We start from the raw sequence: 57,671 nt of genomic DNA on the forward strand, positions 1-57,671 counted from the left end.
CACTACCGAAGTCTCAGCGCAGCTTCGCCAGCGCCTGGCCCAACTGCACCGGGCTTTCGGCGCCCAGCTGCGGGGCGAACTCGGCCACGCCCGGCGGCAGCAGTACGATCACGGTCGAGCCATAGTTGAAGCGCGCCATCTCGGCGAAGCGCTCCAGCTGGATGCCCTGGCCACGGTAATCCTTGCGGGTGATGCGGTCGCCATAGGCCGGGATTTCCTCGCCGCTCCACACCGTTTCCACGCCGGACACCAGCAGCGCACCGACCATCACGCTGACCATCGGGCCGAAGCTGGTGTCGAAATGGCAGACCAGGCGCTCGTTGCGGGCGAAAAGGCGCGGCACGCCGTTCACTGCAGCCGGGCCGACGCTGAACAGACGGCCCGGCACGTGCACGGTTTTACGCAGGGTGCCGGTCCAGGGCATGTGAACGCGGTGGTAGTCGCGCGGCGACAGGTAGACGGTGGCGTACAGGCCGTCGTTGTACGGCTTGGCATCTTCGTCGCTGCCCAGCAGCTCGGCCGCGGTGAACGACTGTCCCTTGGCCTGGAAGATGCGACCGGCCTCGATCTTTCCCAGCTGGCTGATGCGGCCGTCGGCCGGCATCACCAGGCTGCGCGGATCGGCATCGGCCGCGCGCGCGCCCGGCTTCAGCGCACGGGTGAAGAACTGGTTGAAGGTGGCATAGCTGCGCGGGTCCGGGTTGGCCGCTTCGTCCAGGTTGACGTTGAACTTGCGGGTGACGGTGTCGATCAGCCAGCGCGAGACGCGCGGATCGTCCGAGTACGCCAGCGAGCGCGCCATCGAGGACAGCAGTCGGTGGGGCAGGGCGTACGTCAGGGCGGTGGTGAGACTCATGGGGCGGTTTTCTCGGTCAGCTTCTGCAGGTCGCGGGCGATCGCCGGCGCGTTGAACGGGGGGCGCACCAGGCCGGCAAGGCGGCCCTGCGGGTCGAGCACGGCCAGGCTGGCCGAATGCTCCACGGTGTAATCCTCGGGGTTCTCATCGAAGTGCTTGCCCGGCACCTTCTGGAACACGAAGCCCAGCGAGGTGGCGAAGCGCTCCAGCGAGGGCACATCGGCGGTGGCGGCCAGGGTGTCCTTGTGGAAGCCGTGCACGTACTCGCCCAGGCGGGTGGCGCTGTCACGGTCGGGGTCGACCGAGATGAACAGCACGCGCGGGCGCAGGCTGTCGGGCAGGGCCTCCCACTGGTTCTGCGCGCCGGCCAGCTCGGCCAGGGTGGTCGGGCACACGTCCGGGCAGAAAGTGAAGCCGAGGAACACCAGCGTCCAGTGGCCCTTCAGTTCGCCGGGGATCAGGCGGGTGCCATCGGACTGCGCGAGGTTGAAGTCGGGAAGCGCACGTGGCTGCGGGTACAGGGTGATCGCTTCGGTGGCCGGGGCGTTGGCCGGCGGCTTCGGCGCGAAGACCTGCTGCGCGGCCAGCAGGCCGAGTCCCGCCGCCAGGGCGATCAGCAGGATGATGCCGGCGTTGCGATTGAACATGGGGGCTCCCGCGCGAAATGGGTTCCATCATACCGGCTGCGGCCCGATCGTTTCCGCCGCAACGGATGCCGCCACGGGCGCCAGCCCCTATAATCGGGGGCCACTTTGCCCGCAGTACCGCCATGACCGCTGAAACGGCCGCCGAACTCCACACGATCATCGATCTGATCCGCTACGGCACCAGCCGTTTCAACGAAGCCGGGCTGACCTTCGGGCACAGCTACGACAACGCGCTGGACGAGGCCACCCAGCTGGTGCTGCACAGCCTGCACCTGCCGCACGACCTCGGCCCGGCCTACGGCCAGGCGCGCCTGCTGCAGGCCGAGAAGCTGCGCGTGCTGGAGCTGTTCCAGCGCCGCATCGACGAACGCATTCCGGCCGCCTACCTGACCGGCGAGGCCTGGTTCGCAGGCCTCAGTTTCAAGAGCGACGCGCGCGCCCTGGTGCCGCGTTCGCCGATCGCCGAACTGATCGAGTGCGGCTTCGAGCCGTGGCTGGCCGGCCGTGACGTGTACCGTGCGCTGGACCTGTGTACCGGTTCGGGCTGCATCGCCATCGCCATGGGCCACTACTACCCGAACTGGCAGGTGGACGGCGTCGACCTGAGCGACGACGCGCTGTCGCTTGCTGAAGAAAACCGGGAGCGGCTGCAGGCATACAACGTCAACCTGCTGAAGTCGGACCTGTTCAACGGCCTGTCCGGCCGCCACTACGACCTGATCGTCACCAATCCGCCGTACGTCACCAACGACGAGACCGATGCGCTGCCGAAGGAATACTCCTACGAGCCGGACATGGGCCTGCGTGCCGGTGACGATGGTCTGGACCTGGTGCTGAAGATCCTGCGTGACGCGCCGCTGCACCTGAGCGAAGACGGCCTGCTGATCTGCGAAGTGGGCGAATCCGAGCAGCACCTGATCAAGCTGCTGCCGGAAGTCGATTTCGCCTGGATCGAATTCAAGGTCGGCCAGATGGGCATCTTCGCGGTCGAATGCCGCGAGCTGATCGCCCACAGCGCGCGCATCACCGAACTGGCGGCGCAGCGCCCGTGAGTTCCAATTCGTTCGGCAAGCTGTTCACCGTCACCACGTTCGGCGAGTCGCACGGGCCGGCCATCGGCTGCGTGATCGATGGCTGCCCGCCGGGGCTGGCGCTGGACGCGGCCGAATTCGCCCACGACCTGCAGCGCCGCGCCACGGGCAAGAGCCGGCACACTTCGGCGCGCCGCGAGGCGGATGAGGTCGAGATCCTGTCCGGCGTGTACGAGGGCCTGACCACCGGCACCCCGATCGCGCTGCTGATCCGCAACACCGACCAGCGCAGCAAGGATTACGCCAACATCGGCCAGCAGTTCCGCCCGGGCCATGCCGACTACAGCTACTGGCACAAGTACGGCATCCGCGACCCGCGTGGTGGTGGCCGTTCCTCGGCGCGCGAGACCACCATGCGCGTGGCCGCCGGCGTGGTCGCCAAGAAGTGGCTGGCCGAGCGCTTCGGCGTCACCGTGCGTGGCTACCTGTCGCAGCTGGGCGATATCACCCCGGCCGGCTTCGACTGGTCGGCGGTGGAAGACAACCCGTTCTTCTGGCCGCACGCCGCACAGGTGCCCGAACTGGAGGCGTACATGGATGCGCTGCGCAAGTCCGGTGATTCGGTCGGAGCCTGCGTGGACGTGGTTGCCGACAATGTGCCGCCGGGCTGGGGCGAGCCCATCTACGGCAAGCTCGACGGCGAACTCGCCGCCGCGCTGATGAGCATCAACGCGGTGAAGGGCGTGGAGATCGGCGACGGTTTCGCCAGCGCCGCGCAGAAGGGCACCGAGCATCGTGACCTGCTGACCCCGCAGGGCTTTGCCAGCAACCATGCCGGCGGCATCCTCGGTGGCATCTCCACCGGCCAGCCGGTGGTCGCTTCGATCGTGTTGAAGCCGACCTCCAGCCTGCGCCTGCCGGGCCCGTCGCTGGATACCGCCGGCAACGTGGTCGAGGTGGTCACCACCGGTCGTCACGACCCCTGCGTCGGCATCCGTGCCACTCCGATCGCCGAGGCGATGGTGGCGATGGTGCTGATGGACCAGGCGCTGCGCCACCGCGCGCAGTGCGGCGATGTCGGCACGATCACCCCGCGCATCCCCGGGCAGATCGATGGCTGACACGCGGCCGACGGTGTGGGTGAGCCAGCCGCTGATCGATGCGGCCATCGCGCCGCTGCGCGATCGCGTGCAGCTGCGCGTCACCGACACCGTTACCGCCTGGTCGCCCGGGCAGATCGCCGCGCAGCTGGCCAGCGCCGATGGCGCGATCATCACCCTCAACGAGCGCATCGGCGCGGCCCAGGTGGCCGACGCGGCGCAGCTGCAGGTGATCGCCAATGTGGGCGTTGGCTACAACAATCTGGATGTCGATGCGCTCAGCGCGGCCGGCATCCTCGCCAGCAACACCCCGGACGTCCTGACCGAGACCACCGCCGATCTCGGCTTCGCCCTGCTGATGGCCACCGCGCGCCGCATCACCGAATCCGAGCGCTGGCTGCGCGAAGGCCAGTGGCAGCAGTGGTCGTTCCAGACCATGCTCGGTGCCGACATCCACGGCAGCACGCTCGGCATTCTCGGCATGGGCCGCATCGGCCAGGGTATCGCCCGTCGCGGTGCGCATGGGTTCGGCATGAAGGTGCTGTACCACAACCGCTCGCAGCTGCCGGCCGACACCGAAGCGGCACTGGGTGCCAGCTACGTGGACCTGGATACGCTGCTGGCGCAGTCCGACCACCTGCTGCTGGTCCTGCCGTACACGCCGGCGTCGCATCACCTGATCGATGCCGTCGCGCTGGCGAAGATGAAGCCGTCGGCCACGCTGGTGAACATCGCGCGCGGCGGCCTGGTCGATGAACTCGCATTGGCGGAGGCACTGGCCAACGGCCGCCTGGCTGCGGCCGGCCTGGATGTGTACGAGGGCGAGCCGAAGGTGCGCCCGGAGCTGCTGGCACTGCGCAACGTGGTGCTGACCCCGCACATCGGCAGCGCCTCGCTGGGCACGCGAACGGCGATGGTACAGCTGGCCGTGGATAATCTGGTCGCCGGGCTCGGCCTGGACGGCGGCCCGTCGCGCATGCCGAGCGCGATCAACGCTGACGCGGCGATGGCCGCGCGCGTGACTCTGGGCAAAAAAACCGGGAAACGATAGGGAACCTCCGCGCGCCCCGCTTGAGGAGGTTCCCCGAACCCTGCTGTCGTGCGTGTTTTTTCCCATCCCCGTTTTCGTGAGAGTTTCCCCCATGAGCAATGCACAGCGCAGTTTCCACGTCGCCGTCGTCGGTGCCACCGGCGCGGTCGGCGAGACCATGTTGTCGATCCTGGCCGAGCGTGACTTCCCGGTCGGCACCCTGAGCGTCCTGGCCTCCGAGCGTTCGGCCGGTGGCGAGATCGAGTTCAACGGCCAGAAGGTCACGGTGCAGGATCTGGCCACTTTCGACCCGACCGGCGTCGAGATCGCCCTGTTCTCGGCCGGTGGCAGCGTGTCAAAGGAGTACGCGCCGAAGTTCGCTGCCGCCGGTGCGGTGGTGATCGACAACTCCTCGGCCTTCCGTTACGACGACGACGTGCCGCTGGTGGTGTCCGAGGTCAACCCGGAACAGGCTGCCAACCGTCCGCGCGGCATCATCGCCAACCCGAACTGCTCGACCATGCAGATGCTGGTGGCACTGGCGCCGCTGCACCGTAAGTACGGCATCGAGCGCATCAACGTCTCCACCTACCAGTCGGTGTCCGGGGGCGGCCGCTCGGCCACCGAGGAGCTGGGCAAGCAGACCGGCCAGCTGCTCAGCTTCCAGGAGATCGATCCGCAGCGCTTCCCGGTGCAGATCGCCTTCAACCTGATCCCACACATCGACGACTTCCAGGACAACGGCTTCACCAAGGAAGAGATGAAGCTGATCTGGGAGACCCGCAAGATCCTCGGCGACGACAGCATCCTGGTGAACCCGACCGCCGTGCGCGTGCCGGTGTTCTACGGGCATTCCGAGTCGGTGGCGATCGAGACCCGCGACAAGGTGACCGTGGCCGAAGCGCGTGCGCTGCTGGAGCAGTCGCCGGGCATCGAAGTGGTGGATCGCCACGAAGCGGGTGGCTACCCGACCCCGGTCACCCACGCCTCGGGCACCGACGCGGTGTACGTCGGCCGCATCCGTGAGGACCTGTCGCACCCGCGCGGCCTGAACCTGTGGATCGTCTCGGACAACGTGCGCAAGGGCGCGGCACTGAATGCCGTGCAGCTGGCCGAGCTGGTCGCCGCCGAACAGCGCTGAGCAGCGCGCTTGCCTCACGGGTAGTGCCGGCCGCTGGCCGGCATTGCCGTGATCCATGGGCTGAAGCGATTGCCGGCCAGCGGCCGGCACTATCTCAAGGATCTTTGCGGTGGGTGCGGACCTTGGTCCGCACGCTTTATAGTGTCGCCCATGAATAAACGGGCCAGGGGCGCAACGCGCCCGCTCAGCTATCTTTCCGCCGCGCTGCTGGCCCTGGCCAGCAGTTCGGCGCTCGCCCTGGGGTTGGGCGACATCCGTGTCCTGTCCAAGCCGGGCCAGCCCTTGCTGGCCGAGATCCCGGTAGTCTCGGCCGACCCGTCCGAGCTGGAAAACCTGCGTGTGGCGCTGGCCTCGCCGGTCACCTTCGAACGTGTCGGCCTGCAACGGCCGACCGGCCTGGTCAGCGAACTGCAGTTCGAACTGACCCGCAACGCGCAGGGCAGGGCAGTGGTGCGGGTGACCTCGCAGGCGCCGGTCGAGACGCCGTCGCTGAGCTTCCTGATCGAGGCCGACTGGGGCCAGGGCCGGCTGGTCCGCGAGTACTCGGCGCTGGTCGATGCGCCCTCCAGCGCGCTGGCCGTGGCCGAGCCGGAGATCGTCGCACCGGCTGGCACCCTGTCCAATACCATCACCCGCGAGCCGGCAACGGCACCGGTGGCAGAGGCGGCCGGTGCGCCGCCGTCCGCGCCTGCGCCCACGCCGGCACCCGTACGGCCGCGTGCGGCGCCCGCGCCGGTTGCGGCCAAACCGGCCGATGGCAGCGTCACCGTACAGCGCGGCCAGACGTTGTCGCAGATAGCCAGCGCAGTGGCGCGTGGCAACCAGGTCAGTCGTGATCGCGCGATGATTGCCCTGCTGCGCGCCAATCCCGAGGCCTTCATCCGGGGCAACGTGAACCTGCTCAAGCAGGGCGCAGTGCTGCGCATGCCAGGCAGCGATGCGCTGGCGGCGGTCGATGCTGCCGAAGCGGCTGCACTGGTGCGCGAGCATGCGGCGCAATGGCGGCAGGCGCGAACCGTGCCGCAGCCGGCAGGTACGGTCGCAGCGGTGGCCAAGGCAGAAACCGCGAACGCCGCGTCCCCGTCGGGGGCCAGCGGCGCACGGCTTGAAATCGCTCCGGCGCTGGCGTCCGACGCCGCGAAAGCGGGCACAACCACCGGCACCGCTGCCGGCAGCGAGGGTGACATGATGGGCAACGAGCAACTGCGCCAGGCGCGTGAGGACATCGCTACGCGCGATGCCGAGATCGGCGAGCTGAAGCAGCGCGTGGCCGATCTGGAGAAGCTGAAGGAACAGCAGCAGTCGCTGATCGCGATGAAGGACAACGACCTGGCTGCCGCGCAGCAGCGTCTGGCCCAGGCGCCGGGCAGCCGCGACGTGGCAACGCCGTGGTACTGGCTGGGCCTGCCCGTGCTGCTGCTCGCGGCGGCGGCGGCCTGGCTGCTGCGCCGGCGCAAGCCGTCGCCGTTGCCGCCGCTGCGCGAGGAAGGCGATGTCGCTGGTCTGGCTGCGGCGGTGCCGGCGGGTGCAGCGCTGGATACGCTGGCCGAGCAGTCCTCGTGGTCGTCGGTGGTGGACGACGGTGGCCGCCAGGAGCCCGCCATGCCGGCCTGGGCGACCGCAACCGAAGTACAGGATGACGTGGCTGCCGAACCGATCGCCGACGTCGCCGCCCAGGCTGACTGGCAGGCACAGACGCTGCGCGATGACGAAGTGGTGGAGCTGCCCGAGGCCGTGACCGATCTGCCGCGCTGGGACGAGCCGGTGCCCACGCAGGACACCCCCGTGCCGGATGAGCCGGTCGCGCAGGCGGTCCCTGACGAGGTCGCGGTGCCCGACTATGCGTTGCATGCCGAGCAGCAGCCGCAGTTCCGTGGCGTGTTCGATCTGCCGGCCGATGCGCACGAGAGCCAGGCGCAGGCCGATGCTCCACACCACGAAGACACCCCGTCGACTGCGGCTGCAGCCGATGGCGACGCAGGTTGGGCGCCGCGTGCCGGCCAGGAACGGCTGGAACTGGCCATTGCCTATCTGGATCTGGGCGATGCGCAGACCGCGCGTACCCTGCTGCTGGAAGTCGCCGAGGGCGGCGATCTGCACAGCCAGGCACAGGCCCGCGAGCTGCTGGCGCGCCTGCCGTGACCGAACCCGCCGACAAGGACCGTGCCATGAGCCGCGAGCGCCGCATCGACTACGTTGAATTCGCCTCCGCTGATCCGGCGGCCAGCCGTACCTTCTTCGAGAAGGTGTTCGGCTGGTCGTTCGTCGACTACGGCAGCGACTACACCGCCTTCGACGATGGCCGCCTGCAGGGCGGCTTCTTCCGCGGTCAGCCGCAACGGGCCAGTGACAGCGGCGCACCGCTGCTGGTGCTGTATGCCGACCACCTGGCCCCGATCGAGGCGGCGGTGCGTGATGCCGGCGGCGAGATCGTGCGCCCGGTGTTTTCCTTCCCCGGGGGCAGCCGCTTCCAGTTCGTCGAGCCCGGTGGCAACGAACTGGCGGTGTGGTCCGAACGCGACCCGGCCTGAGCGCCGCCCCATACGCAGCATCGAGGTAGCACATGCGTTACGCGCTTGGCGTCGAGTACGACGGCAGCGATTTCAGGGGCTGGCAGAACCTGGGCGAGGGTGGTCCCAGCGTGCAGGCCAGCCTTGAACTGGCCCTGTCGTCGGTCGCCGATGCGCCGTTGCAGGTGGTCTGCGCCGGCCGCACCGATGCCGGCGTGCACGGCCAGTGCCAGGTCGTGCATTTCGACACCGACGTGGTGCGCGATCCGCGCGCCTGGATGCTCGGCACCACCACCCGCCTGCCGCGCTCGATCGCGGTGCGCTGGTGCGTGCCGGTGGCCGATGATTTCCACGCCCGTTTTTCCGCGCGCGCACGCCGCTACCGCTATCGGCTGCTCAACCGCGAAGTGCGGCCGGCGCTGGGCCGCCAGACCCTGAGCTGGGAGCGGCGTACGCTGGACGAGGCCCTGATGCATGCCGCCGGCCAGGCCCTGCTTGGCGAGAACGACTTCAGCGCGTTCCGATCGGTGCAATGCCAGGCGTTGCATGCGCGGCGTGAACTGCAGTCGCTGCAGGTCAGCCGCCAGGGTGAGGTGATTGAAGTGGCCGTGCAGGGCAATGCATTCCTTCATCACATGGTCCGCAATATCGTCGGATCCTTGATCCTGGTGGGCAGCGGCGAAAAACCGGTGGAATGGATCGCCGAACTGCTGGCAGGCCGCGATCGCACCGTAGCCGGTCCCACCGCACCGCCGCAGGGCCTGGTGTTCCTTGGGCCCCTGTACCCCGACAACTGGCATCTGCCCGCCGAGGTCACGCTATGAGCCGCTCCTACTACCGCACACGCATCAAGTTCTGTGGCATGACCCGCGCTGGCGACGTCCGCCTGGCCGGTGAGCTGGGCGTGGACGCAGTGGGTTTCATCTTTGCCCGCGAGAGCAGCCGCCGGGTCGCCCCGGCCGAAGCGCGCGCGATGCGCCAGGCGATCGCGCCGATGGTCGACGTGGTGGCGCTGTTCCGCAACAACAGCAAGGAAGAGGTGCGCGAGGTGCTGCGCACGGTGCGACCGACCCTGCTGCAGTTCCATGGCGAGGAAGACGAGAGCTTCTGCCGCAGTTTCAACATGCCTTACCTGAAGGCGATCGCCATGGGCGGACGCGAAGAGGTCAACGCCCGTACCCTGCAGCTGCGCTATCCCAGCGCCGCTGGCTTCCTGTTCGACAGCCACGCGCCCGGCGGCGGTGGCGGCACGGGTGTCGCATTCGACTGGGGCCGCATCCCGACCGGCCTGCACCGCCCGTTCCTGCTGGCCGGTGGCCTGAACCCGGACAACGTCTATGACGCCGTGCTGGCCACGTTGCCATGGGGTGTGGATGTCTCCAGCGGCATCGAACTGGAGCCGGGCATCAAGGATGGCTACAAGATGCGCACCTTCGTCGAAGAGGTGCGGCGCGCGGACTGCACCGTTCTGGAGTGATCAGGGAAAGCGGCGGGCTGGCCCAGGTCAGCCCAGCTGCGAGCTGACCCAATCGGTCAGCGCATCCACGCGCGCATCGGCCAGACCCTCCGGTCGCGCCAGCACCCAGAAGCCGCCAGTGGCGGTAAACCCCCACGGCGCGATCAACCGCCCCGCCGCCAGGTCCTCGGCCACCAGTGGCTCCGGTGCGATTGCCGGGCCCAGCCCGGCCACCGCTGCCTCCAGCAGGTAATACAGATGCTCGAAAGCGGTGCCCAACTGCAGCTTCGATGCGTCCAGGCCATGTGCCTGCGCCCAGGCCGGCCACGCCTGCGGTCGTGAGCTGGTGTGCAGCAACGTTTCCTGCAGCAGTGCCGAGGGCGGGACATGCCGCAGGCGTTGCGCCGCCGGGTGGGAGGGGGCCACCACCACGCCGACTCGCTCCGGCGCCAGCTCGCGCACCTGCCAGCCGCGCGGCCACGGCCCCTGCGCCAGCAGCAGGACTGCATCCAGCGCTGCCTGGGCCTCGGTGAAGCTGCCGTCCAGTGCCGACCACTGCAGGCGCACGCCGGGCAGGGCGGCCTGCAGCGCGGGCAGTCGCGGGATCATCCAGCGCGCCAGTACGCTGCCACTACAGCCCAGCACCAGTGCCGGGGATGCCGTCGGCCGCCGCAGTTCACGCACGCAGTCTTCAATGCCGGTGAACGCCTCGCTGCATGCCACCTGCAGGCGGGTGCCTGCGGCGGTCAGGCGCAGGCCGCGACCGGCACGCTGGAACAAGGCCATGCCCAGATGATCCTCCAGCAGCTTCAGCTGCCGGCTGACCGCACCGTGGGTGACATGCAGGTCCTGTGCGGCGCGGCCGACCCCGCCCAGGCGGGCGGTGGCCTCGAACGCGCGCAGCGCGTTGAGCGGCGGGAGCTGGGAGATGCTCATGTGAGATTTCCTGACAATATGCGCCAGATAATATCCATTTTCCGGTCACGACCCGTGCGCTAGAGTATCCACCTGTCTTGAACCACCGGTCGCTTCCATGTCTGCCTCCCCCATTGCCGACTACCACGCCTTCCCGGATACCCAAGGCCACTTCGGCCGCTACGGTGGCAGTTTCGTTGCCGAAACCCTGGTCGGCCCGCTGCAGGAGCTGGCCCAGGCCTATGACCAGGCCCGCAAGGACCCGGCCTTCCAGGCGGCCTACGACAAGGACCTGGCCCATTATGTTGGCCGTCCCAGCCCGATCTACCACGCCCAGCGCCTGAGCGATCACGTTGGGGGCGCCCAGATCCTGCTCAAGCGCGAGGACCTGAACCACACCGGCGCGCACAAGATCAACAACACCATCGGCCAGGCCCTGTTGGCGGCGCGGATGGGCAAGAAGCGCATCATCGCCGAGACCGGCGCCGGCCAGCACGGCGTGGCCAGCGCCACCGTCGCCGCGCGCCTGGGCCTGGAATGCGTGGTGTACATGGGCGCCACCGACATCGAGCGGCAGAAGATCAACGTCTACCGGATGAAGCTGCTCGGCGCGACGGTGGTGCCGGTCACCTCCGGCTCGGCCACCCTGAAGGATGCGCTCAACGAAGCGATGCGCGACTGGGTGACCAACGTGCAGGACACCTTCTACATCATCGGCACCGTCGCCGGTCCGGACCCGTACCCGCGCATGGTGCGCGATTTCAACGCCATCGTCGGCCGCGAAGCACGCGAGCAGATGCTGGCCGAGTACGGTCGCCTGCCCGATGCGATCACCGCCTGCGTCGGCGGCGGCAGCAACGCCATCGGCCTGTTCCATGCGTTCCTCAACGATCGCCAGGTCGAGATCGTCGGCGCCGAAGCGGCAGGTGATGGCATCAGCACCGGTCGCCATGCGGCGTCGATCGCCGCAGGTCGCCCGGGTGTGCTGCATGGCAACCGCACCTACGTCCTGTGCGACGACGATGGCCAGATCATCGAGACCCATTCGGTGTCGGCCGGCTTGGATTATCCGGGCGTCGGCCCGGAGCATGCGTTCCTGGCCGATACCGGCCGCGCGCGTTACCTCGGCATCACCGATGAAGAGGCCCTGCAGGCGTTTCACCTGCTGGCGCACACCGAGGGCATCCTGCCCGCATTGGAATCCAGCCACGCGCTGGCGCAGGCGATCAAGCTGGCGCGCGAGCGTCCGCGCGACCAGATCGTGCTGTGCAACCTGTCCGGCCGCGGCGACAAGGACGTGCATACCATCGCTGCGCGCGAAGGCCTGGTGCTGTGAATTGCATGCTGCGCCATGGCGGGGCGTGGGTGCTGGCGGTCGGCCTGGGCGGCTGCGCGCCACCCGATCCGCCGGTGCTGGCGCCGGCGCCGGCATCCCCGGCGGCGATCGCCCCGGCACGCCAGGTTGCCAGCAACGACGATGCTGCAGCACACCGGCCGATCGAAGACGCACCGTTGCCAAGCGCAGACGATGCTGCCGATGAAGACAGTGCTCCAGCGGTGGTTTCGGTGGCCCTGGACCATGCCGGCGAGGTGCTGATCGGCCAACCGTTCAGTGAACTGCAGAGCGAAGGGCAGTGGCACTCGGCCGGGCTGAGCGAGGCAACCTCCGGGCGCTGCGAGTACTACGAGCGCGGCACGCTGCCTGAAGGCGTGGCGATGATGGTGCAGGACGGCGACGTGGTGCGTTTCGACCTGGCCCCCATCGACGATTCGGGCCAGGTGGTGATCCAGCCGGGGCCGTTCGGCCTGCACCTGGACATGCCGCGCGCGCAGGCCCTGCAGCGGCTGCCCAAGGGCGTCTCCGTCCAGCCCTATGGCAATGATGTGGAGGCCGGCGAGACCCTGCTCTGGCAGGACCCCGGTTCCGACCTGGCGATCCGCGTGGAGATCGTCGACGGCACCGTATCCCGAATGTACTGGGGCGCCAGCGGCGCCGTTGACCTGATCGAAGGATGTACCTGACATGTCCGTATCCCGACTTGATGCCTGTTTCCAGCGCCTGCGCGAGCAGCAACGCAAGGCGTTGATCCCCTTCATCACTGCCGGCGATCCCTCGCTGGAAGCGACCGTGCCGGTCATGCACGCACTGGTCGAGGCCGGCGCCGATGTGATCGAACTGGGCGTGCCGTTCTCCGACCCGATGGCGGACGGCCCCACCATCCAGCGCAGCTCCGAGCGCGCGCTGGCGCGCGGTGCCGGCAGCCGCTACGTGCTGCAGGCCGTGGCGCAGTTCCGGGAGCGTGATGCGCAGACGCCGGTGGTGCTGATGGGCTATCTGAATCCGGTGGAGATCCATGGCTACGCTGCGTTCGCCGACGCCGCGGTGAAGGCCGGCGTGGATGGCGTGCTGCTGGTCGATCTGCCGCCGGAAGAAGCCGGTGACGCACAGCAGGCCTTCGAGGCGGCCGGCCTGGCGCTGGTGCTGCTGGCGTCGCCGACCACCAGTGAAGCGCGTGCCGACAAGCTGCTGGCCCTGGCGCGCGGCTACCTGTACTACGTCAGCTTTGCCGGTGTCACCGGGGCGTCCGAGCGGTTGGACAGTGATGCCGCCAGCGCGCGCCTGCAGGCACTGCGCGAGCGTGCCTCGGTGCCGGTCGTGGCAGGCTTCGGCATCAAGGACGCGGCCAGTGCCGCGGCGATGGCGCGGCAGGCCGACGGCGTGGTGGTGGGCAGCGCACTGGTGGCGGTGCTGGCAGAGGCGGGCTCGGCGGAAGAGGCCGCGCAGCGCGCCGGGGCCTTCCTCGCACCGTTGCGGCAGGCGCTGGACGCGTAACGGCGTGCCGGCCACTGGCCGGCATCCTCCGCACCCGCCTGCGTACAGGGGCTGCAGGCCAGCGGCGGGCACCACCCGGACCTAAACGTACGTCCCAGCATGGTTTTTTCCTGCTGGCCCGGGCACCGCAAGGGGTGCACGGGCGGGGGCAGCGGAGCTAGACTGTCCGCCTTTGCGGCCCCCGGGCCGCCCTGAACGGAAGTGTCCTCCCGCATGAGTTGGCTCAGCAAGTTGATGCCGTCCGGCATCCGCACCGACAACACCCCCAGCAAGAAGCGCAGCGTCCCCGAGGGCCTGTGGGAAAAGTGCAGCAACTGCGGCAGCGCGTTGTACCGTCCGGAACTGGAAGAGAACCTGGAAGTCTGCCCGAAGTGCGGCCATCACATGGCGATCCGTGCGCGTGCGCGGCTGGCGGCCCTGTTCGACGCCGACAGCACCACCGAGATCGGTGCGCGCCTGGGCCCGACTGACCTGCTCAAGTTCAAGGACCAGAAGAAGTACAGCGAGCGCATCAAGATCGCGCAGAAGAACACTGGCGAGTACGACGCGCTGATCGCCATGCGCGGCTTGCTCAAGGGGCGTGCGCTGGTGGCGTCGTCGTTCGACTTCGCCTTCATGGGCGGCTCGATGGGTTCGGTGGTCGGTGAGCGCTTCGCGCTCGCTGCCGAAACCGCGGTCGAGATCGGCGCCCCTTACGTGTGCTTCTCGCAGAGCGGCGGTGCGCGCATGCAGGAAGGCCTGTTCTCGCTGATGCAGATGGCCAAGACCTCGGCCGCGCTGGGCAAGCTGCGCGAAGCCGGCCTGCCGTACATCTCGGTGCTGACCCATCCGACCACCGGTGGTGTGTCGGCATCGTTCGCGATGCTGGGCGACATCAACATCGCCGAGCCGCAGGCGCTGATCGGCTTTGCCGGCCCGCGCGTGATCGAGCAGACCGTGCGTGAGAAGCTTCCGGAAGGTTTCCAGCGCTCGGAGTTCCTGCTGGAGCACGGTGCCATCGACCAGATCTGCGACCGCCGCGAAATGCGCGACCGTCTGTCCGACCTGCTGGCGATGCTGGGCCGTCAGCCGGCGCCGGAGGTGGCTTGATGGGGGGCCGCAAGTACTTCGGTACTGACGGCATCCGTGGGCGGGTCGGCCAAGGGGTGATCTCGGCCGACTTCGTGCTGCGCCTGGGCAATGCCCTGGGGCGCGTGCTGGTCGCCCAGCGCGGCCAGGACGGGCGTCGGCCGATCGTGCTGATCGGCAAGGACACCCGCATTTCCGGCTACATGTTCGAAGCGGCACTGGAAGCCGGGCTGGTCGCCGCCGGTGCCGACGTGCAGCTGCTCGGCCCGATGCCGACTCCGGCGGTCGCATTCCTGACCCGCACGCTGGGCGTGGATGCCGGCATCGTCATCAGTGCTTCGCACAATCCGCACTACGACAACGGCATCAAGTTCTTCTCCGCCCAGGGCGAGAAGCTCGACGATGCCACCGAACTGGCGCTGGAAGCGGCGCTGGATCTTCCGTTCACCACCGCCGAATCGGAAAAGCTGGGCAAGGCGTCGCGCGCGCGCGAGGCGGTCGGCCGATACATCGAGTTTTGCAAGGCCAGCGTGCCGCGCGCCTTCGATCTGCGCGGCCTGCGCCTGGTGCTGGATTGCGCGCACGGCGCCACCTACCAGATCGCACCGCTGTTGTTCCGTGAGCTGGGCGCCGAGGTGATCGGCATCGGCGCCGAACCCAATGGCATCAACATCAACGCCGGGGTCGGCTCCACCCATATCGACAACCTGGCGGCCAAGGTCCGCGAGACCCGCGCCGATCTCGGCATCGCCTTCGATGGTGACGGTGACCGCGTGCTGATGGCCGACGACCAGGGCAATCCGGTTGACGGCGATGACCTGCTGTACATCCTGGCACGTGCGTGGAAGGCCGAAGGTCGCCTGCATGGCCCGGTGGTCGGTACGCTGATGAGCAACTACGGTGTGGAGAAGGCCTTCGCCGACCTGCAGATTCCGTTCGTGCGCAGCAACGTCGGTGACCGCTACGTACACCAGGCGCTGATCGAAGGCGATGGCGTGCTGGGGGGTGAAGCCTCGGGCCACCTGCTGTGCCTGGACCGGGCAACCACCGGCGATGGCATCATCAGCGCCCTGCAGGTGCTGGTGGCGCTGCGCAGCAGCGGGCAGACCCTGCGCCAGGCGCTGAAGGGGCTGGTGCGGGTACCGCAGAAGACGGTCAACGTGCGGCTGGGCAATGTCTCGGCCAAGGCCACGGTGCAGGCCGACAGCGTGCAGGCCGCACTGGTCGTCGCGCAGCAGTCGGTGGCTGGTCGTGGTCGTGCGTTCCTGCGCCCGTCCGGTACCGAGCCGGTGGTGCGGGTCACGGTCGAAGCCGATGATGCGGTGTTGATGCAGGAAACGCTCGATCGCCTGTCCACGGCCGTGCGTGAAGCGGCCGCCTGAGACGGGCGGTGTTGCGAACAGGGTTCCCCGACATGGCCGCGAAAGCGGCCATGTCGCTTTTTGCATGCCTGGAGGCCGGTGCCAGGCTGAATCATCTGATACCCGCATCACATTTGAAGGGGGTGTTCAGCTGGCGCTGGCCGCTTGCTGACATCGGCTACACGCCGCAAGGGGTATTCCCGCAGTCAGGATCCCCGGTTCATTTCATTCCAGTGTCGGGCCGCGGATCGGGTCGGAGCAACAGGGCTTCTTCCATCCATGTTTCAAGGACAAGGACAAGGGTCATGAACACTTCATTGCGCCTCAGCCGCTATCTGCTGGGAGGGGCTTTGGTGGTCCTGCCGCTGCTGGGCGGCATCTCCACCGCCAGCGCCGAACGTCATCCGGGAGGCGGGCCGCACATGGGCGCCGTCCGCGAGGAGCCGATGCGTTCGCCACTGGGTTACACCCGCATGGAACGACCGCGCGAAATCACCAACGCGCGCCCGCAGTTCCGTGATGAGTACCGGCACAATTTCCGTGCCGACCATGCCTTCCGCATCGGTCCGTATCATCCGCCGGTGGGCTTCCAGTACCGCCGCTGGCACTACGGTGAGATCCTGCCGCGGCCGTTCTGGGTCGGTGACTACATTCTCAACGATTTCTGGCTGTTCGATCTGGACTTCCCACCCGTGGGCTACGAGTGGGTCCGCTTCGGACCGGATGCGCTGCTGATCAATACCGGCAACGGTGAGATCGTGCAGACCGTCTACGGTCGCTTCATCTGATGCAGGCAGCCGTTGCAGGTGCGCCTGGCCTGCACTGACCGCCTGTCTCGCGCAAAGGTGACACGCTGTTCAATCCCTCGCCTTCCCGGCAATCACCGGGAAGGCGAGGGCGTGCCAGGGGATACCGGCAGTGGAGGGTGCCAATGCATGCAGAGGTGACGCCGCCTGCGAGGCGGCGCGGCAGGAGTGCATGGACGTGGGTGATGGTGGTCATCGTGGCGGTGGCCATCGCGCTGCTGGCCCGTTGGCTGGCGGGCCATGGTGGAGGAAGTGGCGGCGGGCGTCCGACCGCATCGGTCAGCGTCGAGAAAGTCGCGCGCATGGACGTCCCGGTGACGATCACCGCGATCGGCACCGTCACTCCGCTGGCCACGGCCACGGTACGCTCGCAGCAGGCCGGCGTGCTCGGGCGCATCCTGTTCCGCGAGGGACAGCAGGTGCAGCAGGGACAGGTGCTGGCCGAGGTCGATCCGCGGCCGTTCCAGGCAGCACTGGCGCAGGCGCGCGCCGACCAGGCGCGGGACCAGGCGCAGCTGGCTGCGGCCAGGGTCGATCTTGCGCGCTACCGCACGCTGCTGGCGCAGGACTCGATCGCAAGCCAGCAGGTCGATACCCAGGCGGCGCTGGTCCACCAGCTGCAGGGAACCGTGCAGGCGGATGCGGCGGCGGTGCAGACCGCTGAACTCAACCTGGGCTACACCTCCATCCGCAGCCCGGTAACCGGCGTGGTCGGCCTGCGCCTGACCGACATCGGCAACTACGTGACCGCGCAGGACACCACGGGCATCGCCGTGGTCACCCAACAGGATCCAATCGATATCGCGTTCGCCATTCCACAGGGCCAGCTTGGACTGCTCGGGGCGCGGGGCGACGTGCAGGGCGATGACCTGGTGGTGCAGGCACTGGCCCAGGAGGGCGCGACATTGCTGGGCGAGGGCCGCCTGCAGGCGCTCGACAATGTGATCGATACCAGCACCGGCACGGTCAAGGCCAAGGCGCGTTTCGCCAACCCGGATGGAAAGCTGTTCCCGAACCAGTTCGTCAACGTGGTGCTGCAGGTGCGCAGCCTGCCTCAGGCGATGGTGGTGCCGGTCAGCGCGGTGCGCCACGGCACCCCGGGTGATTTCGTGTTCGTGCTGCAGCCCGGGCAGAAGGTGCGCATGCAGGTGGTCACGACCGGCCCGATGGTGGGCCAGAAGATGGCCATCCTTGGCGGCCTGAAGGGTGACGAATCGGTGGTCACCGCCGGTGCAGACGGGCTGCAGGATGGCTCGCAGGTGCGGGTGGGAGGAGGCGCGCCCAGCACCGGCACCGGCAAGACGCGGAGCCAGCACAAGAAGGGCTCGCCTTGATGGACGGCGCGGCGGAGACCGCAGAGGACACCGCCGGAGGGCCTTCGCGCCCCTTCATCCTGCGCCCGGTGGCGACCACCCTGATGATGGTGGCGATGCTGCTGGCCGGCCTCATCGCCTGTTTCAACCTGCCGCTGTCGGCGCTGCCCGAAGTCGATTACCCGACCATCCAGGTCACCACGCTGTATCCAGGCGGCAGCCCGGAAGTGATGGCGCTGACGGTGACCGCCCCGCTGGAGCGCCAGTTCGGGCAGATGCCCGGGTTGGCACGGATGATCTCCAGCAGTTCCTCGGGCGCTTCGGTGGTCACGCTGCAGTTCAACCTCGATCTTGATCTGGACGTGGCCGAGCAGGAAGTGCAGGCGGCGATCAATGCGGCCAGCACGCTGCTGCCCACCGACCTGCCGGCGCCACCGGTCTATGCGAAGGTCAATCCGGCCGATGCGCCGATCCTGTCGTTGGCGATCACCTCGCCCGCGCGCACGCTGGGTGAAGTGGAGGCGATCGTCGAGCGCCAGTTCGCCAACCGCATCGGCCAGGTCAGCGGCGTCGGCCTGGTCTCGGTGTCCGGCGGCCAGCGTCCGGCGGTGCGCATCCAGGCCAACATGGCTGCACTTGCTTCGCGCGGACTTTCGCTGGAGAGCATCCGCACCGCCATCGGCAACGCCAACGTCAACGCGGCCAAAGGCAGTTTCGATGGGCCGAGCAAGAGCTGGACCATCGATGCCAACGACCAGCTGGCCAGTGCGGACCAATACGCGGTGCTGGTGGTGGCTTACCAGAACGGGGCCGCGGTGCGCCTGCGCGATGTCGCCAACGTGGTCAGCTCCACCGAGAACACGCGGCTGCGTTCATGGATGAACCGCGAGCCGGCGATCATCCTGGATGTGCAGCGCCAGCCCGGTGCCAATGTCATCGCAACGGTGGACGCCATCCGCCAGGCGCTGCCCGGACTGGAGGCCCAGTTGCCGGCCGACGTGCACGTCACACTGCTCAGCGACCGCACCGAGGGCATCCGCGCCTCGGTCTCGGATGTGTGCTTCGAGCTGGTGGTGGCCGTGCTGCTGGTGACACTGGCGATCTTCATGTTCCTCGGTTCGTGGCGCGCCACGCTGATCGCTTCGATTGCGGTACCGCTGTCACTGCTGGGTGCGTTCGCGCCGATGTGGGCCATGGGGTTCTCGATCAACAACCTGACCTTGATGGCATTGACCATCGCCTCCGGCTTCGTCGTCGACGATGCCATCGTGGTGCTGGAAAACATTTCCCGCCACGTCGAGAACGGGATGCGCCCGTTCCAGGCGGCGTTGAAAGGCGCGGGCGAAATCGGCTTCACCATCGTATCGCTGACGGTCAGCCTGATCGCGGTGTTGATCCCGTTGCTGTTCATGGGCGATATCGTCGGCCGCCTGTTCCGTGAATTCGCGGTGTCGCTGGCGGCGACCATCCTGCTGTCGGCGGTGGTGGCGCTGACCCTGGTGCCGATGCTGGCCGCACGCTGGTTGCGGCCAGCGCAGCAGGAGCGCCCATCACGGATCAGCCAATGGACAGTGCAGCGCTTCGAGCAGCTCACTGCGCTCTACGCACGCGGCCTGGACTGGGTGATTGTGCATGCGCGGCTGACCCTGCTGGCCTTCGTCGCCACCCTTGGCCTCACTGCGCTGCTGTTTGCGGTGGTGCCGCGCAACCTGTTTCCAGAACAGGATACCGGCCAGATCGCGGCCACCACGCTGGCTACCCAGGACCTCAGCTTTGCCGCGATGAGCGAGCTGCAGCAGCAGGTGGCCAACGCGTTGCTGGCTGATCCGGCGGTGGCCAGCCTGTCGTCCAGCATCGGCGTGGATGGGCAGAATCCAGCGCTGAAGCAGGGGCGGCTGTCGATCAACCTGGTGCCGATCGGGCAGCGCTCGAATCTGGACGAGGTGGTGTCGCGGCTGCGCCAGCGCACCGACGGCATCATTGGCGTGCGCCTGTTCCTGCAGCCGGTGCAGGACCTGGTGATCGATACCGAGCCGGGCATCACCGGCTACCGGCTGGTACTGCAGGGCGCCGACCAGACGCTGGTCGATCAGTGGGGGCAGCGGCTGGCACAGGCGCTGGCCGAGCGTGATGAGCTGCGCGACGTCACCCCGGCCAGCCTGGGCGAGGGCAGCTCGGTGATCGTGGACATCGACCGCGACGCTGCCGCCCGCCTCGGCGCCAACGCGCTGGCGGTGGACAACGCGCTCTACGATGCGTTTGGCCAGCGCATCGTCTCCACCATCTATACCGCGTCCAGCCAGAACCGGGTGATCCTGGAGGCAAGCCCGGACCTGCTCACCGGCCCGCAGGGCCTGCAGCACCTGTACGTGCCAGCGGGCAACACCGTGGTGCCGTTGACCGCGCTGGCCACGATCCGCAACGGCACCGCACCGCTGGTGATCGCCCACGAAGCGCAGTTCCCGGCCGCCAGCATCGGCTTCAACCTGGCGCCGGGCGTATCGCTGGGCACCGCGATGAGGGCGATTGCGCGCGTGCAGCAGGACATCGCACTGCCGGCCGCATTGAACACGTGCTACTCCGGTGCCGCCGGCGCCTTCCAGGATTCGCTGGGCAATGAAATGCTGCTGATTCTCGCCGCGGTGGTGGTGGTCTACATCGTGCTGGGCGTGCTGTACGAGAGTTTCGTGCACCCGCTGACGATCCTCTCGACGCTGCCATCGGCCGGCGTCGGCGCGCTGCTGGCACTGGGCCTGAGTGGCTGGGGACTGGGCGTGATCGGCATCATCGGCATCGTGCTGCTGATCGGCATCGTCAAGAAGAACGCGATCATGATGATCGACTACGCGTTGATGGCGATGCGCGAAGAGGGCAAGGATGCGGTGGCGGCGATCCGCCAGGCCGCGCTGCTGCGCTTCCGCCCGATCATGATGACCACCTTCGCCGCACTGTTCGCGGCACTGCCGCTGATCTTCGGCAGTGGCATGGGCCATGAGCTGCGGCAACCGCTGGGCATCGCCATCGCCGGTGGCCTGATCCTCAGCCAGGCGCTGACCCTGTTCACCACGCCGGTGATCTTCCTGATGTTCGAGCGCCTGCGCGAGCGCCACGCACGACCGGCCGCCGCAACGGGGGAACCGGGATGAACCTGGCGGCCCCCTTCATCCGGCGCCCGATCGGCACGCTGCTGCTGGCGCTGGGGATGATGCTGGCTGGTATCGCGGCGTATCCGCAATTGTCGGTGGCGCCCCTGCCGCAGATCGATTTTCCGACCATCGTGGTCCAGGCCAGCCTGCCCGGCGCCAGCCCACAGACCATGTCGACCACGGTGGCCTCGCCGCTGGAGCGGCGCCTTGGCGTGATCGCCGGCGTCAACGAGATGACCTCGCAGTCGGGCGTGGGCTCGGCGCAGGTGACGTTGCAGTTCGACCTGTCGCGCGACATCGACGGTGCCGCACGTGATGTGCAGGCGGCGATCAATGCCGCACGCGCGGACCTGCCGACCACGCTCAGGAGCAATCCGACCTACCGCAAGATGAATCCGGCCGATGCGCCGATCCTGATCCTCGCCCTGACCTCGGCCACGCGCACGCCCTCGGAGATCTACGACGCGGTATCGGCCACCGTGCAGCAGCGGCTGCTGCAGGTGCAGGGGGTCGGCAACGTCGAACTGGGTGGCGCGGCACTGCCTTCGGTGCGGGTCGAGCTGGACCTGTCGGCGCTGTCCCAGTACGGCATCGCACTGGAGGACGTGCGCACCGCGCTGTCCTCGGAAAGCGCCAACCGTCCGCGCGGTGTCATCGATGGTGACGGGCGCGCGTTCCAGGTCTATTCCAATACACCCGGGCTGCATGCGGCCGACTATCGCGACGTGGTGGTGGCCTGGCGCAACGGCGCGGCGGTGCGCCTGCGCGACGTGGGTTCGGTGCAGGATGGCCCGGAGGACGTGCGCACCATGGGCCTGTTCAATGGACAGCCCTCGGTGTCGGTGATCATCTCGCGGCAGCCGGGCGCCAACATCGTCGACACCGTTGATGCAATCCAGGCGCTGCTGCCGGCGCTGCAGGCCAACCTGCCGGAGGACGTGCACCTGGCCGTGGCCAGTGATCGCACGCTGACCATCCGCGCCTCGCTGCGTGAAGTGGAGACCACGCTGGTGATCGCCACGTTGCTGGTGGTGCTGGTGGTCAGCCTGTTCCTGCGCAGCTGGCGCGCGACGCTGATCCCGGCCGTGGCGGTGGTGGCCTCGCTGCTGGGCACGTTCGCGATGATGTACCTGCTGGACTTCTCGCTGGACAACCTGTCGTTGATGGCGTTGACGGTCGCCACTGGCTTCGTCGTCGATGATGCCATCGTGGTGGTGGAGAACATCAGCCGCCACATCGAGGATGGCATGCAGGCGCGTGCAGCGGCCCTGCTCGGTGCCGGCGAGGTGGGCTTCACCGTGCTGTCGATCTCCACCAGCCTGATCGCAGTGTTCGTACCGCTGATCTTCATGGGCGGACTGATCGGGCGCATCTTCCGTGAGTTCGCCCTGACCCTGTCGATCGCGGTGGCGATCAGCCTGCTGGTGTCGTTGACGGTGACGCCGATGATGGCCTCGCTGCTGCTCGTACCGCCCGCGCAGGGCGAGCAGCAGGGGCGGTTGATGCGCAGCGTGCAGCAGGGCTTTGATCGCATGCAGCAGCGCTACGTGCGCAGCCTGGACTGGGCGCTGGCGCATCGCGGTGTGATGCTGCTTTCGCTGGCGCTGGCCATCGCGCTGAATGTCTACCTGATGGTCGTAGCACCGAAAGGGTTTTTTCCCGCGCAGGATACCGGCGCCCTCAACGGTGGCATCCGCGCCGACCAGAGCATTTCGTTCACCGCGCTGCGTGACGGGTTGGCGCAGGCGGTGAAGATCATCCGTGCCGATCCTGCGGTACAGGATGTGGTTGCGTTCTCTGGAGGGAGTCGAGCCGGCGGTGGCTTCCTGTTCGTGGTACTGGTGCCGCGCGGGCAACGCCCCCCGGTGGCGGAGGTGGTTGCCCGGCTGCGGCCGAAGCTGGCGGGCATCGAAGGGGTGGCGACCACGCTCAACCCGGTGCAGGACCTCAATGTCGGGGGGCGGCAGACGACCTCGATGTACCAGTACGTGCTCAAGGCCGAAGACGCAGACCAGCTTCAGCAGGCATCCACCCGCCTGCTGGCGGCATTGAAGCCTCACAGTGATGTGCTGGTCGATCTGAACGTTGACCAGCAGGATGCAGGCGCCAGTGCCTATGTCGAGGTCGATCGTGATGCGGCGGCACGGCTGGGGGTATCGATGCAGTCGGTGGACAACGCGCTCTACGACGCGTTCGGACAACGTCAGGTCGCCAATCTGTATTCGGGATTGAACCAGTACCACGTGGTGATGGAGGCCGCGCCGCGCTTCAACGGCTCGCCACTGGCACTGGCCGATATCAAGGTTCCGTCAGGCGCGCTGATCACCAGCGTGACGGGCACCACATCGCTGACCGCAAGCGTGGCTGCAACGGCCCTGGCCAGCGCGGCACCCGCACCCCCTTCAACCGCCGGATACGCAGCGCCGATACGCACGCTGGTGCCGCTGTCGGCGTTCTCGCGCTGGTCGTCGCAGTCGGCGCCGGCGCGGCTCAATCACAGCGATGGCGAGCCCTCGGCCACCGTATCGTTCAACCTGCCTCCGGGCATAGCCCTCGGCCAGGCCGCGCAGCTGATCGAGCAGGCGCTCGATTCGCTGCACCTGCCCGCGAGCGTGCGCGGTGAGTTTGGTGGCACCGCGCGCGTGTTCAACCAGTCGCTGGCGACACTGCCGCTGCTGATCGTGGGGGCGCTGCTGGCGATCTACGTGGTGCTGGGCATCCTCTACGAAAGTGCGATTCATCCGTTGACTGTGATGTCGACCCTGCCGGCGGCCGGTGTCGGCGCGCTGCTGGCGCTGATCGTTACCGGCAGCCAGCTGGATCTGATCGCGCTGATCGCGATCATCCTGCTGATCGGCATCGTCAAGAAGAACGCGATCATGATCGTCGACTTCGCGCTGGAGGCACAGCGCAGCCGTGGACTGAGCGCGCTGCAGGCAATCCGGGAAGCCTCGATCCTGCGCCTGCGGCCGATCCTGATGACCAGTCTTGCCGCCGGGCTGGGCGCGCTGCCACTGGCGATCGGGTTTGGCGACGGAGCCGAGCTCAGGCGGCCGCTGGGCATCGCCATCATGGGCGGGCTGCTGGTCAGCCAGTTCATCACCCTGTTGACCACGCCAGTGGTGTTCCTGGCCCTGGATCGATCCGGCCACGCGCGGCGTGGCGGCGAGTCTGCGGTGTCCGCGCTGCCTTCAGGAGACGTGCGATGAGAGCAATCATGGGCCTGCCACTGTTGCTGGCCATCGGCTTGTTGCCCGGTTGCTCGCTGGCACCGGCCTATCACGGTGTGCCCCTGCAGGCGGCACCCGGCACTTTCAAGGAGGCTCCGGGCTGGTCCGAGGCGGTGCCGTCCGACGCGGTCGGCAAGGGCCAATGGTGGACACTGTTCAATGATCCGCAGCTGGATGCGCTGCAGGCGCGCGTGGTGGTCGACAATCAGAACGTAGCGCAATACCGGGCCACCTATGCTGCCGCGCGTGCATTGGTCCAGCAGCAACGCGCAGCACTGTGGCCGCAGGTCACCGCACAGGGCACGGGTACCCGCAGCGGCGGGCAGGGCAGTGATGCCAGCGGCAACGCCGCTGGTGGCCGGCGTTACTCGGTGCAGGTAGGGGCCAGCTGGGAGCCGGACCTGTGGGGGCGGGTCGGCAACAGTGTCAGCCAGGCCAGCGCCGAGGCCGCAGCCAGTGCCGGTGACCTCGCCAACGCCACGCTGTCGGCACAGGGCGAGCTGGCCATCGATTACCTGCAGCTGCGCGGGCTCGATGCGCAGCACCAGGACCTGGCACAGACCGTGCAGGGCTACCAGCGTTCGCTGGACATCACCGGCAACAAGTATGCGGTGGGCGTGGCCGCCGCCGCCGATGTCGAACAGGCCCGGACTACCCTGGCCAATGCGCAGGCCCAGCTGCGTACACTGGACCTGCAGCGTGCCCAGCTGGAACACGCCATCGCCGTGCTGATCGGCGAGAATCCCTCGACCTTCCGTCTTGTGCCTGCGCAATGGAATGAACGGGTGCCGGCCGTACCTTCCAGCGTGCCGTCACAGGTACTGCTGCGGCGCGCCGACGTGGCCGCTGCGGAGCGCCGGGTGGCGGCGGCCAACGCCAACATCGGCATCCAGCGCGCGGGCTACTTCCCGCAGTTCACCATCAGTGGCGATCGGCAGAGCAACGCTACCGCCTGGGGGCAGTTGTTCACCGCTTCGACCAGCCTGTGGTCGCTGGGCATCAGCGCGCTGCAGACGGTGTTCGATGCAGGCGCGACCCGCGGCCGGGTTGCGCAGGCACGCGCCGAGTTCGACCAGGCGGCGGCGGTGTACCGGCAGACCGTGCTGGGCGCCTTCCAGCAGGTGGAGGACAATCTGGTGGCGATGCAGGTCTATGCCGATGTCAGCCAGTCGCGCGTGCAGGCGGAAGCCGCGGCCAACCGCGCGGAGGTGATCCTGCGCAATCAGTATCGTGCAGGGACGGTCGATTACACCGCAGTTGTGGTCGCACAGGGCACTGCCAGCAGCGCGCGGCAAGCGCGCATCCAGGCGGTGGTCGACCGGCAGACCGCGATGGTCGCTCTGGCCCAGGCCATCGGTGGCAGCTGGGTGGAGCCTGCCGCTGTCGCGGTTACGGCCCCGGCACCATCTTCTTCTGGCGCGCCTTGAAGCCATTGAACAGCGGAGCGATCAGCGGGTTGTAGCTCTGCGCGATGCGCTTGCGCAGCCAGCTGGCCGGGCGGTTGCGGATCGCAAACCGGTAGATGCGTTCCGGATCGCCGCCCACCACGTTGCGGCCGAACGGGTGGGTGGTGTGCAGGTAGCGGAAACCCTGCTCGCGTGCCACTTCAATGTGGTCCTGGTCGAAATCGCCGTAGGGCCAGCACAGCGTGTCGGATACTTCGCCCAGCTTTTCCTGCAGCACGTCGCGCGAGATCGCCAGGTCGTGGCTCAGGCCGGCGCGGCGCTGTGCACGGTCCAGGTCGTCGCGGCGCAGCCAACGGGTATGGGTGTGGGTGTGGCAGTGCACTTCGAAGGTGCCGGCGGCGATGGCCGCACGCGCTTCGCTCCAGCGCATCATCACATCATCGCTGCGGTTCTGTTCGTAGATCGCCGCTTCGCAGCCGCGGTGGTCCGGAGTGGCGGGCAGCGACGCTCCGGCGATGCCGGCGTGCGGCCGCTCCGGGCCTTCGCCCATCCAGCCGGTGACCACGAACACCACCGCGTGCATGCCGTACTTCTGCAGGATCGGGTGCGCGTAGACCCAGTTGTCCAGGTAGCCATCGTCGAAAGTGATCACGATCGACTTGCGTGGCACCGGCCTGCCGGCCAGGAAACCGGCGTACTGGTCCAGCGTCAGCGAGGTCCAGCCGTTGCCGGCCAGCCACGCGATCTGGCTTTCGAAATTCTCCGGCGACACGGTGATCATGCCCGGCGACGGGCTCACGTGGTGGTGCATCAGCACCGGTACGGTTCGGGCATCAGCCATGTCCCAGCTCCTTCAGCCACTGGTGGTAATAGTGTTCGGTGGTCTCGCCGTGGCCATCCGGGGTGAAACGGTGCGCGCTGCGCATCCAGTCCCACCCGGCGCGGCCCATCTGCCGCCGCCGTTCCGGATCGTCCACCAGCAGGCGCAGGGCGCCGGTCAGGGCTGTATTGTCGCCCAGCCGGGTGAGGATCGCATTGCTGCCGTCGACCACCATCTCCGGTACGCCACCGACACGGGTGGCCACGATCGGTACGCCGACGTAGGCCGCTTCCAGGAACACGGTACCGGCGGCTTCCTTGTGTGAGGCCAGCGCGAAGATGTCGAACCCGGCCATCAGCCGGCAGGCCCCATCGCGGTAACCGAGCAGATGCACCTGCGCCTGCAGCCCATGCGTGTCGCGCATCGTCTGTAGTCGATCCATCACCGGCTGGCCGTCACCCACCACCACCAGGTGCACGTTCGGGTTGGCCTTGCACAGCGGCACCATCGCCTGCAGCAGATCGGCGTGGCCCTTGGGCTCGCGGAGCACCGCCACGCATCCCACCACCACGTCCTGTTCGCCGAAGCCCAGCTCGGCGCGGACTTCGGCGCGCACTTCCTGCAGTCGCTGCCACGGATTCTCCAGGCGCATGTCGCTCCAGCGCGGCGGCACCGCGATCGGCGGCACGATGCCGATGTGCTCGGCTGGCACACCGCGATCGGCCAGCAGTTGCTTGACGAAGCTGCTGACCGTCAGCACCCGGTGCGGGAGCCGGGTATAGGTCAGCAGTGAATTGACCGGGCTCATCAAATGGCGCGAGCGCACCACCAGCGGGGTTCCGCCCAGGCGCGCACCGGCGGCAGCGATCAGTGCGTCGCGGCGGCTGGTTGTGTTCACCACATCGTAGCGTTCGCGGCGCACCAGCCGCGACACCGACCAGATGCCGCGCAGCAACCGGGCCAGGCCACCCATGCGCAGGGTGTGCACGGTGAAGCCATCATCGCGTGCCAGGGTGGCCAGCCGCGCATCGGGCTGGCACAGCAGCGACACCGCGTGGCCGCGTGCGCGCATCACCTGCATGTGGCGGAAGATGTAGATCTCCTGCCGGCCCATGCCTTTGGCGGCTTCGGTGTGCAGGATGCGCAGCGGACGGTTCATGCGGGTCGATCCTTGAGGCTCAGCGGTTGCGGAAGCGGGTCAGCGCTTCCCATGCAGTGCGGACAGCGCCCGCATCAGGGGTCTGCTGTGGCAGCGGGCGGTAATGCAGGTCCAGCGCGGTCGCGTTGCCGAACTTGTCGAACACGTAGATGGCATCGCCATCGCGCACCGCGCGCTGCGACCAGCTTTCGACCACCAGCGCGCGCCTGCCCTGCGGTTCGGCCAGCAGGTCGTGGCCGGTGCTGTAATCGGTCAATGCGTTCTCGCAGCCCAATGCATGGCGCATCAGGGTAGGTACCCAGTCCTCGTGCGAACTGGTGCGTGATTCACGGCCGCTGGCCTGGCCCGGCCAATGCAGCACGAAGGGCACCTGCAGCTGATAGTCGGAGAAGTTGCCGTTGTGACCCCAGTAGTTCAGCTTGAGGTCGTTGAATTCCTCGGCATGGTCACCGGTGACCAGCACGATGGTGTCTTCGGCCAGGCCTTGTGCGCGCAGATCGTCGAGCAGCGTGCCGATCAGGCTGTCGGCATAGTGCACGGCGGTGCGGTAGCGGTTGAGTTCCGGCGTCGGGTCATGCTCAGGGCCGAATTTGAGGAAGTCGATGTCCGCAGCCATTGGCGTGGCCACCGGCGGGTAGCCGTCGGGCATGTGGTAGGGCGCGTGGGTGGAATCGAGGAACACGAAGCCGAACCACGGGCGCTGCGCGGCCTGGCTGGCGCGGATGTCCTGCTGCAGTGCGCTGATGATCGCGCGGTCGCGGCCGTCGGACTTCAGTGCCGATGGGCCCTGGTGCAGCTGGTCGCGTACATCGGCGAACACGGTGCGGTCGAATTCCGGGCTGTACAGCGGCGCACTGCCGTACAGGTGCAGGTCGTAACCCTGCTGGCCCAGCACCTGGAACAGCTGCGAGCCGCGCTGTTCGTCAAGCATGCTCGGCCAATAGCCGCCGGGCAGGCCGTAGAGCAGCCCGAACAGGCCATAGCGGGTGGCATTGCCGGTGCTGAAATGGTGGTCGAACACGCGCGCATCCTGCGCCAGCGCCGACGTGTTGGGCATCAGCTGCGGCGTCAGCACATCGCGGCGCAGCGATTCCAGTACCACCATCAGCACGTTGGGGCGATGTGGGCTCTGGCAGCGCAGCGGATGCAGCGGGTACAACAGTTGCGCATGGCGCGGGTCGGGCAGGCCTGCCTGCTGCTGGCTGACCACGCCCAGGCGCCGCATGAAGCTCTTGGCCGTGATCGGCTGTGCCCACGGCAGGTAGTTCCACTGCGCGATCACATCGCGGTCGCCCCGGGCGTCGTAGTAGGCCGTAGCGACCTGGCCACCGCCCATCAGCAGCGCCACCACTGCCCAGGCCTGCAGCACCCTGCGCCGGCGTGGCTCTGCCGGCAGCAATTTCCAGCACGCCCAGGCCAGCAGGCCCTCGGCGGTGAATACCGCGGCAGCCAGCAGCGCGACCTGCAGCCAGGTCTTCCAGGACAGGGCGACCTGGTCCTGCAGGGCGCCGCCGAACACCATGTTCACGACCATGGCATTGAGGTGGAAGCGGTACAGGGTGAAGATCTTGGCGTCGACCAGCAGCAGGCACAGCCACAGGCCCTGCAGCAGTACGGCGCTGATGCTCAGCGTACGCGCACTGCGCGACCACAGGCCCAGCAGCAACGGCAGCAGGCCGGCCAGCGCGCCGAAGGCGAGCAGGTGGCCGGGCAGCGCGACCGCCAGATAGGCCAGGCCGGCGCCGCCGCCCGGATTGTCACGCAGCGGTACATTGCCCAGCGCGATCGCGGCGGCCAGCACGGCATTGCCGGCGATGAACAGCGACCACCAGGCCAGCCGGCGCCAACGCCGGGCGGAACCTTCTATGGCGGGGGCGGCGGAGGCAGCTGCGGGCATGGCGGGGCAGGTTCAGGGCGCGCGGGAGAGGGGCGGGGACCACGTGACGGAAGCGTTACTCCGCGCGCGGGTCGCGCATTGTATCGGTTTGTTTCCTTGTATCGAGTGGCGTCCCCCGGGCGATCTGTCACAATGTTCAGGCGGGCCATGAATGCGTTGGCCCCCTCAGACCCAACGACAAGCCAGGAACCGCTGTGAGCCAGATCCCCACCCTCGACATCACCCGTTTCGACAGCGACCGCGAGGCCTTCGTGGCCGAGCTGGGCGCGGCCTACCGCCAATGGGGATTCGCGGGCATCCGCAACCACGGCATCCCGCAGGCCGACATCGACGCGGCCTACGATGCCTTCAAGGCCTTCTTCGCCCTGCCGGAAGAGGTCAAGCGCAAGTACCACGTGGCCGGCAGCGGTGGCGCCCGCGGCTACACCCCGTTCGGTGTGGAAACCGCCAAGGGCTCCAAGCATTTCGACCTGAAGGAGTTCTGGCACATCGGCCGTGAAATCGCCGACGATTCCAAGTACCGGGACGTGATGGCGCCGAACCTGTGGCCGACCGAGGTCGAGGGTTTCCGTGAGCGCGGTTACGGTCTGTATCAGGCGCTGGACAACCTGGGTTCGCGCGTGCTGTCGGCGCTGGCCCTGCACATCGGCCTGCCGGAGGACTTCTTCGCCGACAAGACCAACTTCGGCAACTCGATCCTGCGTCCGATCCATTACCCGCCGATCACCACCGACGACATCCCGAACGTGCGCGCCGGTGCCCACGGCGACATCAACTTCATCACCCTGCTGGTCGGCGCCAGCGCCGCCGGCCTGGAAGTGCAGTCGCACGAAGGCGAGTGGGTGCCGTTTACGTCAGATGCGGACACCATCGTGGTCAACATCGGCGACATGCTGCAGCGCCTGACCAACCATGTGTATCCGTCCACCATCCACCGCGTGGTCAATCCCCCGGGTGACCTGGCGCGCCAGCCGCGCTACTCGGTGCCGTTCTTCCTGCACCCGAATCCGGACTTCCTGATCGACGTGCTGCCCTCGTGCATCACCCCGGAGAACCCGAGCCGGTACCCGGAGGCGATCACCGCCCACGGCTTCCTCGAGGAACGCCTGCGCGAGATCAAGCTGAAGTAACAAGAAGTGAAGGCCGCCGAAAGGCGGCCTTTTTCTTTGCAGGGCTGCGCCCTGCACCCGCGGTAGTGCCGGCCGCTGGCCGGCAACGTCAACGTCGAAAGCGGCTCTGGGTTTCTGCGGGTTGGGCGGGGCGGTGTGGGTCGGCAGGACACGCCATGAACCCGTCCCTGGGGGCTCGATGGCGCCATCCATGGCGCCAACGGTCCTGCCAACCCACACCGCCCCGCCTCCGGCAGTTCCCCGGTGACGGTTGGTGGGTGTCGACCTTGGTCGACACGATTTCACGCCATGCGTGGATGGGATCCGTCAGATCGAAGCGGGGCAGGGGTACCCGGAATGCCGCTTTTTGCTTTTGCTCTTCTTATTTCTTTCCGTGGCGGGCGGAACCGCCGGAATCTGTCAGAGGCCGGGCGGGTGGGGCTGCGCAGGGGCGTGAGCCGCATGGATGCGGCGACCGAGCTTACAGGGACGTACTTGCAGCGACCCCTGCGCAGTCCCACCCGCCCGGCCAAGCTCCAAATCCAACCGGGCTCTCTGCGCCCCACCCAACCCAGGCGACCCGCCACGAGGGGCTGCGCCGTTGGCTGAAAATCCATGTAACCGCTTACACGGAAACGGATTTTTCCGTAACGGGTATCATGACCGGCTGACTTCACACAGGAGCCACCCGCTCATGCGCCGCAAGATCGTCGCCGGAAACTGGAAGCTGCATGGCAGCCGTCAATTCGCCAATGAACTGCTGGGGCAGGTGGCCACCGGGCTGCCGCTGGAGGGGGTGGACGTGGTGATCCTGCCGCCGCTGCCGTACCTGGGCGAGCTGGTCGAGGACTTCGGTGACACCGGCCTGGTGTTCGGTGCGCAGGACGTCAGCAGCAACGAGAAGGGCGCCTATACCGGCGAGGTCTGCGCCGCCATGCTGCACGAGGTCGGTGCCCGCTATGGCCTGGTCGGCCATTCCGAGCGCCGCCAGTATCACCACGAAAGCAGCGAGCTGGTCGCGCGCAAGTTCGCCGCGGCCCTGCATGCTGGCCTGGTGCCGGTGCTGTGCGTGGGGGAAACCCTGGAGCAGCGCGAGGCGGGCCAGACCGAAGCGGTCATCGCCAGTCAGCTGGCGCCGGTGCTCGAGCTGGTCGGCGCGGCCGGTTTCGCCCAGGCCGTGGTGGCCTATGAGCCGGTCTGGGCGATCGGTACCGGCCGTACCGCCAGCAAGGAGCAGGCGCAGCAGGTGCACGCGTTCATCCGTGGCGAAGTCGCGCGCATCGATGCTAGAATCGCTGATTCACTGCCCATTGTTTACGGCGGTAGCGTGAAGCCCGACAATGCCGGGGAACTGTTCGCGCAGCCGGATGTCGATGGTGGGCTGGTCGGCGGCGCCTCCCTGGTGGCCGCGGACTTCCTGGCCATCGCAAGGGCGGCGGCCGCGAACTAATCCTAGAAGTATTGTCCGAGGGCGGTTTCCAATGCTGATGTTGATCCTCAATGTCGTCTACGTGCTGGTCGCTGTGGCCATGATCGCGCTGATCCTGATGCAGCGTGGCTCGGGTGCGGCGGCGGGTTCGGGCTTTGGTGCCGGTGCCTCGGGTACGGTGTTCGGTGCGCGCGGCGCCTCGAACTTCCTGTCCAAGTCGACCAAGTGGCTGGCCGTGGTGTTCTTCGGTATCAGCCTCTTCATGGCCTGGTATGCCGGTCACGGCACCCGCCCGGCAGCCGACCAGGATCTGGGCCTGATGTCCGCCCCGGCGGCCAGTGCCCCGGCGGCTCCGGCCGGCGAACTGCCGGCCGTTCCGAAGGCCGATGCGGTCCCGGCCGCCCCGGTTCCGGCCGCGAATGTGCCGGCCAAGGCGGAATCTTCGAATTCTGGTGAAGAAAAGCCTTCGGAAGGCTCCCAGAAAGACTGAAGCCGGTTACAATACGCGGCGCATCGGGAAGATAGTCTGATGTGATCGTTTGCCCAGGTGGCGGAATTGGTAGACGCACTACCTTGAGGTGGTAGCGACGCAAGTCGTAGGGGTTCGAGTCCCCTCTTGGGCACCATTTGTAAGTAAAGCGGGTTCGTCTGGCGCGCAAGGCGCCAGGCAGATTCCCGTCCACTCCCCCATGCCAAAGCGCCTGCAGGCGCGGCGGCAGAGGCAAGAGAGAATCGCTGTGCTGGCCGAATATTTGCCGTCTCTGCTGTTTCTGATCGTTGCCACCGGTATCGGCATTACGCTGATGCTGGTTGGTCGATTCCTCGGTCCCCGCCGCCCCGATCTGGAAAAGCTGTCGCCGTATGAGTGCGGCTTCGAGGCCTTCGAAGACGCGCGCATGAAGTTCGACGTGCGCTACTACCTGATCGCGATCCAGTTCATCGTCTTCGACCTGGAAATCATCTTCATCGTGCCGTGGACCCAGGTCTTCATGGAGCTGGGCGCCCGTTCGCTCATCACCATGGGCCTGTTCGTCGGCATGCTGTTCCTCGGTTTCATTTACGTCTGGAAGAAGGGAGCGCTGGAATGGGAGTGATTCAGACTCTCGATGGCCTCATGAACAACCCCACGCCGGAAGGCCGGGTTGATGACATCCTGCGGCCGGAAGGCGACAACCCGCTGCTGGAAAAGGGCTTCGTCACCACCAGCGTCGACGCACTGCTGAACTGGGCACGCACCGGTTCGATGTGGCCGATGACCTTTGGTCTGGCCTGCTGCGCGGTCGAGATGATGCACGCCGGCGCCGCGCGCCTGGACCTTGACCGCTACGGCGTGGTGTTCCGCCCGTCGCCGCGTCAGTCCGACGTGATGATCGTGGCCGGTACCCTGGTCAACAAGATGGCCCCGGCGCTGCGCAAGGTCTACGACCAGATGCCGGACCCGAAGTGGGTCATCTCGATGGGTAGCTGCGCCAACGGCGGTGGCTATTACCACTACTCCTATTCTGTCGTGCGCGGCTGTGATCGCGTGGTGCCGGTGGACGTCTACGTCCCGGGCTGCCCGCCGACCGCCGAGGCGCTGGTGTACGGGATCCTGCAGCTGCAGAAGAAGATCTGGCGTACACAGACCATCGCCCGCTGACCCCTTCACCTGACAAGAGCGCGCCAAGCCCCCATGGCAGAGCAAGCATCCTTCATCGACCGACTCTCCGCACGTTTCGCAGGTGCGAAGGTCATCGTGGTCGAACCCCGCGGCGAAGTGACGCTGGAAGTGCCTGCCGCCGAGTGGCACGCCACCGCCCTGGCGCTGCGTGACGAGTTTGGTTTCGAGCAGGCCGTGGATCTCTGCGGCGTCGACTACCTCGGTTATGGCTCCGACGAATGGGACACCGCCGACGTGTCCTCGCAGGGCTTCAGCCGTGGTGTCGAAGGCAAGGCCCAGGGCCGTTTCGCGTGGGGTGAGTTCCCCACCGAGGAAAACGGTGCCGACGGTGCCCGCCCGCAGCACATGCCGACCCAGCGTTTCGCCGTGGTCGCGCAGCTGCGTTCGTACCAGCACAACCTGATGATGCACCTGCGCTGCTTCGCTCCTGACGAAGCGCTGCCGGTGGTGTCCTCGCTGACCGGCATCTGGCCGGGCCTGAACTGGTTCGAGCGCGAAGCGTTCGACCTGTACGGCGTGATCTTCGAAGGCCACCCGGACCTGCGCCGGATCCTGACCGACTACGGTTTCGTCGGCCATCCGTTCCGCAAGGACTTCCCGCTGATCGGCAATGTCGAAGTCCGCTACGACGAAGAAAAGAAGCGCGTGATCTACGAACCGGTCACCTCGGTGGAGCCGCGTGTCGGCGTGCCGCGCGTGATCCGTGACGACGCCCGTCTGCAGACCGCAGAAGGTGAGCGCGCGCAGGAGGCAGTGAAGTGAGCCACGTACACCAGGCCGGCGAAGCCTTCGCCAGCAACGCCGCCGAAAGCCGGCAGGAAATCCGCAACTACACCATGAACTTCGGCCCGCAGCATCCGGCCGCTCACGGTGTGCTGCGCCTGATCCTGGAAATGGACGGCGAAACCATCATGCGCGCCGACCCGCACGTGGGTCTGCTGCACCGTGGTACCGAGAAGCTGGCCGAGTCCAAGCCGTTCAACCAGTCGATCGGCTACATGGATCGCCTGGACTACGTGTCGATGATGTGCAACGAGCACGCCTACGTGCGCGCGATCGAGACCCTGATGGGCATCGAGGCGCCGGAGCGTGCGCAGTACATCCGCACCATGTACGACGAAATCACCCGCATCCTCAACCACCTGATGTGGCTGGGCTCCAACGCGCTCGACCTGGGTGCGATGGCGGTGATGCTGTACGCCTTCCGCGAGCGCGAAGAGCTGATGGACTGCTACGAAGCGGTCTCCGGCGCGCGCATGCACGCGGCGTACTACCGTCCGGGCGGCGTCTACCGCGACCTGCCGGACCACATGCCGAAGTACAAGGAATCGCGCTGGCACAAGGGCAAGGCGCTGAAGCAGCTCAATGCTTCGCGTGAAGGTTCGCTGCTGGACTTCCTGGAAAACTTCACGAACGAATTCCCGGGTCGTGTCGACGAATACGAGACCCTGCTGACCGACAACCGTATCTGGAAGCAGCGTACCGTCGGCATCGGCGTCGTCACCCCGGAACTGGCCCACCAGTGGGGCATGACCGGCGTGATGCTGCGCGGCTCGGGCATCGCCTGGGACCTGCGCAAGAAGCGTCCGTACGCCAAGTACGATGCCGTCGATTTCGACATCCCGCTGGGCAAGGAAGGCGACTGCTACGACCGCTACCTGGTCCGCGTTGCCGAAATGCGCGAGTCCAACCGCATCATCAAGCAGTGCGTGGCGTGGCTGAAGGCCAACCCCGGCCCGGTCATGGTCAAGAACTTCAAGGTCGCTCCGCCCAAGCGCGAGGACATGAAGGACGACATGGAAGCGCTGATCCACCACTTCAAGCTGTTCAGCGAAGGCTATTGCGTGCCGGCCGGCGAAACCTATGCGGCGGTGGAAGCGCCGAAGGGCGAGTTCGGCTGCTACCTGGTCTCCGATGGCGCCAACAAGCCGTTCCGCGTGCACCTGCGTGCGCCGGGCTTCGCCCACCTGTCCTCGATCGATTCGGTCGTGCGCGGCCACATGCTGGCCGACGTGGTGGCGATGATCGGTACCTACGACCTGGTGTTCGGCGAGGTTGACCGGTAATGCCGTCCGCCACGCCAACGCCCGCTGCAGGCAGCCGGCGCAAGCCGGCGCCGCAGTTTCTGCAATTTCACGTTATGCATTTCGCTGAGGTCGGCCGATGAAGGCGACAGGTAATTTCGAGGCGGCGCGCGACGTCGACCCGATGGTGGTGCTGAGCGACAAGACCCGCGCTCACATCGATCACTGGCTGTCCAAGTTCCCGCCGGACCGCAAGCGCTCTGCCGTGCTGCAGGGCCTGCATGCGGCCCAGGAGCAGAACGAGGGTTGGCTGACCGACGAGCTGATCGCCGGCGTGGCCAAGTACCTTGATCTGCCGCCGGTGTGGGCCTACGAGGTCGCCAGCTTCTACTCGATGTTCGAGACCGAGAAGGTGGGCCGCAACAACGTGGCCATCTGCACCAACATCAGCTGCTGGCTCAATGGCGCCGAGGACATCGTGCGCCATTGCGAGAAGAAGCTGGGCATCAAGCACGGTGAATCGACCCCCGACGGCCGCGTCTACCTCAAGCGCGAGGAAGAGTGCCTGGCCGGCTGCGGTGGCGCGCCGATGATGGTCATCAACGGTCACTACCATGAGCGTCTGACCCTGGAAAAGGTCGACGAGCTGCTGGACGGGCTGGAGTAAGGGCATGGCACATCACCACGAATCCAAGGGTCCGGTCGGCCCCGCGCCGCTGCCGCACCAGGTGGTCTACACCACCCTGCATTACGACACCCCGTGGTCGTACGAAAGCTACCTGAAGACCGGTGGCTACGCCGCCCTGCGCAAGATCCTCGAAGAGAAGATCCCGCCGGAGCAGGTCATCGAGATGGTCAAGGCCTCGGGCCTGCGCGGCCGCGGTGGCGCCGGCTTCCCGACCGGCCTGAAGTGGTCCTTCATGCCCAAGGGCAACATGCAGAAGTACATCCTCTGCAACTCGGACGAATCCGAGCCGGGCACCTGCAAGGACCGCGACATCCTGCGCTACAACCCGCACTCGGTGGTGGAAGGCATGGCGATCGCCTGCTACGCCACCGGTTCGACCGTGGGTTACAACTACCTGCGCGGTGAGTTCCACCACGAGCCGTTCGAGCACTTCGAGCAGGCCCTGGCCGACGCCTATGCAAATGGCTGGCTGGGCAAGAACGTGATGGGCTCGGGCGTGGACATCGACATCTATGGTGCGCTGGGCGCCGGCGCGTACATCTGCGGCGAAGAAACCGCGCTGATGGAATCGCTGGAAGGCAAGAAGGGCCAGCCGCGCTACAAGCCGCCGTTCCCGGCGAACTTCGGCCTGTACGGCAAGCCGTCGACGATCAACAACACCGAAACCTACGGTTCGGTGCCGGCGATCATCCGCAATGGTCCGGAGTGGTTCAAGGGCCTGAGCCTGACCGCCAACGGCGGCCCGAAGTGCTTCTCGGTGTCCGGCTGCGTGCAGAACGGCGGCAACTTCGAAGTGCCGCTGGGCACCACCTTCGACGACCTGCTGGAAATGGCCGGTGGCCTGCGTCCGGGCCGCACCCTGAAGGGCGCGATTCCGGGCGGCGTGTCGATGCCGGTGCTGACCGCGGCCGAGCTGAAGGGCCTGCCGATGGACTACGACACCATCCGTGCACTGGGCTCGGGCCTGGGTTCGGGCGCCGTCGTGGTGCTCGATGACAGCGTCTGCTGCGTCAAGTTCGCATGCCGCATCAGCCAGTTCTTCCACAAGGAATCCTGCGGCCAGTGCACCCCGTGCCGAGAAGGCACCGGCTGGATGCACCGCGTGCTGGAGCGCATCGTTGCCGGCAAGGCCACGATGGAAGACCTGCACCAGCTGAAGGCAGTGGCCGGCCAGATCGAAGGCCACACCATCTGTGCGTTCGGCGAAGCGGCTGCATGGCCCATCCAGGGCTTCCTGCGCCAGTTCTGGGACGAGTTCGAGTACTACATCGTCAACGGTCATTCGATGGTTGACGGCAAGAAGGTGGAGGCAGCCGCTGCATGAGCGCGCAACCCGTAAATCCGAGCGTCCCACCCGATCACGTCACCATCGAGATCGATGGCAAGTCGCTGGTCGTGCCCAAGGGCTCGATGATCATCCAGGCCGCCGACAAGGCCGGCATCTCCATTCCGCGCTTCTGCTACCACGAGAAGCTGCCGATCGCCGCCAACTGCCGCATGTGCCTGGTGGACGTGGAGAAGTCGCCGAAGCCGGCGCCGGCCTGCGCCACCCCGGTGATGGACGGCATGAAGGTCGCCACCCGCAGCGAGAAGGCGCTGAAGTTCCAGCGTTCGGTGATGGAGTTCCTGCTCATCAACCACCCGCTGGACTGCCCGATCTGCGATCAGGGCGGCGAGTGCGAGCTGCAGGACGTTTCGCTGGGCTATGGCCGTTCGGTCAGCCGCTTCAACGAGCGCAAGCGCGTGGTGCCGGACGAGGACATGGGTCCGCTGGTCGCCACCGAGATGACCCGCTGCATCCAGTGCACGCGTTGCGTGCGCTTCACCGCCGACGTGGCTGGCACCTATGAACTGGGTGGCATGTACCGCGGCGAGAACCTGCAGATCGGTACCTACGACGGCAAGCCGCTGACCACCGAACTGTCCGGCAACGTCGTCGACGTCTGCCCGGTCGGTGCGCTGACCAACAAGGTGTTCCAGTTCCGCGCCCGCCCGTGGGAACTGACCGCACGCGAGTCGCTGGGCTACCACGACGCGATGGGGTCGAACCTGTTCCTGCACGTGCGTCGCGGCGAAGTGCTGCGCACCGTGCCGCGCGACAACGAAGCGGTCAACGAATGCTGGCTGTCCGACCGTGACCGCTACTCGCACCAGGGCCTGTACAGCGAAGACCGTGCGGTCAAGCCGCTGCGCAAGGTCAATGGCGAGTGGAAGGAAGTGAGCTGGGCCGAAGGCCTGGCCGCGGCCGCCGAAATCCTCAAGGCCAACCAGGGCGACAACCTGGGCGTGCTGGTGCATCCGTCGACCTCGAACGAGGAAGGCGCGCTGCTGGCCCGCCTGGCCAAGGGCCTGGGGTCGAGCAACATCGACCACCGCATCAACAACCGCGATTTCTCCGACGCCGCGACCGCCGAAGTGTTCGGCCTGCCGCTGGCGGAAATCGAAGGCGCCGATCGCATCGTCGTTCTGGGCAGCAACATCCGCCACGAACTGCCGCTGCTGCACGCCCGCCTGCGCAAGGCGCAGACCACCCATGGCGCCAAGATCCACGTCGTCAACCCGGTGGACTTCGACTTTGCCTTCAGCATCGCTGGCAAGCAGATCGTCGCGCCGTCGAAGTTCGTCGACGCGCTGGCCAACGCCGAGCTGCGTTCGGCAGTGCAGGGTGGCAACAACACCGTGCTGATCGTCGGCGGCATCGCCGAGAACCACCCGCAGGCTGCCGCGATCCGTGCCGCCGCGCGTGACTTCGCAGCCGCCACCGGTGCCAAGCTGTGCCGCATCCCGCAGGGCGCCAACGCCGTTGGCCTGACCCGCGCTGGCGTGCTGCCGGCCGGCAAGGACGTCGCCGCGATGCTGGCGCAGCCGCGCCAGGCCTACGTGGTGTACGGCCTGGAGCCGGGCCTGGACTTCGCCGATGCTCCGGCGGCGCGCAAGGCGCTGGTCGGTGCCAAGGTGGTGGCCTTCAGCCAGTTCGCCTGTGTCTCCACCCGCGACGTTGCCGATGTGATCCTGCCGATCGGCGCGCTGCCGGAAATCGACGCCACCCTGACCAACCTCGATGGTCGCGAGCAGTCGGCCCGTGCCGGCGGCAAGCTGCCGGGCGAGGCGCGTGAAGGCTGGCGCGTGCTGCGCGCACTGGGCGGCGAAATGGCGCTGGCCGGTTTCGACTTCACCGACCTGGCCGGCCTGCGCGCCAGCCTGGGTCCGGTGTCGGTCAGCGTTGCCGCTTCGGCGCAGCCGGCCGTGGCCGGCGAAGGCCTGGAAGTGGCTTCGACCGCCGCGATCTACCGCACCGACGCGGTGGTCCGTCGCGCCCCGGCGCTGCAGTCGCATCCGCTCAACAACGCCCCGCGCATCGTGCTGAACGCTGAAGATGCCGCTCGCCTGCAGCTGCAGGAAGGGCAGATGGCCAAGGTCGGCACCGATGCCGGCAAGGCCACCCTGCCGGTGGTGGTCGACGCCCGCGTCGCTGCGGGTTCGGTCTGGATTGAATCGGGCCACGGCGCGACCGCGCCGCTGGGTGCCGCTCGCGTAACGGTGGTGGCTGCATGAACGAATTGCTGTTGAACGCGGTCGACCCGCTGCACCAGTGGCTGCTTGGCCTCGGTGACATCGGCGCGCTGGTCTGGATCATCCTGAAGATCCTGGTGATCACCGTTCCGGTGATCGTCTCGGTGGCCTTCTACGTGGTCTGGGAACGCAAGCTGATCGGCTGGATGCACGTCCGCCACGGCCCGATGTACGTGGGCATGGGCATCTTCCAGGCCTTCGCCGACGTCTTCAAGCTGCTGTTCAAGGAAGTGGTCCAGCCGAGCAGCGCCAACAAGGCGATCTACCTGCTGGCCCCGCTGATCACCCTGGCCCCGGCCTTCGCGGCCTGGTCGGTGGTGCCTTTCGATTCGCAGATCGTGCTGTCCAACGCCAACGCCGGCCTGCTGTACCTGCTGGCGATGACCTCGCTGGGCATCTACGGCATCATCCTGGCCGGTTGGGCCTCCAACTCGAAGTACGCGTTCCTGGGTGCGATGCGCGCCTCGGCGCAGATGATCAGCTACGAAATCGCGATGGGCTTCGCCCTGGTCGGCGTGATGATCGCTTCGGGCAGCCTGAACCTGAGCAACATCGTGATGGCGCAGGCCGGCAGCTCCGGCTTCTTCGACTGGTTCCTGCTGCCGCTGTTCCCGCTGTTCGTCATCTACTGGGTGTCGGGCGTGGCTGAAACCAACCGCGCGCCGTTCGACGTGGTGGAAGGCGAGTCGGAAATCGTCGCCGGCCACATGGTCGAGTACTCCGGTGGTGCGTTTGCGCTGTTCTTCCTGGCCGAATACGCGAACATGATCCTGATCAGCTTCCTGATCTCGATCTTCTTCCTTGGCGGCTGGCTGAGCCCGGTCCAGGGCTGGGTCAACTTCGGCGATGTCTCGCCGCTGGTCGACTGGATCTGGAAGGGCGGTGCACCGTGGCTGTTCGTCAAGGTGTTCTTCTTTGCCAGTGCCTACATCTGGTTCCGTGCCAGCTTCCCGCGCTTCCGCTATGACCAGATCATGCGCCTGGGCTGGAAGGTCTTCATTCCGCTGGCCATTCTGTGGATCGCGGTTACCGCCGTCATGGTGTTCTTCGGCGTGATTCAAAAGGGCGTCTAAAGTGATGAACAGGATTACCCATTACTTCAAGAGCCTGCTGCTGCTCGAACTGCTGGCGGGCCTCTGGCTGACGCTGAAGTACAGCTTCAAGCCGAAGTACACGATGATGTACCCGATGGAGAAGTTCCCGCAGTCGCCGCGCTTCCGTGGCCTGCACGCCCTGCGCCGCTATCCCAACGGTGAAGAGCGCTGCATCGCCTGCAAGCTGTGCGAAGCGGTGTGCCCGGCGCTGGCCATCACCATCGACTCGGCCAAGCGCGAAGACGGCACCCGCCGCACCACCCGCTACGACATCGACCTGTTCAAGTGCATCTTCTGCGGCTTCTGCGAGGAAAGCTGCCCGGTGGACTCGATCGTCGAAACCCACATCCTCGAGTACCACTTCGAGAATCGTGGCGAAAACATCGTTACCAAGCCGCAGCTGCTGGCCCTGGGCGACCGTCTCGAGTCCGAGATCGCCGAGCGTCGCGCCGCCGATGCCGCTTACCGCTGAGGTCGAGAGATGGATTGGGTAAATATCGCTTTCTGGGTGTTCGCCATCGCGGCAACGGTTTCGGCCGGTGCGGTGATCAGCGTGCGCAACCCGGTTCACGCCGTGCTCTGCCTGGTGCTGACCTTCTTCTCCATCGCCTGCGTGTGGCTGCTGGTGGGCGCCGAGTTTCTCGGCGTGGCCCTGGTGCTGGTCTACGTCGGCGCGGTGATGGTGCTGTTCCTGTTCGTGGTGATGATGCTGGACATCGACCCCACCAAGCTGCGTGAGGGCTGGGTGCGCTACCTGCCGGTCGGCCTGATCGTTGCGGTCGCGATGCTGGTGCAGATGCTGGTCCTGATCGGCGTCAAGGCGCGTTCGGTCACGCCGTTCCCGGCCGACAACGCCGCCGCGGTCGCCGCCGACAGCTCCAACGTCACCTGGCTGGCGCGCACGCTGTTCACCGAGTACCTGCTGCCGTTCGAATTCGCCGCCGTCATCCTGACCGTGGCCGTCGTCGCCGCCGTGATGCTGACCCTGCGCCGCCGTACCGGTGTGAAGAGCCAGAACCCGGGCGAGCAGACCATGGTCAAGGCCGGCCAGCGCTTGCGCATGGTCAAGATGGGCGCCGAAGCACCGGTCGTGCACAGCAACAGCAAGCCGGCCGCCGGCGAGGAGACCCAGCCGTGATTACCCTTGGCCACATGCTTGCGCTCGGCGCGGTGCTGTTCGCCATCAGCCTGGCCGGCATCTTCCTCAACCGGAAGAACGTCATCGTCCTGCTGATGTCGATCGAACTGATGCTGCTGTCGGTGAACATCAACTTCGTCGGCTTCTCGCGTCAGCTGGGCGATCCGTCCGGCCAGCTGTTCGTGTTCTTCATCCTGACCGTCGCCGCCGCGGAAGCCGCCATCGGCCTGGCGATCCTGGTGACCCTGTTCCGTACCCGCCGCACGATCAATGTCGGCGAAGTCGATTCGCTGAAGGGCTGATCCACAGATGGAAATCACTCTCTCCAAGAGTCTGTTGATCGCAGTGGTGCTTGCACCGCTGTTCGGCAGCATCATCGCCGGCCTGTTCGGTCGCCAGGTCAAGCGCTTCGGCGCGCAGACCATCACCATCCTCGGCGTCGCGGTTGCCTGCGGCCTGTCGATGTACACGCTCTACCAGCTGCTGTGGGGCGGTGCGCAGCCGTTCAACCAGAACATCTACACGTTCTTCGAAGTCGGCCAGTACTCGGCCCACGTCGGTTTCATGGTCGACAAGCTGACCGCGATGATGATGGTGGTGGTGACCTTCGTGTCGCTGCTGGTCCACATCTACACGATCGGCTACATGCAGGACGATCCGGGCTACCAGCGGTTCTTCAGCTACATCTCGCTGTTCACCTTCTCGATGCTCACCCTGGTGATGAGCAACAACTTCCTGCAGCTGTTCTTCGGCTGGGAAGCGGTGGGCCTGGTGTCGTACCTGCTGATCGGCTTCTGGTTCAAGCGCCCGACCGCGATCTTCGCCAACATGAAGGCGTTCCTAGTCAACCGCGTCGGCGACTTCGGCTTCCTGCTGGGCATCGCCGGCGTGCTGTGGGTGTTCGGCACCCTGGACTACTCGCAGGTGTTCTCGCAGGCCGGCATGCTGGCTGATCCGCGCGCCCAGCTGCAGATCTGGGACGGCACGATCCTGGGCATGCAGCTGCTGAACGAGCCGGTGATCTGGTCGATCGCCACCGTCATCTGCATCTGCCTGTTCATCGGCGCCATGGGCAAATCGGCCCAGGTCCCGCTGCACGTGTGGCTGCCGGACTCGATGGAAGGCCCGACCCCGATCTCGGCGCTGATCCACGCCGCGACGATGGTGACCGCCGGTATCTTCATGGTTACCCGCATGTCGCCGCTGTTCGAGCTGTCGCAGACCGCGCTGAACTTCATCCTCTTCATCGGTGCCACCACCGCGTTCTTCACCGGCCTGATCGGCATCGTGCAGAACGACATCAAGCGCGTCGTCGCGTACTCCACGCTGTCGCAGCTGGGCTACATGACCGTGGCACTGGGCGTGTCGGCCTATTCGGCCGCCGTGTTCCACCTGATGACCCACGCCTTCTTCAAGGCCCTGCTGTTCCTCGGCGCCGGCTCGGTCATCATCGCGATGCACCACGAGCAGGACATGCGCAAGATGGGCGGCCTGCGCAAGTACATGCCGATCACCTTCGTCACCATGTGGATCGGTACCCTGGCGCTGGTCGGTACGCCGTTCTTCTCGGGCTTCTACTCGAAGGACACCATCATCGAGGCGGCCGAGATCCACGCCCACATGCAGAACAGCTGGGTGGCCACCTATGGCTACTGGGCGGTACTGGGTGGCGTGCTGGTGACCAGCTTCTACAGCTTCCGCCTGCTGTTCATGACCTTCCATGGCAAGGAGCGCTTCCGCGACGCGCAAGATGACCATGGCCACGGCCATGACGATCACCACGCCGCAGACGCACACCATTCCGATGCCCATGACGACCACGGCCATGGCCACGGTCCGCATGAGCCGCATGAAACCCCGTGGGTGGTGACCCTGCCGCTGATCCTGCTGGCCATCCCGTCGATCGCCATCGGTTTCTTCAGCATCGGTCCGATGCTGCATGGCACCGACTGGGCCGGCCACCACGCCCACGCGGCGATCCAGGGCCAGGTCAACACGTTCTTCACCGGCATCGTCGACTTCTACGATCCGGCCAAGAACACCGTTGCCTTCCTGGGTGAAGAGTTCCACGGGCCGGTGGCGTTCGCGCTGCACGGCATGATGCTGCCGCCGTTCTGGCTGACCCTGGCGGGCTTCCTGCTGGCTGCACTGTTCTACCTGTGGAAGCCGGACCTGTCGGGCAAGGCGCGCAAGACCTTCGCCCCGCTGGTGTCGGTGCTGGAAAACAAGTACGGCTTCGACAAGCTGTGGATCGATGGCTTTGCCGGCGGCAGCGTCAAGCTGGGCAAGGTCGCACGCTGGATCGACAGCAACATCGTCGACGGCGTGGTCAATCTCTCGGCACGTGTTGTGGACGTCGCAGCCGGCGTGCTGCGTCGTACCCAATCCGGTTTCCTCTATCACTACGCCTTCGCGATGATCATCGGCCTGATTGCCCTGCTGGGCGTGCTGATGCATTACCTGCGTTGATGACCTGTACGGAATAAGAAGACGTGTCGAACTGGCCTCTACTCAGTGTCCTCATCTGGCTGCCGATCCTCGGTGGCGCCCTGATCCTTGCGATCCGTGATGCGCAGACCGCCCGCTGGGCGTCGCTGGGCGTCGCGGTGCTGACCTTCGTGGCGAGCCTCTCGCTGCTGAGCGGCTACAACGCGGGCATCGACGGTCTGCAGTTCGTCGAGACCCATGCCTGGATCCCGGCGTACAAGATCGGCTACAACCTGGGCGTGGACGGCATCGCCGTGGCGCTGATCCTGCTGACCACGCTGGTCAGCGTGCTTGCCCTGATCGGTGCCTGGAGCGCCATCGACAAGCGCGTCAACCAGTACGTGGCCGCCTTCCTGATCCTGGAAGGCGTCACGGTCGGAATCTTCTCGGCCACGGACGCGATGCTGTTCTACGTGTTCTTCGAGGCGATGCTGATCCCGATGTTCCTGATCATCGGTGTCTGGGGTGGCCCGCGCCGCATCTACGCCGCGCTGAAGTTCTTCCTGTACACCTTCCTCGGCTCGGTGCTGATGCTGGTGGCACTGATCTACCTGTACCTGAAGGGCGGCAGCTTCCAGCTGGCCGACCTGTATGCGCTGCCGCTGTCGGCCAAGGAACAGACCTGGATCTTCTTCGCCTTCCTGATCGCCTTCGCGGTCAAGGTGCCGATGTTCCCGGTCCACACCTGGCTGCCGGATGCCCACGTGGAAGCGCCGACCGCCGGTTCGGTGATCCTGGCCGCCATCGCCCTGAAGATCGGTGGTTACGGCTTCCTGCGCTTCAACCTGCCGATCGTCCCGGACGCATCGCAGGAATGGGCCTGGCTGGTGATCGCGCTGTCGCTGATCGCGGTGATCTACGTCGGCCTGGTCGCCCTGGTGCAGGACGACATGAAGAAGCTGATCGCCTATTCGTCGATCGCGCACATGGGCTTCGTCACCCTGGGCACCTTCATCGCCCTGTGGCTGGTGCGTGAAGCCGGCAACGCCGACGCCGCCCGCCTCGGCCTGCAGGGCGCCATGGTGCAGATGATCTCGCACGGCTTCGTGTCCGGAGCGATGTTCTCCTGCGTCGGCGTGCTGTACGACCGCATGCACAGCCGCCGCATCGCTGACTACGGCGGCGTGGTCAACGTGATGCCGTGGTTCGCCACCTTCGCCATGCTGTTCTTCATGGCCAACGCGGGCCTGCCGGGTACCAGCGGCTTCGTCGGCGAGTTCATGGTCATCCTGTCGGCCTTCCAGCGGAATCCGTGGATCGCCCTGGGCGCGGCCACCACCCTGATCATCGGCGCCGCCTACACCCTGTGGCTGTACAAGCGCATCTTCTTCGGCGAAGTGGCCAACAGCCACGTTGCCGAACTGAAGGACATCAACGGTCGCGAATGGCTGGTGCTGGGCGTGTTCGCCATCGGCGTGCTGGCCCTGGGCATCTACCCCAAGCCGCTGACCGACCTGATGGAGCCCTCGATCGCGAAGCTGGCGATGCAGATCGCATCCAGCAAGCTGCTGTAATTCCAGGATTTGATGATGACCACCTCGCCGCTGCTGCCATTGACCGCCGCTGACCTGCCACCGCTCGCTCCCGAGCTGGTGCTGATCGGCAGCGCCTTCGCCCTGATGATCCTCGACCTGTTCGTCAGCAACCGGAACAAGATCGTCACCCACCTGTTCTCGCTCGCTGCGCTGGCCGTGGTGCTGTTCATGCTGGCCACCGGCGTGGGCGGGCAGGGGGAGGTCTTCCATGGCATGTTCGTGCGCGATACCGCCGCGGACGTGATGAAGACCGGGATCGTGCTGCTCAGCGGCCTGACCCTGGTCTATGGCTGGCGCTACCTGCGTGATCGCAACCTGTTCCAGGGCGAGATCCCGGTGCTGATCCTGTTCGGCACCGCCGGCATGATGATCCTGGTCTCGGCCGGCAGCCTGCTGATGGTCTACCTGGGCCTGGAACTGCTGGCGCTGTGCTCCTATGCGCTGGTCGCCAGCAACCGCGAGAACGGCCTGGCCTCGGAAGCGGCGATGAAGTACATCGTGCTGGGTTCGCTGGCGTCGGGCCTGCTGCTGTACGGCATGTCGCTGATCTATGGCGCCACCGGCAGCCTGCACCTGGACGTCGTCCGCGATGCCATTCCGCACTCGGAAGAGCGCGTGCTGCTGATCACCGGCGCGGTATTCATGATCGCCGGCGTCGCCTTCAAGCTGGGTGCCGCGCCGTTCCACATGTGGCTGCCGGACGTGTACCAGGGTGCCCCGGCACCGATCGCACTGTTCATCAGCTCGGCGCCGAAGCTGGCCGCCTTCGGCATGGCCTACCGCCTGCTGGAAATGGGCGTGGGTCCGCTGTCGACCGAACTGCAGCTGCTGATTGCCGGCCTGGCCGCGGTCTCGCTGGTCATCGGCAACCTGATGGCCATCGCGCAGAGCAACCTGAAGCGCATGCTCGCGTTCTCCACCGTTTCGCACATCGGCTTCCTGCTGATGGGCATCGCCGGTGGTGGCGCGCAGGGCTATGCCGCCGCGCTGTTCTACGCACTGGCCTACGCCATCATGTCGACCGCCGCCTTCGGCGCGATCATCGCGCTGTCGCGTGCCGGCTTCGAAGCCGAGAACATCGAAGACTTCAAGGGCCTGAATGCCCGCAACCCGTGGATGGCCGGCCTGGTGCTGTGCATCATGGCGTCGCTGGCCGGCATCCCGCCGTTCCTGGGCTTCTGGACCAAGCTGGCCGTGCTCGGCGCAGCGGTCAACGGCGGCCTGCTGTGGCTGGCGATCCTCGGCGTGCTGTGTGCCGTGGTCGGCTGCTTCTACTACCTGCGCGTCATCAAGGTCATGTACTTCGATGAACCGGTGGGTGAGGCCATGCCGCGCAGCAACGACCGCGTGCTGGGCCTGGTGCTGGGCGTGAACGCACTGGCGCTGCTGGCGCTGGGCATTGCCTGGAACCCGATCATGGTCTGGTGCCAGCAGGCATTTGCGCATCTTGCATGAAAGTTGACACAAAGCTGCGCGATTCGTGTAATATGCGCAGCCTGAGTTGTCACTGCAGCGGTTCAGCCAGAACATCGTTGCGGTAGCCCTCCTCGAAAGAGCAGGGCAGCAGTTCAAACACTTCCGGTGCGGGGTGGAGCAGTCTGGCAGCTCGTCGGGCTCATAACCCGAAGGTCGCAGGTTCAAATCCTGCCCCCGCTACCAACGTCGGATCGGCGCCAACCGGTTTGATGAATGAGGGAAAGCTTGCATTTATCGCAGCAATGCCTCATAATTCCGCTTCTGATGCGGGGTGGAGCAGTCTGGCAGCTCGTCGGGCTCATAACCCGAAGGTCGCAGGTTCAAATCCTGCCCCCGCTACCAAGTAAAGAATGCGCCTTCGAAGTCCTGCTTCGAAGGCGTTTTTTTTTGGGGTGGTCCGCTTTTTGTAGCGTCGAGCCATGCTCGACTGCCGTTCCCGCATCGGCTCATGCCGCCGCGGCGGGGAGGGGTTTCAAAGCCGCCAAGCCTTGCACCAGCGCGGTGCAGCCGCTATCATCAGCGGCCTAGCAGTACCCCTGAAGGCGGGCTCCCGGCGGGAGTCCGGACCCGGAAGGAGGGCCGCAACCGGCAGGCACTGCAGGTTGCAACCGGAATCCAGTCACCGGAGTCTTTCCGGAAAAGGGGCCCAGCGGGCCCTTTGTCGTTTCCGGGGCGTCATGTTTCCACGCTGGCCAAGGCCGGCACCCAACCATAGAGATCAAGGCAGGCTGTGAGCGACAAGGCAACCGACATCGCGAATCTGCTCGCCCCGACCGTTGTGTCGCTGGGCCTGGAGCTGCTGGGCGTTGAGTATCTGCCGGCCCCCGGCGGTGCGACCCTGCGCCTTTACATCGACGTGCCGCTGGCTGAACAGCCCGAGCGCATCATCAATGTCGACGACTGCGAACGCGTCAGCCGTGAAGTGTCGGCACAGATGGACGTCGAAGACCCGATCAGCGGCAATTACACGCTGGAAGTGTCTTCGCCGGGCGTCGACCGTCCGCTGTTCAACCTGGAGCAGTTCGGCCGTCACCTCGGCGAAATGGCCAAGGTCACCCTGAAGCTGCCGCAGGACAACCGTCGTCGCCTGCAGGGTCGCATCGAGGCAACCGACGAGGCCGCGGACACCATCACCTTCGTTGTCGACAAGACCGAAGTGATCGTGTCGGCCGACAACATCGACAAGGCACGGATCATGCCCGACTGGGTGGCGCTGGGGCTGGCCCCGAGCAAGCCGACCGGTCCGGCACCGAAGCGTCCGAAGCCGAACAAGAATTCTTCTTCCAACGAGCCGGCGGCAAAGAAGCCGCGCGCGGAGTGAGCCAATGAGCAAGGAACTGTTGCTGGTAGTCGACGCAGTCGCCAACGAGAAGGGCGTGCCGCGTGAAGTGATCTTCGATGCCATCGAGGCCGCCCTGGCCTCGGCAGCGAAGAAGCGCTATCCCGACGAGGAAGTGCTGACCCGCGTGGTCATCGACCACAAGGATGGCAGCTACGAAACCTATCGCCGCTGGGAAGTGGTGGCCGATGACGTGGTGATGGAATCGCCGGATCGCCAGATCCGCCTGATGGATGCCGTCGATGAAGCCGAAGGCGTGGATGTCGGCGACTACATCGAAGAGCAGATCGAGAACCCGGACTTCGGCCGTATCGCCGCCCAGGCCGCCAAGCAGGTCATCGTCCAGCGCGTGCGCGAAGCCGAGCGCCAGCAGGTCGTGGATGCGTGGAAGGATCGCGTCGGCGAACTGATCACCGGTGTGGTCAAGCGCGCCGAGCGCGGCAACATCTATGTCGACCTCGGTGGCAACGCCGAAGGCTTCATTCCGAAGGACAAGGGCATTCCGCGCGACGTGCTGCGCGCCGGTGACCGCGTGCGCGGCTACCTGGCCGAAGTGCGCTCGGAGCCGCGTGGCCCGCAGCTGTTCATCAGCCGCGCCGCCCCGGAATTCATGATCGAGCTGTTCAAGCTGGAAGTGCCGGAAGTCGGCCAGGGCCTGGTGGAAATCAAGGCCTGTGCCCGCGATCCGGGTGACCGCGCCAAGATCGCCGTGCTCGCCCACGACCAGCGCACCGATCCGATCGGCGCCTGCATCGGCATGCGTGGTTCGCGCGTGCAGGCCGTGTCCAACGAGCTCAATGGCGAGCGCGTGGACATCGTGCTGTGGAACGACAACCCGGCCAACTTCGTCATCAACGCGATGGCGCCGGCCGAAGTGCAGTCGATCATCGTCGATGAAGACAAGCACTCGATGGACCTGGCCGTGGCTGAAGACCGCCTGGCCCAGGCCATCGGCAAGGGCGGCCAGAACGTGCGCCTGGCCAGCCGCCTGACCGGCTGGCAGCTCAACGTGATGACCCAGGACCAGGTCACCGCCAAGTCGGAGGCCGAGCAGGCTTCGGCCCGCCAGCTGTTCATGGACAAGCTGGAAGTGGACGAAGAGATCGCCGGCATCCTGGTCAGCGAAGGCTTCGGCACCGTCGAGGAAATCGCTTATGTCCCGGTCGGCGAACTGCTGGCCGTGGAAGGTTTCGACGAGGACATCGTCGAAGAGCTGCGCGCTCGTGCCCGCGATGCGCTGCTCAATGAGGCCCTGGCAGTCGAGGAAGGCCTTGAAGACGGCCAGCCGGCGCAGGACCTGCTGTCCCTGAAGGGCATGGACGAAGCCACCGCGTATGCGCTGGCCGGCCACGGCGTGCGTACCAGCGAGGACCTGTCCGACCTGGCCGCCGACGAGGTCATGGACTTCGGCATCGAAGGACTGGATCAGGCGCGCGCCGCTGCGCTGATCCTGGCCGCCCGTGCCGAAGAGATCGCCCGACTGGAACGCGGCGAATGAGCCGGCAATGAACAGGGCCCTGAGCCGCTCAGGGCGTAGAATCCGCGCCACCTCCAGATGCGGGGGGGCGCCCACAAGATCATAGGATCCGAATGTCGCAGCAAACCACCATCCGCAAGCTTGCCGAACTGGTCAACACGCCGGTCGAAAAACTGCTGGAACAGCTGGCCGGTGCCGGCATGAAGTTCAGCGGTCCCGACCAGGTCGTGACCAGCTCCGAGAAGGTGAAGCTCCTGGGCTTCCTTCGTCGTTCGCATGGCAAGCCCGAGCAGGCCCCGGAAGAGACCGATCAGTCTGCAAAGAAGATCACGCTCAACCGCCGGAAGCAGCAGGAAGTGACGGTCAATTCCGGTCGCAGCAAGACGACCGTGAATGTCGAGGTGCGCCAGAAGCGTACCTACGTCAAGGATGGTGCTCGCGCCATGACGCCGGACGAAGAGCGCGCCGACATCCTGCGCAAGCTGGAAGAGTCGCGTGCGCGCAACCTTGCCGAGCAGCAGGCCCTGGCCGAGAAGGATCGTCTGCGCGACGAAGCCATCGTCCGTGCCCGCGAGGAAGAGGTTGCCGCCAAGGAACGCGCCGAGGCCGAGAAGAAGGCCGCCGAAGAAGCTGCAGCGGCCGCCAAGGCGGCCGAGGCACTGGCAGCCAGCAAGCCCAAGCGTGCTCCCATCGACGAAACCGCGCCGCGCCCGCCGCGCACTCCGGCCGCCGCCCCGGCTGCGCCGCGTGGTGCACCGCCGCCGCCGCGCAACGACGACCGCAACAACCGCAGCGCGCCGCGCAACGAGCGTGGTCCGGGCGATCGCTTCGCCGGCCAGATGCATCTGTCGGCCGCTGACCGCGCGCGTCGTGGCAACAGCAACAACAGCAACACCCGGGGTCGTCCGGGCGGTCGCAACCAGTCCAGTGGCCGTCGCGACATGTCGCGCGGCGGCAACAATGCCGGTCCGCACGGCTTCGAGCGCCCGACCGCACCGGTGGTGCGTGAAGTGGCGATCGGCGACACGATCACCGTGGCCGACCTGGCGCAGAAGCTCGCGCTGAAGGGCGGCGAGGTGGTCAAGGCGCTGTTCAAGATGGGCGTGATGGCCACCATCACCCAGTCCATCGACCACGACACCGCCGCGCTGGTGACCGAAGAACTCGGCCACAAGGCGATCCGTGCCAACGACAACGACGCCGAAGACGCACTGCTGGCCTCGACCGGTGAAAACCAGGGCGAAGCCACCCAGCGTCCGCCGGTGGTCACCATCATGGGCCACGTCGACCACGGCAAGACCTCGCTGCTGGATTACATCCGCCGCACCAAGGTCGCCACCGGCGAAGCCGGCGGCATCACCCAGCACATCGGTGCCTACCACGTGGATACGCCGAAGGGCGTGATCAGCTTCCTGGATACCCCGGGCCATGCTGCCTTCACCTCGATGCGTGCCCGCGGCGCCAAGCTGACCGACATCGTGGTGCTGGTCGTGGCCGCCGATGACGGCGTCATGCCGCAGACCAAGGAAGCGATCCAGCATGCCCGTTCGGCGGGTGTGCCGCTGATCGTGGCGATCAACAAGATCGACAAGTCCGACGCCGACCCGATGCGGGTCAAGAACGAACTGCTGTCCGAGCAGGTCGTGGCCGAAGACTTCGGTGGTGACACCCAGATGGTGGAGATCTCGGCCAAGACTGGCCTGGGCATCGACGACCTGCTGGACGCCATCTCGATCCAGGCCGAACTGCTGGAACTGAAGGCCGTCGACGAAGGCCGCGCCTCGGGCGTGGTGATCGAATCGTCGCTGGACAAGGGCCGTGGCCCGGTCGCTACCGTGCTGGTGCAGCAGGGCCGCCTGAAGAAGGGCGACTACTTGGTGTGCGGCATCCAGTACGGCCGCGTGCGTGCGCTGTTCGACGAAACCGGCAAGCAGCCGGAGTTCGCCGGTCCGTCCATCCCGGTGCAGGTCCTGGGCCTGTCCGGCGTGCCGGAAGCCGGTGACGACTTCGTGGTGGTCGAGGACGAGCGCCTGGCCAAGGACGTTGCCCAGCAGCGTGAGACCAAGCGTCGTGAATCGCGCCTGGTCGCCACTGCCGGCAGCCGCATGGAAGACATCATGGCGACCCTGGGCAAGGGCGAGGGCCAGCAGGTCCTCAACCTGGTCATCAAGGCCGACGTGCAGGGTTCGGTGCAGGCGCTGAGCCAGGCACTGGTCGCGCTGTCCAACGAAGACATCCGCATCAACGTGATCCACTCCGGCGTGGGTGGCATCACCGAGTCGGATGCCAACTCGGCCGCTGCTTCGAAGGCCACCGTCATCGGCTTCAACGTGCGTGCGGATGCTTCGGCCCGTCGCATCATCGAATCGAACGGTGTTGACCTGCGTTACTTCTCGATCATCTATGACGTGATCGACCAGGTGAAGCAGGTGGCTTCCGGCCTGCTGGGCGTGGAGATCCGCGAAGAGATCATCGGTATCGCCGAGGTCCGCGACGTCTTCCGCAGCTCCAAGCTGGGCGCCGTCGCCGGCTCGATGGTCATCGAGGGCGTGGTCAAGCGCAACAAGCCGATCCGCGTGCTGCGCGACAGCGTGGTGATCTTCGAGGGCGAGCTGGAATCGCTGCGCCGCTTCAAGGAGAACGTCGAGGAAGTCCGCAACGGTACCGAATGCGGTATCGCGGTGAAGGCCTACAACGACGTCAAGCCGGGTGACCAGATCGAGTGCTTCGAGCGTATCGAAGTGCCGCGCACCCTGTAATGCTGCAACGGACCGGCCCTCGCGGGCCGGCCCGCCCCCTGGTGGGGCCCGACCAAGGTCGGGTCACTCCTCCTGGTAGGACCCGACCTTGGTCGGGTCACATTTGAATCGAGAGCCCGACCGCGTGCCCAAGACTTTCCATCGAACCGACCGTGTCTCCGCCCAGCTGCGCCGTGAACTCGGCACCCTGGTGCACAACGCCGTGCGCGAGCACGGGTTGCCCTCGGTGAGCGTGTCCGACGTGGAAATCACCCGCGACATGGCCCATGCCAAGGTGTTCGTCACCGCGCTGATGCCGGAACGTTCGGCTGAAGCCGTGGCCGGCCTGAAGGAGCTGGGCTACCGCCTGCGCATGGACCTGGCCCGTGCCATGAAGCTGCGCCACGTGCCGGAGCTGCATTTCCACTACGACGACTCGGTCGACCGTGGTGAGCACATCGACAACATCCTGCGCGACCTGCCCGATACGCTGGCCGCGGAGAAGCGTCGCGAGAGCGACGAAGAATAAGGCAGCGCCGGGCCCATGCCCGGCGTCTTTCCGTTCCGGCAACGCGATGCCCATGCGGGCCGCGCTGCGGTAGCCGGGCATGGCTCGGCTCTACAACTTCCTGTCATGACCCGAATTCAGTTCCGCCGCCTGGATGGCATCCTGCTGCTCGACAAGTCGACCGGCATGAGCTCCAACGCCGCCCTGCAGGTGGCCCGTCGCCTGTTCCGTGCCGAGAAGGGCGGTCACACCGGCAGCCTCGACCCGCTGGCCACCGGCCTGCTGCCGCTGTGCTTCGGCGAGGCGACCAAGATTGCTGGCCTGCTGCTTGGCTCGGCCAAGGCGTATGACGCCGAGATCGTGCTCGGCCAGACCACCGATACCGACGATTCCGAAGGCCAGGTGCTGCTGCAGCGCCCGGTGCCGGCGATCAGTGCGCAGGCCCTGCAGGCCGCGCTGGCGCCGCTGACCGGCAGCATCCTGCAGCGGGCGCCGATCTATTCGGCGCTGAAGCAGGGCGGTGAGCCGCTATATGTGAAGGCCCGCCGTGGCGACGTCATCGAGGCGCCCGAGCGCGAAGTGCAGGTGCACGCCATCGAGGTGCTCGAGCAGCAGCCGGAACGGCTGCGCCTGCGCATCACCTGCGGCTCGGGCACCTACATCCGCAGCCTGGCCCGCGACCTCGGCGAAAGCCTGGGCTGCGGCGCCCATATCAGCGCGCTGCGCCGGCTTTGGGTTGAACCATTCCGGGCACCGGCGATGGTCACCCTGGACCAGCTGCGGGCGATGGTCGAGGCGGGCGACGAGGCCGGCATGGATGCGCTGCTGCTGCCGCTGGCCGCCGGCCTGGCCGAGTACCCGCGGGTCGACCTCGACGCCGGCCAGGCCCACCGGTTCTGTGTCGGCCAGCGTCAGCGCGACCTGTCCTGGCCGCGTGGCCTGGTCGCCGTGTTCGGCCCGGACGATGTTGTCCAGGGCCTGGGCCAGGTCGATGACAGCGGCCTGCTGGCCCCCCAGCGCCGTTTCAACCTCTGACCGGGGCCTGCCGGTTCAGCCCCGGACCTTGTCCCGGAAGCCCCCGGCCGTTACAATTTCGCGGCCGTTTTCCGGCAACCTGCCTCGCGCAGGTTTCATCCTCGTAGTCCACGGCGAGCCTGGCGGTGCGCGAAGCGCGTTCCTGCCGGCCACGCATCACAGAGAAAAAAGAAAATGTCGATCGACACCCAGAAGGTCATTGAAGACAACAAGCGCAGCGCCGCCGACACCGGCTCCCCGGAAGTCCAGGTGGCCCTGCTGACCGCCCGCATCGAACTGCTGACCGGCCACTTCAAGACCCACAAGAAGGACCACCACAGCCGCCGCGGCCTGCTGCAGATGGTCAACCGCCGTCGCAGCCTGCTCGACTACCTGAAGAAGAAGGATGTCGAGCGTTACAAGGCCCTGATCGAAAAGCTTGGCCTGCGTCGCTAAGCAACGAATCCCCCGCGGCGCAGCGATGCGCCGCGGTTTTGTTTTGTAGCACCGCAATCCCCGATTCAGGCCGGAACGATCCGGCCACCCGCTGGCGGCAAGGGTCGCCGACGGTCCAAATTCGCAGACAGCATCCCCAAGGACACCCTCCGTGGCAAAAATCACCAAAACCTTCCAGTACGGCAAGCACACCGTCACGCTTGAGACCGGCGAAGTCGCCCGCCAGGCCAGCGGTGCCGTCATCGTCAAGATGGACGACACCGTACTGCTGGTCACCGCCGTCGCCGCCAAGAGCGCGCGCGAAGGCCAGGACTTCTTCCCGCTGACCGTCGATTATCAGGAAAAGTTCTACGCCGGCGGCCGTATCCCGGGTGGTTTCTTCAAGCGCGAAGGCCGTGCGACCGAGAAGGAAACCCTGATCTCGCGTCTGATCGACCGTCCGATCCGCCCGCTGTTCCCGGAAGACTACAAGAACGAAGTGCAGATCATCGCCACGGTCATGTCGCTGAACCCGGACGTGGACGGTGACATCCCGGCCCTGATCGGTGCCTCGGCTGCCCTGGCCCTGGCCGGCACCCCGTTCATGGGTCCGATCGGCGCTGCCAAGGTTGGTTACAAGAACGGCGAGTACATCCTGAACCCGACCGTCAGCGAACTGGCTGACTCGCAGCTGGAACTGGTCGTCGCCGGTACCTCCAACGCCGTGCTGATGGTCGAATCCGAAGCCGCGCTGCTGTCCGAAGAAGTGATGCTGGGCGCCGTGACCTTCGGTCACCGCGAAATGCAGAAGGTCATCAACGCGATCAACGAGCTGACCGTCGAAGCCGGCACCAAGCCGTCGACCTGGGAAGCCCCGGCCAAGAACGACGCGCTGATCTCCGCCCTGAAGGAAGCCATCGGCCCGCGCCTGGGCGAAGCCTTCCAGGTGCGCGACAAGCTGCAGCGCCGCGACGCCATCTCGGCGATCAAGAAGGACGTGGTTGAAACCCTGGCTGGCCGCGTGGCCGCCGAGGGCTGGAACCCGGCCGAGCTGTCGAAGGAATTCGGCGAGCTGGAATACCGCACCATGCGTGACTCGGTGCTGGACACCAAGGTCCGCATCGACGGCCGTGCGCTGGACACCGTCCGCCCGATCGCCGTGAAGACCGGCGTGCTGCCGCGTACCCACGGTTCCTCGCTGTTCACCCGCGGCGAAACCCAGGCCATCGTGACCATCACCCTGGGCACTGCCCGTGACGGCCAGGTCATCGACGCCGTTGCCGGTGAGTACAAGGAAAACTTCCTGTTCCACTACAACTTCCCTCCGTTCTCGGTGGGTGAGTGCGGCCGCATGATGGGCCCGAAGCGCCGCGAAATCGGCCACGGTCGCCTGGCCAAGCGCGGCGTGCTGGCTGTCATGCCGTCGCTGGAAGCCTTCCCGTACACCATCCGCGTCGTCTCGGAAATCACCGAGTCGAACGGTTCCTCGTCGATGGCCTCGGTCTGCGGTTCGTCGCTGGCCCTGATGGACGCCGGCGTGCCGGTGAAGGCGCCGGTGGCCGGTATCGCCATGGGCCTGGTCAAGGAAGGCGAGCGCTTCGTCGTCCTGTCCGACATCCTGGGTGACGAAGATCACCTGGGCGACATGGACTTCAAGGTGGCCGGTACCGCTGAGGGCATCTCCGCCCTGCAGATGGACATCAAGATCGAAGGCATCACCGAAGAGATCATGAAGCAGGCCCTGCAGCAGGCCAAGGCTGGCCGTCTGCACATCCTGGGCGAAATGGCCCACGGCCTGACCGCCCCGCGTTCGGAGCTGTCCGACTACGCGCCGCGCCTGCTGACCATCAAGATCCACCCGGACAAGATCCGCGAAGTGATCGGCAAGGGTGGCTCGACCATCCAGGCCATCACCAAGGAAACCGGCACCCAGATCGACATCCAGGATGACGGCACCATCGTCATCGCTTCGGTCAACGCCATCGCTGCCCAGGCCGCCAAGGCCCGCATCGAGCAGATCACCTCGGACGTCGAGCCGGGCCGCATCTACGAAGGCAAGGTCGCCAAGATCATGGACTTCGGTGCGTTCGTCACCATCCTGCCGGGCAAGGACGGCCTGGTCCACGTTTCGCAGATCTCCAGCGACCGCGTCGAGAAGGTCGGCGACGTGCTGAAGGAAGGCGATGTGGTCAAGGTCAAGGTGCTGGAAGTCGACAAGCAGG

48 protein-coding genes and 3 tRNA genes (1 of these 51 cut by a window edge) are annotated in these 57,671 nt (G+C 66.6%); 45 read left to right on the forward strand and 6 right to left on the reverse strand.

What is annotated here, in order from left to right; all coding sequences use genetic code 11:
• Positions 1-13: 13 nt before the first annotated feature.
• Positions 14-856, reverse strand: a complete 843-nt coding sequence (asd, locus tag SSKA14_RS08950; protein WP_040007363.1) for an archaetidylserine decarboxylase — start codon at positions 854-856, stop codon at positions 14-16.
• Positions 853-1,503: an SCO family protein gene (locus tag SSKA14_RS08955; protein WP_006459101.1), complete on the reverse strand. Its 651-nt coding sequence runs from the start codon at positions 1,501-1,503 to the stop codon at positions 853-855. Before SSKA14_RS08955 ends, asd begins: the two co-directional genes overlap by 4 nt.
• Before the next feature lie 122 nt (positions 1,504-1,625).
• Here SSKA14_RS08955 and prmB point away from each other — a divergent pair, with 122 nt between their 5' ends.
• The 8 genes from prmB to SSKA14_RS08995 all read left to right on the forward strand — a co-directional run bounded on the left by prmB (position 1,626) and on the right by SSKA14_RS08995 (position 9,792).
• The gene (gene prmB / locus SSKA14_RS08960) at positions 1,626-2,555 is read left to right on the forward strand and encodes a 50S ribosomal protein L3 N(5)-glutamine methyltransferase (protein ID WP_008264512.1); all 930 of its coding nucleotides are present in this window, start codon (positions 1,626-1,628) and stop codon (positions 2,553-2,555) included.
• The gene (aroC, locus tag SSKA14_RS08965; protein WP_008264593.1) at positions 2,552-3,655 is read left to right on the forward strand and encodes a chorismate synthase; all 1,104 of its coding nucleotides are present in this window, start codon (positions 2,552-2,554) and stop codon (positions 3,653-3,655) included. Before prmB ends, aroC begins: the two co-directional genes overlap by 4 nt.
• Positions 3,648-4,685: a D-glycerate dehydrogenase gene (locus SSKA14_RS08970; protein ID WP_040007364.1), complete on the forward strand. Its 1,038-nt coding sequence runs from the start codon at positions 3,648-3,650 to the stop codon at positions 4,683-4,685. The genes aroC and SSKA14_RS08970 overlap by 8 nt, the downstream gene beginning before the upstream one ends.
• A 91-nt stretch (positions 4,686-4,776) precedes the next feature.
• Entirely contained in the window at positions 4,777-5,805 is a 1,029-nt protein-coding gene (locus SSKA14_RS08975) for an aspartate-semialdehyde dehydrogenase (RefSeq protein WP_008267360.1), read from the forward strand.
• Positions 5,806-5,955: 150 nt separating this feature from the next.
• Positions 5,956-7,947, forward strand: a complete 1,992-nt coding sequence (locus tag SSKA14_RS08980; protein WP_008267783.1) for a FimV/HubP family polar landmark protein — start codon at positions 5,956-5,958, stop codon at positions 7,945-7,947.
• Between the two features lie 26 nt (positions 7,948-7,973).
• Entirely contained in the window at positions 7,974-8,336 is a 363-nt protein-coding gene (locus SSKA14_RS08985; protein ID WP_040009503.1) for a VOC family protein, read from the forward strand.
• Positions 8,337-8,368: 32 nt separating this feature from the next.
• The gene (gene truA, locus SSKA14_RS08990; RefSeq protein WP_008264775.1) at positions 8,369-9,139 is read left to right on the forward strand and encodes a tRNA pseudouridine(38-40) synthase TruA; all 771 of its coding nucleotides are present in this window, start codon (positions 8,369-8,371) and stop codon (positions 9,137-9,139) included.
• On the forward strand, positions 9,136-9,792 hold the full coding sequence (locus tag SSKA14_RS08995; RefSeq protein WP_006458876.1) for a phosphoribosylanthranilate isomerase: 657 nt from the start codon (positions 9,136-9,138) through the stop codon (positions 9,790-9,792). Before truA ends, SSKA14_RS08995 begins: the two co-directional genes overlap by 4 nt.
• A gap of 27 nt (positions 9,793-9,819) precedes the next feature.
• Here the strand turns inward: SSKA14_RS08995 and SSKA14_RS09000 are convergent, their stop codons facing one another.
• Complete coding sequence (locus SSKA14_RS09000; RefSeq protein ID WP_008265384.1) at positions 9,820-10,707, reverse strand: LysR family transcriptional regulator; 888 nt, start codon at positions 10,705-10,707, stop codon at positions 9,820-9,822.
• A gap of 97 nt (positions 10,708-10,804) precedes the next feature.
• Between SSKA14_RS09000 and trpB the strand changes: the two genes are divergently transcribed.
• The 10 genes from trpB to SSKA14_RS09050 all read left to right on the forward strand — a co-directional run bounded on the left by trpB (position 10,805) and on the right by SSKA14_RS09050 (position 25,870).
• The gene (gene trpB / locus SSKA14_RS09005; protein WP_008267291.1) at positions 10,805-12,022 is read left to right on the forward strand and encodes a tryptophan synthase subunit beta; all 1,218 of its coding nucleotides are present in this window, start codon (positions 10,805-10,807) and stop codon (positions 12,020-12,022) included.
• Entirely contained in the window at positions 12,019-12,708 is a 690-nt protein-coding gene (locus SSKA14_RS09010) for a hypothetical protein (RefSeq protein WP_040007365.1), read from the forward strand. The genes trpB and SSKA14_RS09010 overlap by 4 nt, the downstream gene beginning before the upstream one ends.
• Before the next feature lies 1 nt (position 12,709).
• Positions 12,710-13,519, forward strand: a complete 810-nt coding sequence (trpA, locus tag SSKA14_RS09015; RefSeq protein ID WP_008268690.1) for a tryptophan synthase subunit alpha — start codon at positions 12,710-12,712, stop codon at positions 13,517-13,519.
• A gap of 213 nt (positions 13,520-13,732) precedes the next feature.
• On the forward strand, positions 13,733-14,608 hold the full coding sequence (gene accD / locus SSKA14_RS09020) for an acetyl-CoA carboxylase, carboxyltransferase subunit beta (RefSeq protein WP_005410473.1): 876 nt from the start codon (positions 13,733-13,735) through the stop codon (positions 14,606-14,608).
• Positions 14,608-15,969 (forward strand): phosphoglucosamine mutase, encoded by a 1,362-nt coding sequence (glmM, locus tag SSKA14_RS09025; protein ID WP_008267679.1) that lies wholly within the window; start codon positions 14,608-14,610, stop codon positions 15,967-15,969. Before accD ends, glmM begins: the two co-directional genes overlap by 1 nt.
• 284 nt (positions 15,970-16,253) lie before the next feature.
• Complete coding sequence (locus SSKA14_RS09030) at positions 16,254-16,736, forward strand: RcnB family protein (protein ID WP_008265738.1); 483 nt, start codon at positions 16,254-16,256, stop codon at positions 16,734-16,736.
• A 203-nt stretch (positions 16,737-16,939) separates the two neighbouring features.
• Entirely contained in the window at positions 16,940-18,088 is a 1,149-nt protein-coding gene (locus SSKA14_RS09035) for an efflux RND transporter periplasmic adaptor subunit (protein ID WP_008266191.1), read from the forward strand.
• The gene (locus SSKA14_RS09040) at positions 18,088-21,213 is read left to right on the forward strand and encodes an efflux RND transporter permease subunit (protein ID WP_008267463.1); all 3,126 of its coding nucleotides are present in this window, start codon (positions 18,088-18,090) and stop codon (positions 21,211-21,213) included. Before SSKA14_RS09035 ends, SSKA14_RS09040 begins: the two co-directional genes overlap by 1 nt.
• Positions 21,210-24,422, forward strand: a complete 3,213-nt coding sequence (locus SSKA14_RS09045) for an efflux RND transporter permease subunit (RefSeq protein WP_008268727.1) — start codon at positions 21,210-21,212, stop codon at positions 24,420-24,422. Before SSKA14_RS09040 ends, SSKA14_RS09045 begins: the two co-directional genes overlap by 4 nt.
• Complete coding sequence (locus SSKA14_RS09050) at positions 24,419-25,870, forward strand: efflux transporter outer membrane subunit (RefSeq protein WP_157635932.1); 1,452 nt, start codon at positions 24,419-24,421, stop codon at positions 25,868-25,870. The genes SSKA14_RS09045 and SSKA14_RS09050 overlap by 4 nt, the downstream gene beginning before the upstream one ends.
• Here SSKA14_RS09050 and SSKA14_RS09055 read toward each other — a convergent pair.
• Genes SSKA14_RS09055 through SSKA14_RS09065 form a run of 3 tightly spaced genes read right to left on the reverse strand, consistent with a single transcriptional unit; the run spans position 25,833 to position 29,725 of the window.
• Positions 25,833-26,690, reverse strand: a complete 858-nt coding sequence (locus SSKA14_RS09055) for a polysaccharide deacetylase family protein (RefSeq protein WP_008265576.1) — start codon at positions 26,688-26,690, stop codon at positions 25,833-25,835. The two genes, SSKA14_RS09050 and SSKA14_RS09055, sit on opposite strands and share 38 nt — an antisense overlap.
• Positions 26,683-27,828 (reverse strand): glycosyltransferase family 4 protein, encoded by a 1,146-nt coding sequence (locus SSKA14_RS09060; RefSeq protein ID WP_008266391.1) that lies wholly within the window; start codon positions 27,826-27,828, stop codon positions 26,683-26,685. Before SSKA14_RS09060 ends, SSKA14_RS09055 begins: the two co-directional genes overlap by 8 nt.
• A gap of 19 nt (positions 27,829-27,847) precedes the next feature.
• Positions 27,848-29,725 carry a sulfatase-like hydrolase/transferase gene (locus SSKA14_RS09065; RefSeq protein ID WP_008267577.1) on the reverse strand — a complete coding sequence of 626 codons (1,878 nt, stop codon included), beginning with the start codon at positions 29,723-29,725 and terminating at the stop codon, positions 27,848-27,850.
• Positions 29,726-29,919: 194 nt separating this feature from the next.
• Between SSKA14_RS09065 and SSKA14_RS09070 the strand changes: the two genes are divergently transcribed.
• The 27 genes from SSKA14_RS09070 to pnp all read left to right on the forward strand — a co-directional run.
• On the forward strand, positions 29,920-30,855 hold the full coding sequence (locus SSKA14_RS09070) for a 2-oxoglutarate and iron-dependent oxygenase domain-containing protein (protein WP_008266043.1): 936 nt from the start codon (positions 29,920-29,922) through the stop codon (positions 30,853-30,855).
• Between the two features lie 673 nt (positions 30,856-31,528).
• Positions 31,529-32,284 (forward strand): triose-phosphate isomerase, encoded by a 756-nt coding sequence (tpiA, locus tag SSKA14_RS09075; RefSeq protein ID WP_008268328.1) that lies wholly within the window; start codon positions 31,529-31,531, stop codon positions 32,282-32,284.
• Positions 32,285-32,315: 31 nt separating this feature from the next.
• On the forward strand, positions 32,316-32,753 hold the full coding sequence (gene secG, locus SSKA14_RS09080; RefSeq protein ID WP_006458798.1) for a preprotein translocase subunit SecG: 438 nt from the start codon (positions 32,316-32,318) through the stop codon (positions 32,751-32,753).
• A 51-nt stretch (positions 32,754-32,804) separates the two neighbouring features.
• A tRNA-Leu gene (locus SSKA14_RS09085) sits at positions 32,805-32,889 on the forward strand.
• A 111-nt stretch (positions 32,890-33,000) separates the two neighbouring features.
• Positions 33,001-33,357 carry an NADH-quinone oxidoreductase subunit A gene (locus tag SSKA14_RS09090; RefSeq protein WP_008265012.1) on the forward strand — a complete coding sequence of 119 codons (357 nt, stop codon included), beginning with the start codon at positions 33,001-33,003 and terminating at the stop codon, positions 33,355-33,357.
• On the forward strand, positions 33,348-33,902 hold the full coding sequence (locus tag SSKA14_RS09095) for an NADH-quinone oxidoreductase subunit B (RefSeq protein WP_005410463.1): 555 nt from the start codon (positions 33,348-33,350) through the stop codon (positions 33,900-33,902). The genes SSKA14_RS09090 and SSKA14_RS09095 overlap by 10 nt, the downstream gene beginning before the upstream one ends.
• 33 nt (positions 33,903-33,935) lie before the next feature.
• Positions 33,936-34,685: an NADH-quinone oxidoreductase subunit C gene (locus SSKA14_RS09100; RefSeq protein WP_005410462.1), complete on the forward strand. Its 750-nt coding sequence runs from the start codon at positions 33,936-33,938 to the stop codon at positions 34,683-34,685.
• Positions 34,682-35,989, forward strand: a complete 1,308-nt coding sequence (locus SSKA14_RS09105; protein ID WP_008264464.1) for an NADH-quinone oxidoreductase subunit D — start codon at positions 34,682-34,684, stop codon at positions 35,987-35,989. Before SSKA14_RS09100 ends, SSKA14_RS09105 begins: the two co-directional genes overlap by 4 nt.
• A gap of 97 nt (positions 35,990-36,086) precedes the next feature.
• On the forward strand, positions 36,087-36,614 hold the full coding sequence (gene nuoE / locus SSKA14_RS09110; protein ID WP_006381132.1) for an NADH-quinone oxidoreductase subunit NuoE: 528 nt from the start codon (positions 36,087-36,089) through the stop codon (positions 36,612-36,614).
• Between the two features lie 4 nt (positions 36,615-36,618).
• A complete protein-coding gene (gene nuoF, locus SSKA14_RS09115) occupies positions 36,619-37,959 on the forward strand; it encodes an NADH-quinone oxidoreductase subunit NuoF (RefSeq protein ID WP_006458704.1) in 1,341 nt (446 codons plus the stop codon).
• Positions 37,956-40,190, forward strand: a complete 2,235-nt coding sequence (nuoG, locus tag SSKA14_RS09120; RefSeq protein WP_008268286.1) for an NADH-quinone oxidoreductase subunit NuoG — start codon at positions 37,956-37,958, stop codon at positions 40,188-40,190. The genes nuoF and nuoG overlap by 4 nt, the downstream gene beginning before the upstream one ends.
• Positions 40,187-41,281: an NADH-quinone oxidoreductase subunit NuoH gene (gene nuoH, locus SSKA14_RS09125; protein ID WP_008267793.1), complete on the forward strand. Its 1,095-nt coding sequence runs from the start codon at positions 40,187-40,189 to the stop codon at positions 41,279-41,281. Before nuoG ends, nuoH begins: the two co-directional genes overlap by 4 nt.
• Positions 41,282-41,285: 4 nt before the next feature.
• Positions 41,286-41,774, forward strand: a complete 489-nt coding sequence (nuoI, locus tag SSKA14_RS09130) for an NADH-quinone oxidoreductase subunit NuoI (RefSeq protein ID WP_005417924.1) — start codon at positions 41,286-41,288, stop codon at positions 41,772-41,774.
• 9 nt (positions 41,775-41,783) lie between these two features.
• Complete coding sequence (locus SSKA14_RS09135) at positions 41,784-42,440, forward strand: NADH-quinone oxidoreductase subunit J (RefSeq protein ID WP_008264663.1); 657 nt, start codon at positions 41,784-41,786, stop codon at positions 42,438-42,440.
• Positions 42,437-42,742 (forward strand): NADH-quinone oxidoreductase subunit NuoK, encoded by a 306-nt coding sequence (gene nuoK / locus SSKA14_RS09140; RefSeq protein ID WP_005410454.1) that lies wholly within the window; start codon positions 42,437-42,439, stop codon positions 42,740-42,742. The genes SSKA14_RS09135 and nuoK overlap by 4 nt, the downstream gene beginning before the upstream one ends.
• A 7-nt stretch (positions 42,743-42,749) precedes the next feature.
• A complete protein-coding gene (gene nuoL / locus SSKA14_RS09145) occupies positions 42,750-44,909 on the forward strand; it encodes an NADH-quinone oxidoreductase subunit L (RefSeq protein ID WP_008266395.1) in 2,160 nt (719 codons plus the stop codon).
• A gap of 23 nt (positions 44,910-44,932) precedes the next feature.
• Positions 44,933-46,441, forward strand: coding sequence for an NADH-quinone oxidoreductase subunit M (locus SSKA14_RS09150; RefSeq protein ID WP_008268294.1), 1,509 nt, complete (start codon positions 44,933-44,935; stop codon positions 46,439-46,441).
• A 15-nt stretch (positions 46,442-46,456) separates the two neighbouring features.
• Positions 46,457-47,917 (forward strand): NADH-quinone oxidoreductase subunit NuoN, encoded by a 1,461-nt coding sequence (gene nuoN, locus SSKA14_RS09155; RefSeq protein WP_040007367.1) that lies wholly within the window; start codon positions 46,457-46,459, stop codon positions 47,915-47,917.
• A 127-nt stretch (positions 47,918-48,044) separates the two neighbouring features.
• A tRNA-Met gene (locus SSKA14_RS09160) sits at positions 48,045-48,121 on the forward strand.
• Between the two features lie 82 nt (positions 48,122-48,203).
• Positions 48,204-48,280: transfer RNA gene (locus tag SSKA14_RS09165), tRNA-Met, on the forward strand.
• 388 nt (positions 48,281-48,668) lie between these two features.
• Positions 48,669-49,259 carry a ribosome maturation factor RimP gene (gene rimP, locus SSKA14_RS09170; RefSeq protein WP_006458581.1) on the forward strand — a complete coding sequence of 197 codons (591 nt, stop codon included), beginning with the start codon at positions 48,669-48,671 and terminating at the stop codon, positions 49,257-49,259.
• A 4-nt stretch (positions 49,260-49,263) separates the two neighbouring features.
• Positions 49,264-50,775: a transcription termination factor NusA gene (nusA, locus tag SSKA14_RS09175; RefSeq protein WP_006458580.1), complete on the forward strand. Its 1,512-nt coding sequence runs from the start codon at positions 49,264-49,266 to the stop codon at positions 50,773-50,775.
• 92 nt (positions 50,776-50,867) lie between these two features.
• Complete coding sequence (gene infB, locus SSKA14_RS09180; protein WP_008265689.1) at positions 50,868-53,513, forward strand: translation initiation factor IF-2; 2,646 nt, start codon at positions 50,868-50,870, stop codon at positions 53,511-53,513.
• 124 nt (positions 53,514-53,637) lie between these two features.
• Positions 53,638-54,021: a 30S ribosome-binding factor RbfA gene (gene rbfA, locus SSKA14_RS09185; RefSeq protein WP_005410447.1), complete on the forward strand. Its 384-nt coding sequence runs from the start codon at positions 53,638-53,640 to the stop codon at positions 54,019-54,021.
• A 105-nt stretch (positions 54,022-54,126) separates the two neighbouring features.
• On the forward strand, positions 54,127-55,035 hold the full coding sequence (gene truB / locus SSKA14_RS09190) for a tRNA pseudouridine(55) synthase TruB (protein WP_008267049.1): 909 nt from the start codon (positions 54,127-54,129) through the stop codon (positions 55,033-55,035).
• 174 nt (positions 55,036-55,209) lie between these two features.
• On the forward strand, positions 55,210-55,470 hold the full coding sequence (gene rpsO / locus SSKA14_RS09195) for a 30S ribosomal protein S15 (protein WP_005417886.1): 261 nt from the start codon (positions 55,210-55,212) through the stop codon (positions 55,468-55,470).
• 151 nt (positions 55,471-55,621) lie between these two features.
• Positions 55,622-57,671, forward strand: the 5' portion of a protein-coding gene (gene pnp / locus SSKA14_RS09200; RefSeq protein ID WP_006458359.1) for a polyribonucleotide nucleotidyltransferase. 59 nt of this gene lie beyond the right edge of the window; 2,050 of the gene's 2,109 nt are visible here — the first part of the coding sequence; it begins with the start codon at positions 55,622-55,624; the stop codon falls past the right edge of the window.

Origin of the sequence: Stenotrophomonas sp. SKA14, assembly GCF_000158575.1 — a bacterium.
In the GTDB taxonomy this organism is placed as follows: domain Bacteria; phylum Pseudomonadota; class Gammaproteobacteria; order Xanthomonadales; family Xanthomonadaceae; genus Stenotrophomonas; species Stenotrophomonas forensis.

What these genes read in the sequence shown, in the direction of transcription:
- trpB (WP_008267291.1), top strand. Translation starts at nt 10,805, where the DNA reads ATGTCTGCCTCCCCCATTGCCGACTACCACGCCTTCCCGGATACCCAA.
- asd (WP_040007363.1), bottom strand. Translation starts at nt 856, where the DNA reads ATGAGTCTCACCACCGCCCTGACGTACGCCCTGCCCCACCGACTGCTG.
- trpA (WP_008268690.1), top strand. Translation starts at nt 12,710, where the DNA reads ATGTCCGTATCCCGACTTGATGCCTGTTTCCAGCGCCTGCGCGAGCAG.
- nuoL (WP_008266395.1), top strand. Translation starts at nt 42,750, where the DNA reads ATGGAAATCACTCTCTCCAAGAGTCTGTTGATCGCAGTGGTGCTTGCA.
- SSKA14_RS08980 (WP_008267783.1), top strand. Translation starts at nt 5,956, where the DNA reads ATGAATAAACGGGCCAGGGGCGCAACGCGCCCGCTCAGCTATCTTTCC.
- nuoG (WP_008268286.1), top strand. Translation starts at nt 37,956, where the DNA reads ATGAGCGCGCAACCCGTAAATCCGAGCGTCCCACCCGATCACGTCACC.
- SSKA14_RS09095 (WP_005410463.1), top strand. Translation starts at nt 33,348, where the DNA reads ATGGGAGTGATTCAGACTCTCGATGGCCTCATGAACAACCCCACGCCG.
- prmB (WP_008264512.1), top strand. Translation starts at nt 1,626, where the DNA reads ATGACCGCTGAAACGGCCGCCGAACTCCACACGATCATCGATCTGATC.
- nuoE (WP_006381132.1), top strand. Translation starts at nt 36,087, where the DNA reads ATGAAGGCGACAGGTAATTTCGAGGCGGCGCGCGACGTCGACCCGATG.
- truB (WP_008267049.1), top strand. Translation starts at nt 54,127, where the DNA reads ATGACCCGAATTCAGTTCCGCCGCCTGGATGGCATCCTGCTGCTCGAC.
- accD (WP_005410473.1), top strand. Translation starts at nt 13,733, where the DNA reads ATGAGTTGGCTCAGCAAGTTGATGCCGTCCGGCATCCGCACCGACAAC.
- nuoH (WP_008267793.1), top strand. Translation starts at nt 40,187, where the DNA reads ATGAACGAATTGCTGTTGAACGCGGTCGACCCGCTGCACCAGTGGCTG.
- SSKA14_RS09035 (WP_008266191.1), top strand. Translation starts at nt 16,940, where the DNA reads ATGGTGGTCATCGTGGCGGTGGCCATCGCGCTGCTGGCCCGTTGGCTG.
- SSKA14_RS08985 (WP_040009503.1), top strand. Translation starts at nt 7,974, where the DNA reads ATGAGCCGCGAGCGCCGCATCGACTACGTTGAATTCGCCTCCGCTGAT.
- SSKA14_RS09000 (WP_008265384.1), bottom strand. Translation starts at nt 10,707, where the DNA reads ATGAGCATCTCCCAGCTCCCGCCGCTCAACGCGCTGCGCGCGTTCGAG.
- SSKA14_RS09135 (WP_008264663.1), top strand. Translation starts at nt 41,784, where the DNA reads ATGGATTGGGTAAATATCGCTTTCTGGGTGTTCGCCATCGCGGCAACG.
- SSKA14_RS08975 (WP_008267360.1), top strand. Translation starts at nt 4,777, where the DNA reads ATGAGCAATGCACAGCGCAGTTTCCACGTCGCCGTCGTCGGTGCCACC.
- nuoF (WP_006458704.1), top strand. Translation starts at nt 36,619, where the DNA reads ATGGCACATCACCACGAATCCAAGGGTCCGGTCGGCCCCGCGCCGCTG.
- nuoN (WP_040007367.1), top strand. Translation starts at nt 46,457, where the DNA reads ATGACCACCTCGCCGCTGCTGCCATTGACCGCCGCTGACCTGCCACCG.
- truA (WP_008264775.1), top strand. Translation starts at nt 8,369, where the DNA reads ATGCGTTACGCGCTTGGCGTCGAGTACGACGGCAGCGATTTCAGGGGC.
- rpsO (WP_005417886.1), top strand. Translation starts at nt 55,210, where the DNA reads ATGTCGATCGACACCCAGAAGGTCATTGAAGACAACAAGCGCAGCGCC.
- SSKA14_RS09055 (WP_008265576.1), bottom strand. Translation starts at nt 26,690, where the DNA reads ATGGCTGATGCCCGAACCGTACCGGTGCTGATGCACCACCACGTGAGC.
- SSKA14_RS08970 (WP_040007364.1), top strand. Translation starts at nt 3,648, where the DNA reads ATGGCTGACACGCGGCCGACGGTGTGGGTGAGCCAGCCGCTGATCGAT.
- SSKA14_RS09030 (WP_008265738.1), top strand. Translation starts at nt 16,254, where the DNA reads ATGAACACTTCATTGCGCCTCAGCCGCTATCTGCTGGGAGGGGCTTTG.
- tpiA (WP_008268328.1), top strand. Translation starts at nt 31,529, where the DNA reads ATGCGCCGCAAGATCGTCGCCGGAAACTGGAAGCTGCATGGCAGCCGT.
- SSKA14_RS08955 (WP_006459101.1), bottom strand. Translation starts at nt 1,503, where the DNA reads ATGTTCAATCGCAACGCCGGCATCATCCTGCTGATCGCCCTGGCGGCG.
- secG (WP_006458798.1), top strand. Translation starts at nt 32,316, where the DNA reads ATGCTGATGTTGATCCTCAATGTCGTCTACGTGCTGGTCGCTGTGGCC.
- SSKA14_RS08995 (WP_006458876.1), top strand. Translation starts at nt 9,136, where the DNA reads ATGAGCCGCTCCTACTACCGCACACGCATCAAGTTCTGTGGCATGACC.
- SSKA14_RS09065 (WP_008267577.1), bottom strand. Translation starts at nt 29,725, where the DNA reads ATGCCCGCAGCTGCCTCCGCCGCCCCCGCCATAGAAGGTTCCGCCCGG.
- glmM (WP_008267679.1), top strand. Translation starts at nt 14,608, where the DNA reads ATGGGGGGCCGCAAGTACTTCGGTACTGACGGCATCCGTGGGCGGGTC.
- SSKA14_RS09060 (WP_008266391.1), bottom strand. Translation starts at nt 27,828, where the DNA reads ATGAACCGTCCGCTGCGCATCCTGCACACCGAAGCCGCCAAAGGCATG.
- SSKA14_RS09040 (WP_008267463.1), top strand. Translation starts at nt 18,088, where the DNA reads ATGGACGGCGCGGCGGAGACCGCAGAGGACACCGCCGGAGGGCCTTCG.
- infB (WP_008265689.1), top strand. Translation starts at nt 50,868, where the DNA reads ATGTCGCAGCAAACCACCATCCGCAAGCTTGCCGAACTGGTCAACACG.
- nuoI (WP_005417924.1), top strand. Translation starts at nt 41,286, where the DNA reads ATGAACAGGATTACCCATTACTTCAAGAGCCTGCTGCTGCTCGAACTG.
- SSKA14_RS09050 (WP_157635932.1), top strand. Translation starts at nt 24,419, where the DNA reads ATGAGAGCAATCATGGGCCTGCCACTGTTGCTGGCCATCGGCTTGTTG.
- SSKA14_RS09100 (WP_005410462.1), top strand. Translation starts at nt 33,936, where the DNA reads ATGGCAGAGCAAGCATCCTTCATCGACCGACTCTCCGCACGTTTCGCA.
- SSKA14_RS09045 (WP_008268727.1), top strand. Translation starts at nt 21,210, where the DNA reads ATGAACCTGGCGGCCCCCTTCATCCGGCGCCCGATCGGCACGCTGCTG.
- nusA (WP_006458580.1), top strand. Translation starts at nt 49,264, where the DNA reads ATGAGCAAGGAACTGTTGCTGGTAGTCGACGCAGTCGCCAACGAGAAG.